The 57,671-nt window shown below is 27.6% G+C and carries 45 protein-coding genes and 2 pseudogenes (1 of these 47 running past the window's edge); 11 read left to right on the top strand and 36 right to left on the bottom strand.

Features of this window, described 5'->3' with window-relative positions; all coding sequences use genetic code 11:
* Positions 1–3,442 carry the 5' portion of a discoidin domain-containing protein gene (locus tag ACQRD5_RS04450; protein ID WP_427746529.1) on the bottom strand. It extends 650 nt beyond the left edge of the window, so only the first 3,442 of its 4,092 coding nucleotides appear in the window; the start codon lies at positions 3,440–3,442; the stop codon falls past the left edge of the window.
* A gap of 384 nt (positions 3,443–3,826) precedes the next feature.
* On the opposite strand from ACQRD5_RS04450, the gene ACQRD5_RS04445 reads away from it, so the two are divergent.
* Positions 3,827–4,531, top strand: a complete 705-nt coding sequence (locus ACQRD5_RS04445) for an IS1096 element passenger TnpR family protein (RefSeq protein ID WP_291627598.1) — start codon at positions 3,827–3,829, stop codon at positions 4,529–4,531.
* 63 nt (positions 4,532–4,594) lie between these two features.
* Here ACQRD5_RS04445 and ACQRD5_RS04440 read toward each other — a convergent pair whose 3' ends face one another.
* Together ACQRD5_RS04440 and ACQRD5_RS04435 are read right to left on the bottom strand one after the other, a co-directional pair.
* A complete protein-coding gene (locus tag ACQRD5_RS04440) occupies positions 4,595–5,248 on the bottom strand; it encodes a vWA domain-containing protein (RefSeq protein ID WP_291627596.1) in 654 nt (217 codons plus the stop codon).
* Positions 5,249–5,524: 276 nt separating this feature from the next.
* Complete coding sequence (locus tag ACQRD5_RS04435; RefSeq protein WP_291627595.1) at positions 5,525–5,929, bottom strand: GNAT family N-acetyltransferase; 405 nt, start codon at positions 5,927–5,929, stop codon at positions 5,525–5,527.
* 274 nt (positions 5,930–6,203) lie between these two features.
* Here ACQRD5_RS04435 and ACQRD5_RS04430 point away from each other — a divergent pair, with 274 nt between their 5' ends.
* A complete protein-coding gene (locus ACQRD5_RS04430) occupies positions 6,204–6,701 on the top strand; it encodes a hypothetical protein (RefSeq protein WP_291627593.1) in 498 nt (165 codons plus the stop codon).
* 119 nt (positions 6,702–6,820) lie between these two features.
* Complete coding sequence (locus ACQRD5_RS04425) at positions 6,821–7,000, top strand: hypothetical protein (RefSeq protein ID WP_291627591.1); 180 nt, start codon at positions 6,821–6,823, stop codon at positions 6,998–7,000.
* A gap of 88 nt (positions 7,001–7,088) precedes the next feature.
* Here the strand turns inward: ACQRD5_RS04425 and ACQRD5_RS04420 are convergent, their stop codons facing one another.
* Positions 7,089–8,078, bottom strand: a complete 990-nt coding sequence (locus ACQRD5_RS04420; RefSeq protein WP_291627589.1) for an O-acetyl-ADP-ribose deacetylase — start codon at positions 8,076–8,078, stop codon at positions 7,089–7,091.
* Positions 8,079–8,944: 866 nt separating this feature from the next.
* Here ACQRD5_RS04420 and ACQRD5_RS04415 point away from each other — a divergent pair.
* Complete coding sequence (locus ACQRD5_RS04415; protein ID WP_427746528.1) at positions 8,945–12,568, top strand: NPCBM/NEW2 domain-containing protein; 3,624 nt, start codon at positions 8,945–8,947, stop codon at positions 12,566–12,568.
* Between the two features lie 121 nt (positions 12,569–12,689).
* Here ACQRD5_RS04415 and ACQRD5_RS04410 read toward each other — a convergent pair whose 3' ends face one another.
* The 3 genes from ACQRD5_RS04410 to ACQRD5_RS04400 form a co-directional block, all read right to left on the bottom strand.
* Complete coding sequence (locus ACQRD5_RS04410) at positions 12,690–13,364, bottom strand: CPBP family intramembrane glutamic endopeptidase (protein ID WP_427746527.1); 675 nt, start codon at positions 13,362–13,364, stop codon at positions 12,690–12,692.
* A 172-nt stretch (positions 13,365–13,536) separates the two neighbouring features.
* Complete coding sequence (locus tag ACQRD5_RS04405; RefSeq protein WP_308780118.1) at positions 13,537–13,959, bottom strand: MarR family winged helix-turn-helix transcriptional regulator; 423 nt, start codon at positions 13,957–13,959, stop codon at positions 13,537–13,539.
* Positions 13,960–14,232: 273 nt separating this feature from the next.
* Entirely contained in the window at positions 14,233–15,027 is a 795-nt protein-coding gene (locus ACQRD5_RS04400) for a MerR family transcriptional regulator (RefSeq protein ID WP_427746526.1), read from the bottom strand.
* A 205-nt stretch (positions 15,028–15,232) separates the two neighbouring features.
* Here ACQRD5_RS04400 and ACQRD5_RS04395 point away from each other — a divergent pair, with 205 nt between their 5' ends.
* Positions 15,233–16,135, top strand: a complete 903-nt coding sequence (locus tag ACQRD5_RS04395) for an ADP-ribosylglycohydrolase family protein (RefSeq protein WP_427746525.1) — start codon at positions 15,233–15,235, stop codon at positions 16,133–16,135.
* Between the two features lie 140 nt (positions 16,136–16,275).
* On the opposite strand, the gene mcrC is transcribed toward ACQRD5_RS04395, so the two are convergent.
* The 10 genes from mcrC to ACQRD5_RS04345 all read right to left on the bottom strand — a co-directional run bounded on the left by mcrC (position 16,276) and on the right by ACQRD5_RS04345 (position 32,451).
* Entirely contained in the window at positions 16,276–17,343 is a 1,068-nt protein-coding gene (gene mcrC / locus ACQRD5_RS04390; RefSeq protein ID WP_316344036.1) for a 5-methylcytosine-specific restriction endonuclease system specificity protein McrC, read from the bottom strand.
* A complete protein-coding gene (locus ACQRD5_RS04385; protein ID WP_316344025.1) occupies positions 17,336–19,729 on the bottom strand; it encodes an AAA family ATPase in 2,394 nt (797 codons plus the stop codon). Before ACQRD5_RS04385 ends, mcrC begins: the two co-directional genes overlap by 8 nt.
* A 140-nt stretch (positions 19,730–19,869) precedes the next feature.
* Entirely contained in the window at positions 19,870–22,923 is a 3,054-nt protein-coding gene (locus tag ACQRD5_RS04380; protein WP_427746524.1) for a type I restriction endonuclease subunit R, read from the bottom strand.
* Positions 22,924–24,168, bottom strand: coding sequence for a restriction endonuclease subunit S (locus ACQRD5_RS04375; protein ID WP_427746523.1), 1,245 nt, complete (start codon positions 24,166–24,168; stop codon positions 22,924–22,926).
* Positions 24,161–25,966 carry a type I restriction-modification system subunit M gene (locus tag ACQRD5_RS04370; protein ID WP_427746522.1) on the bottom strand — a complete coding sequence of 602 codons (1,806 nt, stop codon included), beginning with the start codon at positions 25,964–25,966 and terminating at the stop codon, positions 24,161–24,163. Before ACQRD5_RS04370 ends, ACQRD5_RS04375 begins: the two co-directional genes overlap by 8 nt.
* Positions 25,967–26,100: 134 nt before the next feature.
* Positions 26,101–26,322, bottom strand: coding sequence for a YdbC family protein (locus ACQRD5_RS04365; RefSeq protein ID WP_427746521.1), 222 nt, complete (start codon positions 26,320–26,322; stop codon positions 26,101–26,103).
* A gap of 155 nt (positions 26,323–26,477) precedes the next feature.
* The gene (locus ACQRD5_RS04360) at positions 26,478–26,615 is read right to left on the bottom strand and encodes a hypothetical protein (protein ID WP_427746520.1); all 138 of its coding nucleotides are present in this window, start codon (positions 26,613–26,615) and stop codon (positions 26,478–26,480) included.
* 58 nt (positions 26,616–26,673) lie between these two features.
* The gene (locus ACQRD5_RS04355) at positions 26,674–27,000 is read right to left on the bottom strand and encodes a hypothetical protein (protein ID WP_427746519.1); all 327 of its coding nucleotides are present in this window, start codon (positions 26,998–27,000) and stop codon (positions 26,674–26,676) included.
* Between the two features lie 309 nt (positions 27,001–27,309).
* Positions 27,310–27,747, bottom strand: a complete 438-nt coding sequence (locus ACQRD5_RS04350) for an HI0074 family nucleotidyltransferase substrate-binding subunit (RefSeq protein ID WP_320900253.1) — start codon at positions 27,745–27,747, stop codon at positions 27,310–27,312.
* Between the two features lie 321 nt (positions 27,748–28,068).
* Positions 28,069–32,451 carry an NPCBM/NEW2 domain-containing protein gene (locus tag ACQRD5_RS04345; protein WP_427746518.1) on the bottom strand — a complete coding sequence of 1,461 codons (4,383 nt, stop codon included), beginning with the start codon at positions 32,449–32,451 and terminating at the stop codon, positions 28,069–28,071.
* A 495-nt stretch (positions 32,452–32,946) separates the two neighbouring features.
* Here ACQRD5_RS04345 and ACQRD5_RS04340 point away from each other — a divergent pair, with 495 nt between their 5' ends.
* The 4 genes from ACQRD5_RS04340 to ACQRD5_RS04325 all read left to right on the top strand — a co-directional run bounded on the left by ACQRD5_RS04340 (position 32,947) and on the right by ACQRD5_RS04325 (position 35,199).
* Positions 32,947–33,981: a conserved phage C-terminal domain-containing protein gene (locus ACQRD5_RS04340; protein ID WP_294170456.1), complete on the top strand. Its 1,035-nt coding sequence runs from the start codon at positions 32,947–32,949 to the stop codon at positions 33,979–33,981.
* On the top strand, positions 33,968–34,636 hold the full coding sequence (locus tag ACQRD5_RS04335) for a DUF4405 domain-containing protein (RefSeq protein ID WP_427746517.1): 669 nt from the start codon (positions 33,968–33,970) through the stop codon (positions 34,634–34,636). Before ACQRD5_RS04340 ends, ACQRD5_RS04335 begins: the two co-directional genes overlap by 14 nt.
* Positions 34,637–34,708: 72 nt before the next feature.
* Positions 34,709–34,933, top strand: a complete 225-nt coding sequence (locus ACQRD5_RS04330) for a DUF1659 domain-containing protein (protein ID WP_294170460.1) — start codon at positions 34,709–34,711, stop codon at positions 34,931–34,933.
* Positions 34,934–34,980: 47 nt separating this feature from the next.
* A complete protein-coding gene (locus ACQRD5_RS04325) occupies positions 34,981–35,199 on the top strand; it encodes a DUF2922 domain-containing protein (RefSeq protein ID WP_294170462.1) in 219 nt (72 codons plus the stop codon).
* A gap of 54 nt (positions 35,200–35,253) precedes the next feature.
* Here the strand turns inward: ACQRD5_RS04325 and ACQRD5_RS04320 are convergent, their stop codons facing one another.
* From ACQRD5_RS04320 to ACQRD5_RS04295, 6 genes are all read right to left on the bottom strand, one after another.
* On the bottom strand, positions 35,254–37,590 hold the full coding sequence (locus tag ACQRD5_RS04320) for a family 16 glycosylhydrolase (RefSeq protein WP_427746516.1): 2,337 nt from the start codon (positions 37,588–37,590) through the stop codon (positions 35,254–35,256).
* 530 nt (positions 37,591–38,120) lie between these two features.
* Entirely contained in the window at positions 38,121–38,381 is a 261-nt protein-coding gene (locus ACQRD5_RS04315) for a hypothetical protein (RefSeq protein WP_320628051.1), read from the bottom strand.
* 668 nt (positions 38,382–39,049) lie between these two features.
* Positions 39,050–39,277, bottom strand: coding sequence for a hypothetical protein (locus ACQRD5_RS04310; RefSeq protein WP_427746515.1), 228 nt, complete (start codon positions 39,275–39,277; stop codon positions 39,050–39,052).
* A 341-nt stretch (positions 39,278–39,618) separates the two neighbouring features.
* Entirely contained in the window at positions 39,619–39,759 is a 141-nt protein-coding gene (locus tag ACQRD5_RS04305; RefSeq protein WP_291630366.1) for a hypothetical protein, read from the bottom strand.
* Positions 39,760–40,177: 418 nt separating this feature from the next.
* On the bottom strand, positions 40,178–40,657 hold the full coding sequence (locus tag ACQRD5_RS04300) for an ATP-binding cassette domain-containing protein (RefSeq protein WP_320900435.1): 480 nt from the start codon (positions 40,655–40,657) through the stop codon (positions 40,178–40,180).
* 96 nt (positions 40,658–40,753) lie between these two features.
* Complete coding sequence (locus ACQRD5_RS04295; RefSeq protein WP_427746514.1) at positions 40,754–43,654, bottom strand: NPCBM/NEW2 domain-containing protein; 2,901 nt, start codon at positions 43,652–43,654, stop codon at positions 40,754–40,756.
* Positions 43,655–43,958: 304 nt separating this feature from the next.
* Between ACQRD5_RS04295 and ACQRD5_RS04290 the strand changes: the two genes are divergently transcribed.
* On the top strand, positions 43,959–44,195 hold the full coding sequence (locus ACQRD5_RS04290; protein WP_291630363.1) for a hypothetical protein: 237 nt from the start codon (positions 43,959–43,961) through the stop codon (positions 44,193–44,195).
* A 170-nt stretch (positions 44,196–44,365) separates the two neighbouring features.
* On the opposite strand, the gene ACQRD5_RS04285 is transcribed toward ACQRD5_RS04290, so the two are convergent.
* The 13 genes and pseudogenes from ACQRD5_RS04285 to ACQRD5_RS04225 form a co-directional block, all read right to left on the bottom strand.
* Positions 44,366–44,524 carry a hypothetical protein gene (locus ACQRD5_RS04285; RefSeq protein WP_291630361.1) on the bottom strand — a complete coding sequence of 53 codons (159 nt, stop codon included), beginning with the start codon at positions 44,522–44,524 and terminating at the stop codon, positions 44,366–44,368.
* Positions 44,491–44,775 (bottom strand): ATP-binding cassette domain-containing protein, encoded by a 285-nt coding sequence (locus ACQRD5_RS04280; RefSeq protein ID WP_291630360.1) that lies wholly within the window; start codon positions 44,773–44,775, stop codon positions 44,491–44,493. The genes ACQRD5_RS04285 and ACQRD5_RS04280 overlap by 34 nt, the downstream gene beginning before the upstream one ends.
* Before the next feature lie 19 nt (positions 44,776–44,794).
* Positions 44,795–45,514 carry a hypothetical protein gene (locus ACQRD5_RS04275; RefSeq protein WP_291630359.1) on the bottom strand — a complete coding sequence of 240 codons (720 nt, stop codon included), beginning with the start codon at positions 45,512–45,514 and terminating at the stop codon, positions 44,795–44,797.
* Between the two features lie 12 nt (positions 45,515–45,526).
* Positions 45,527–46,357 (bottom strand): hypothetical protein, encoded by an 831-nt coding sequence (locus tag ACQRD5_RS04270; RefSeq protein WP_291630358.1) that lies wholly within the window; start codon positions 46,355–46,357, stop codon positions 45,527–45,529.
* Positions 46,358–46,359: 2 nt separating this feature from the next.
* Positions 46,360–47,160 carry a hypothetical protein gene (locus ACQRD5_RS04265; RefSeq protein ID WP_320900429.1) on the bottom strand — a complete coding sequence of 267 codons (801 nt, stop codon included), beginning with the start codon at positions 47,158–47,160 and terminating at the stop codon, positions 46,360–46,362.
* 360 nt (positions 47,161–47,520) lie between these two features.
* Entirely contained in the window at positions 47,521–47,724 is a 204-nt protein-coding gene (locus ACQRD5_RS04260) for an RHS repeat-associated core domain-containing protein (protein ID WP_414437477.1), read from the bottom strand.
* A 951-nt stretch (positions 47,725–48,675) separates the two neighbouring features.
* Positions 48,676–49,023, bottom strand: coding sequence for a hypothetical protein (locus ACQRD5_RS04255; protein ID WP_294167065.1), 348 nt, complete (start codon positions 49,021–49,023; stop codon positions 48,676–48,678).
* 7 nt (positions 49,024–49,030) lie between these two features.
* Entirely contained in the window at positions 49,031–49,798 is a 768-nt protein-coding gene (locus ACQRD5_RS04250) for an RHS repeat-associated core domain-containing protein (RefSeq protein ID WP_321129021.1), read from the bottom strand.
* Positions 49,799–49,998: 200 nt separating this feature from the next.
* Positions 49,999–50,340, bottom strand: coding sequence for a hypothetical protein (locus ACQRD5_RS04245; protein WP_320900427.1), 342 nt, complete (start codon positions 50,338–50,340; stop codon positions 49,999–50,001).
* Between the two features lie 9 nt (positions 50,341–50,349).
* Positions 50,350–51,108 (bottom strand): annotated as a pseudogene (locus ACQRD5_RS04240) (RHS repeat-associated core domain-containing protein); the annotation flags it as partial.
* Positions 51,109–51,225: 117 nt separating this feature from the next.
* Entirely contained in the window at positions 51,226–55,032 is a 3,807-nt protein-coding gene (locus tag ACQRD5_RS04235; RefSeq protein ID WP_320901048.1) for an InlB B-repeat-containing protein, read from the bottom strand.
* Positions 55,033–55,064: 32 nt separating this feature from the next.
* Positions 55,065–55,967, bottom strand: coding sequence for a hypothetical protein (locus tag ACQRD5_RS04230; RefSeq protein WP_320901046.1), 903 nt, complete (start codon positions 55,965–55,967; stop codon positions 55,065–55,067).
* A gap of 205 nt (positions 55,968–56,172) precedes the next feature.
* Positions 56,173–56,844, bottom strand: coding sequence for a hypothetical protein (locus ACQRD5_RS04225; protein WP_321129014.1), 672 nt, complete (start codon positions 56,842–56,844; stop codon positions 56,173–56,175).
* Between the two features lie 327 nt (positions 56,845–57,171).
* Here ACQRD5_RS04225 and ACQRD5_RS04220 point away from each other — a divergent pair.
* Positions 57,172–57,306, top strand: a pseudogene (locus ACQRD5_RS04220) (IS30 family transposase); the annotation flags it as partial.
* Between the last annotated feature and the right edge of the window lie 365 nt (positions 57,307–57,671).

Here is a 57,671-nt window from a genome sequence, read left to right as displayed (position 1 = left end):
TATTCTTAGATATAACTGGATTTGCTTTTGTTTTATCATATTTTGAAGCAACAAGTTTTCCATCAATATAAAGCTTAAGCATTCCATTAACTTCTTTTACTGCTGCAAATTGATGTTCCTTATTATCTGCAATTAATCCCTTTACACTTTCATTTACTTCACCATTAACAATTGTTTTCTCAGTATATTTAGAATTTACAGTTACTCCATTTAATGAGAAGTTTAAGTAACCTTCATTATCTATAGATACTACATAACTTCCTTCTTGACGTACTATTTGTGCATTTTTAGAATCTGTCTTAATTATTCCTGCAATAGAGAATCCTTCTTTTCCATCAATAGAATAATTTCTTCCCTTATTAATAGCAGTACCATCTAGATTCTTATTAACAATGCTTGTAACAAAACCATTTTTATAATAATCATCTATAGCTTCTGTATTTGTTACATTACCAGCAATATCTTTTATTCCATTTACTATAACTTTAAAGTTACTTGTATCTGGAATTTCATTTGCTAATGTAACCTTAACTGTTCTTAAATCTTCTTTAAGAAGCATACTTTCAACTGAATTACCTTCTACAGAAATAGTATTGTTTTCAGGAGTACGAATTGTTTCATTAAATTCAACTTCTAATACTTTCCCAGTTGCATGTACTGAATCTATAGTAGCACTTTGTGTATCTTTTGCTCCATATTGCATAATTAATGTTTCTTTTGGTTGTAATGTGTAAGTAACTTGTTTTCCATATTTCATAATATCATTATTTTGATATTTGTTTATATCTCCAATAACTACTTTCCCATATAAGTTATCTGTTCCTTCATTAACACCAATTAACCTATCATAAGTTATAGTAATTGTTTTTTCTACATCTGATGGATTTCTTAAAGAAACAATACCTTCATTATTATTCCAGCATGAATATCCATAAATATATCCATTGTTTGGCTTTCCACCAATCATTTTTGATTTTTGTAATATATCAAAATTATCTTCAATCCAATTTGCAGCTTCTGCATTAATATCCCATTTATTATCATTAAACATATTATAACTATAGTAATATTCCCAGAATGCTGTTCCTCTAGTTCCTAACATATACAGATATTCTCTTAATTCACTATCTGTAAAGCTAATTGCACTTCTATTTTTTCCTTCATGTGTTCTATTTCCATAAACAGGATCATGATTATAGAAATATTTAAATGGTAATTGCCATTGACGTTCTTTTACAAATTCATAATAAGAATTATCTCTGTAAGTAAGCATTTGTTGCTCATCCGTAGAATTATATTTCTTTGTAAAATCTACGTCAGCTGTATTTTGCATCCAAACACTATTTACCCATTGTAGATACCATGGACTAGGATTTACATAAGAAGTCATGTTAATCCATAAGTCTTTTCCGCCTCTTTGCTGACGCATTTTTTCATACATATCTGTCCAACGTTCATAAGTTTCTGTAATTGTATATTCTGGCTTTCCTGTTACATAGTACTCGGATGCTTGTGTGGATGGATTTAATAACATTCCATCAAGCTTCCAATAGTTAATATTAAATTTATCTTGATAATTTAAAAATACATCATTTAATAATTTATTTACATATCTGGCATCTGAAATATTAATATCATTTCCTGATTGAGCATTTACAGAACCTAAATTATTATTAGCTATCCAATTGGCAATAGTTGTTTGAGTTCCATATCCTCCACGAGGTCCAAGCCATAAACCAAAATTAGAGCCTAATTGTTCTACTTGTAAACTAGAATCATATAATTGATTTGGGAATTTATTGTTAAAACCCCAGAAAGAGCTATAATTTACCCATCCATCATCTACTACATAAGAATCTAAAGGATTAACTCCATGTTGAGTAAAACCTTTTTCTACTTCATAGAAGCTTTGCTTAATATTTTGTGCTGAAATATCCTTCATATGATCAAACCATGAATTATATTGTTGACGGAACTTTGTTTCTACTGCAATAGTTTCAATGTATTCGTAAAAATCACTTTGTACAACATTATACTCTTTACTTCTTGCAGCTCCTAGGATTGCTGGCCAAGTTGTCATTTTTCCTGCTACATTGTTATCATTATATTCAAATTTTGTATCTTTTTCTAAAGACTTACCATAATGATAACGAATAAATCCATTGTTGTTTCTAATTTTATTTTCAGTTTGTGGAAATTCACATCCAAAATACATAGCACTTAAATAAAAAGGTTGTCCAAGCTCAAGGTAATCTCCCTTCATGCCTGCCATCCATGCATTATTGCTTTGCTCTGGAATTGTCCAATATTCATTAGCTTTTAAATCTGTACTATTTATATTCATATTTTCTAAATCAATATAATCAATTTTAGCTTTATCTGCCTTTCCTTCTGGCACAGAAATCTCTAAATGCTTACGCATAAAAGATTCTCCATGATACATTGTAATAACTTCGTTAATTGTATATTCTACTCCACGAACAGTTACTGGCTTAAATTGAAAAGTTAGAGTTTTTCCGTTTTCTATATCTTTTTCTATAGGTTCTCCCTTTAGATATAAAGCATTACTAGTTATTTTAGTGAATGTTGTTCCTAAATTAACAGTTTTATCTTCATAGAAGTCAAACTCAGAACAACATGCTACATTTTTATTTACATTAATATCACTAGGATCATATCCTTCAGTAAATTCTATTCTTATAAATTGTGTTGTAACTCCGTCTCCATCTAGGTTTATATAGTTTTCTTTAATATCTTGAAATGTTCCAGTGTAAGCAGGTGTGGTAGCCCTTCTTAAGTTTTCCATAGTATCAGCTGCATATATTTTGAAAGATTTAACATGTCCACTTACAGTAGGATTACCATTAGCATCTACTCTTTGTTGATATCTTATAGACTTAATATTTTTTACTTCTTTTAAATCAACATAAATATTATGTGGATATTTAAGTTCATTTTCCGAAGCATTAACATATTTTGAGTGATAGTATGTATTATTATTACCATCAAACATTTTAGCAGCACTTCCATTAGTACCTTCATTTGTTGCAACACTATCAGATTCAATAGCCCATCCATTATTAACTAATTTTTGTGTTGGTCGAATATAACTTTCTCCTGTATTTCCATTGTCTAAAGTATTAATAACAAATTCTTCACTACCTGTATTAGGTGTAAATACAGTATCACTTCCATTTGTACGATAGTTTGTAATATTTTCAGTTTTTAATTTACCGTCTGCAACACTAAATGACCTTTTAATTAAATCATTACCAAAAGTATATATGTTTCCATTCCTTGATAATGAAACTGCATTTGATGGCTGTACTACTAAATTTTCAGCAGCTTGTACCTTAGTGGCATTTAAAGGAAAACCTACAGTTAACCCAATGCAAATAGATAGCAGTGTAGCTAAACCTTTATAAATCCCCTTTTTTTTCATATTATCTCATCCCCTTTATTATATTTAAATTAATAAGCAATTAACTTATATAATTTATTTTTTAATATTTAAATATGCGTTATTTGATAATAAAAGCCCTATTGAATTTTGCACCTAATTATTAATATTAGAAATTTAGTAAACAATTACATTTTTTTTAATGATTATATAGCATATAAAATATTTTGTATTTGTATAAATTAGTATGTATTTTACACTTTTTTTTATTAACTTTAATATAAACTTTATAATAACTATATTTATGATTAAAAAATGATTTATTATTTACCAAACTATTTTCTACTCTTTAGTAAATGATTATAATAAAAATATAAGATATTATCTTATGATATATAAACTATATACAGAAAGTGAGGTAAATTTATGGTATCTTCAAAAAATAAAGGAAAATGCTATTTATGTAGAAAAGAGTTTACTAAATCAGGCATGGTTAAGCATTTATTAAGCTGTAATAATCTTGGTAATGGAAAAACAAAATACTTTTTACTTAGAGTAGAAGATATTTATGATAAAAATTATTGGCTTTATTTGCAAGTAAAAGCTACCACAACTTTAGATGCATTAGATGATTTTTTAAGAAATATTTGGCTTGAATGTTGTGGCCACCTAAGTTCTTTTAAAATTGATAATACTATTTACGATAAAGTTCTTAGTGATGAGGATATATACCTTTTTGATGATTTTGATGTTAATGAAGAAATGAGTAGTTTTAAACTTATTGATGTTATAGAAAAAGGCTCCACTTTTACTCATGAATATGATTTTGGAAGTACTACTACATTAAAAATCAAAGTTGTAGACAAATATACTGGAATTAATTCATTGGAAGATATCTCTTTACTAGCTAGAAATAATAAAAAAGAATTTATTTGTGAAAAATGTGAAAAAGATGCTACATATTTTCTAACTGACTACGAATATTCAGATTATCAACTATTATGCGATGATTGTATAAAAAATTTATCTGATGATGAAGTTGAAGAAACTTTATTTATAAAAATAACTAATTCTCCACGTATGGGTATCTGTGGTTATACAGGAGAAAATGATGTTTACGAGTTAGAATAATATTTTACTTGATAAAATTAATGTCTATTTCATTAATTTTATCAAGTACTTTAGCCTTAAGTTTTACCTTTTTGCACCACGTTTTTTATAATCTTTATCTATTTTATCTTTCCAATTTTTATTTATAGCCTTATTAGCTCTTATAGAACTTACAGTTTCACTTATTACTTCATAATTAAGCTTAGTTCCTTCACTATCACAGTTGTAATTAGTTGCTCTATCCTCTGATATTCCTATGCTTTCTGCTGCTTTTACAGCATCAATATTTGCTCCTAGAAAAATAAACTCCCATCCAAATTCTTTTTTCTTATCTTCTATCATCCTCTTTATTTTTTCATAATTATATCTTGTACTTGAATTTTCCATACCATCTGTAGTTATTACAAATAAAACTTTACTTGGTCTTTCAGCTTCTAAAGTATGTTTATGAGCATTTTCTATCTTTTCTATAGTTCTTCCTACAGCATCTAATAATGCAGTTGTACCTCTAACATAATACTCTTTTTCTGTTATAGGAGATATTCCTTTAATATTAATTCTATCATGCAATAACTCATACTTATTATCAAATAATACAGTTGTTATAATAGCTTGTCCCTCTTCTTTCTTTTGTTTTTCAAGCATTGAATTAAAGCCACCTATAGTGTCCTTTTCAAGTCCACACATTGATCCACTTCTGTCTAAAATAAATACTAATTCTGTTAAATTATTTTTCATACCCTTTTCCTCCAATCACCTTTTATGATTTAAGGATAGCATGTTCTAAAAGAACTTTGGTCGCCCCAAAAGCGACACTTTTAAAATGATATAAATATTGTATTCCTTGTTCCGTAGCAAGCTCCAAGTCACCGTCATACAATATTTATATCCTTTTATATTTATGGAAAGCATAAAAGTTGATAAAATTAATTTATCAACTTTTAATTCGCAGTAGTTTAAGATTGTTAATATAAATCTAATCATTAAATTAAAATCTATCTAAGAATTTTTAGTTTATCTAATATAGCCTATAATATTCTTATCTTCTAATTTTTTTAGATTAAATGCTTTATAAAATTTATTATCTACTACATCGTCAATATCAGTTAAAACCAAAAACATTCTCACCTTAGAATATTTTTGTAATATAGATTTAAAAAGATATGTTCCTATACCTCGTTTCTGATACTCAGGGTCAATAAGCAAATCTTGAACCATTAATACATGTTCTCCATCACCAACACATCTAATTATTCCTATTAATTTATTTTCATCAAATACACCTTCAGTGTATAGTGAATTATTAAAAGCCCTTATTAACTTCTCGTCATTTTTTAAATATGCATTCCAAGAATTTTTTCTATATAATTCTTTTACTTCTTCAATGATTGACGAATCAATCTCCTTATAGTTAATCATTCTTCCACCTCAATATTCATATTTCTAACCCACAATTTAATACAATTGCTAATTAATGTATATTTTTATTATATATTTATTTGAGATATAATTCCACAAAATAGAAGTAATATAACTTTTTAAAAAAAATTAGTGTTTTTCAAAACTCAAATAAAACATAGCCTCACATTAAAATACATATAAATGTAATTGGTAAATAGTGTTATAATAATATTAAAAGATATTTAGTAATAGTAATAAAATATATAGTATGTATTTTGTTAGGAGATGTAAAATGAATAAAAAGTTATTTTTGAAATTAGGAGTATTGTTATTATCTCTATTATTTGTTTCATGTGGAAATGATAGTAATTCAGCAGGGGAAGATAATTCTTCTAAAACAAGTACAAGTCAAGCTGTTATCAGCACTGAAAGTTCTCAAGAAGAAAGTATCAAAACCACATCTCCCTCTGTTGAAACTACAGTAGAAAGCAAACTAGAAGATGAGGATGTAAAATCAGATACACAAGATACACCTGAAGAAAATACACAACAAAATGCTAATGAAGAGGTAAAACAAGGCTTAACTGAAGAAGAATACTATATAATAATTAAAGAAGCTAAAAAGCGTCAACAGGATTATATTGATTCTATTGATGATCCTAAAGTTAAACAATCAGTGCAAACCTCATATGCTGCTGCTGTTGCAGAATCATCATTCTTATATATAAAATATCCAGAAGATACTGATACTATAGATGCAGCTCTAAAGAGAGTTCTTAATGGTGAATAATCTCAATATAGCAAAAATTAAAGGCGAGTCTACTTCCACTTGCTCCGTTTCTAGGTTCAAAAATGACTAAAAAAGTTAAAAGCTAAGGTGAATTAAATTTAATTTTGGAGGGATATATTATGAAACAGTACGAATACAAAGTAGAAAAAATCCAAATTGAACTAAAGAGCATATTAAAATCAGATAAGGCCCCATATAACAAGGAGATCGCTGAAAAATTAAATATACTTGGTAAAGAAGGTTGGGAATTAGCAGGTGTAGATGGAACATGGTTTTATTTTAAAAGAGAAGTAGTATAATTTGTAATTTTAATCTATTGGAAATTAAATAAAAGTGGAGGTAAGATTACTCTTATATCCACTTTTTTATTTTTATAATTATTTAGTATTATGAGCCTAAGATACTTTGGTTAAAGTCAAATAGGGCTTCGTTTATTTCAAATATATCGTAGTTTTTATTTTCGATGAAGTATTCTATAATAATATCGAATTTACTGCTATGGGATAGGGCAAATCCTGCTTTTAAAAGTAAGTCTTTTGTTTCATCTAAATTTAGCTTTAAGGCTATAGAAAATGCAATTGCAGTTGACTTACTAGGCTTATAGTTTTTATCATTTTTAATTTTAGAAAAAAGTCTTCTATCGATATTAGCTCTTTTATAAACTTCTACATCATTCATATTCTTTTCATTTATTAAACGTAATAACATCTCTGAAAAAGTCTCATCTATATTATTCATCAAATCTTCAAGGCTTCTATTACTTATAGATTGTATTTCCTCATATTGTACTTCACATTTACTTTCGCATATATAATTTTCACTATATCTTCTTCTTGAATCAGGATGTTCTTCTATATACTTATCATCTATGTACTGCTTTATTGATGAAATTAACTTACTAGATATTAATAATGTATCTTTATCATAAATAACTAAATAAATATTTAAATCATTTTTTAATAAAAATTCACTAAAAACTGAAATAGCAATCTTTATAGCTTTATCCTTTGGATATCCATATGCCCCTGCTGATATTAAGGGAAATGCTACGCTTTCTAATTTATAGTCTTTAGCTAATTGAAGTGAATTTTTATAACAATTTCTTAGTAATTCTTCCTCATTATTATTTCCACCTCTCCATATTGGACCTACAGTATGAATTATATATTTAGCTGGTAAGTTATATCCCTTAGTTATCTTTGCTTCTCCAACCTTACATCCCCCTAGAGTAATACATTCCTTAAGAAGCTCTGAACCTGCTGCTGCATGAATTGCTCCATCTACTCCTCCCCCTCCAAGCAATGAAGTATTGGCTGCATTTACAATTGCATCAACTTTAACCTTTGTTATATCATTACGAATTATTTCAAATGGCATATAAATCTCTCCCCTATATATTTTTCACTCTTTTTATTGTAAAAAGCACCACATAATTTTCCATGTTAACATAATTTTATCATAAAATATTGATTGTTTATTAACATTTTGTTAATATAAATAAGATATGTATATTATATAAATAGTATATGTATTGTGTATAAATTAATAAAAACTACTTTAGATTTCTTTATAGAAAGGAGGATATATAACCCAATAAACCAAGCAAGAAAACTTATTCAAAGTATGTTAACTTATTATGTAATTAAAATTTATATTAGCTAATATATTAAAGAATATCAAAGATTCTTTAAGCTAATATAAAACAATGACTTAATAAATTTTAGAAATTTTCATTCTTTAATAATTATGTAAGTTTATATATATTTGACTATAGTAAGTAACCATAATAAAATATTTTTTCATGCAGTTAATTAAGATATTTAAATATATTATATATCTTTAAGCCATGAATTCTTAATTATATCATCTCTAGTAAATCTTGCTACTTCTTTAGGTATAAACCTCTTTAAGAAACCATGACATATAATCAAATTATTATAAAATAAAAAATACTATTCCTAGCTTTTTCAAAGAAATTAAACTCATTTTTATACTTATACCAAAGTTTAAATGTTTATTAGTCAGTAGCAAATATACATTGATTTTTTTATAAATCTACATATCTAAATAAAACTTACATAACTTAATTTAATACCATTGAGAACATCTAATATTTGTTTCGTTCCTTGTTCTTCTCTATTTTCTGTAATCATTTATAAAAAAATTGTTATGTTTCTTTAAATTGAGAAGATTAATATTCCTATAAGTTAACAAAATTTAAGATTTATACAAGGAGGAATATTATGAAAAATAAAACCATATCATTTTTACTTGCTAGTATTACTGCAGTTTCTATGATTTTAAACCCTTATGCAAGTAATAGTAAAAAAGTATTGGCTGATGAGCTAAATAACGCTTATTCAACTACTTCAGTAGAAAAAAATAAAGATTATTTATATTTATCTGAATTAGAATATGATACTTCTAAGTCAAATACAGCTTACAAATCAATAACTAAAGATACAAACACTAATGGTAGTAAAATTAAATTAGTTGTAGATGGAGAAATAGTACAATTTGAAAAAGGTATGGGAGCTCATGCAACATCAACTCTAATTTATGATTTATCTAATTATTCTAGTGAATATACTAGATTCGTATCTTATTTAGGATTAGATAATTCTATGAAAGGTGGTGGAAATGGCGCTAAATTTACTATTTCAACTTCTACTGATGGAGTAACTTGGACAGAAGTTCACGTTACAGATGTTTTAACTGCTGATAAAGAAGCTGCTTATGTAAATATTGATATATCAAATGCTAGATATCTAAAATTATATGCTCATGATAATGGAAATAATGCTAGAGATCATGCAGTTTATGGTGATGCAAGAATCGTAAAAAAAGATTATGATATATCTTCAGAACAATTAAAAAGTATATTAAAGGTTTCTGAATACGATAATATTTTAAAACAAAAAAGTGTTGAGGAAAATCTAACTCAAAATGAAGACTTAATATTAAAAAGAGCATTTGTAAGTAGAATAGGATATCAAACATTACAATCATTCTATAAATTATCAGAAGATAATAAAGAAGCCTTAAATTGGTTCCTTAATGATAAAGAGGCTTTAAAATTATATATTACAGGTGGTAAAGTAGAAGGTTCATACTTACAATCAATTAATGTTTTATCAAAATTATATAAAGCTTATAAAGAAGACTTAAAGGATTTTACTAATGGAAGCTTATATAAGAAAATGATAATATCTTTAGCAATAAGTCACTCTCAAAACATTAAATTATGGACTGGAGGAGGTCCTACATCTGATGCAGTAACTCGTTATAAAATATATAAGGATTTATATCTAAATAACAAATTACATAATAATGAAATGTTTAAAAACCTACCTGTTGAATTAATGAGATGGGTAATGGACGCTCAAATAGATGATGAAGAAATAGTATGGTTAAATAATCATGCAAGAAAATATCCAAAAGGAAATAGTGCTTATAATTTAGACCCATATCAATATATTAGATATACTTTTGGTTATAATTACAATAAGTCTATTTATTATTCAGAAGAAAATAAAGCCAAATGGAATGATAAATATAATTTAGAAAACATAACTTATGGTGCTACTGGTCACTCAAAATTATGGATGGTATTCGAAGAAGGTGCTGTTTGTGGAGGTATCTCAAAGACTGGTACTAATTTAAATGAAGTATTTGGAATTCCAGCAGCTGTTATAGGTCAACCAGGCCATGCAGCATATCTTGTTTATTCTCAAGATAATCAAGGTAGAGGATATTGGAATATATATAATGATGTTTCAGGTTATACACAATCTGAAAAAGGTGAACGTCTTCCTTTAGGATGGGGATCTACTAATTGGGATTCTTACTATCAAGTAAGTTATATTTTATTATCTCAAGCTGCACTTAATGATTATGATAACTATGTTAAAGCTTTAGAATTAAACTTATTAGCTGATAGTTATGATAACTTAGAAAAGAAAGAAGAAATATATAATAAAGCTTTAGAAATACAAAACTTTAATATGGATTCTATGGTTGGCTTAATAAACACTTATAAAACACAAGATAATAAGACAAGCAGTGATTACTTACAACTTGCTAAGAAAATTACTGATGCATATACATATTATCCATTACCTTTAGTAGACATTTTAAATCTTATTAAAAATAATATAACAGAGCCATCACATATTGTACAATTTGATTTATTAAAGACTAATGCTTTAAATAAAGCTGCTAAGGCTACTTCAGCAGAAAGTATTCAAAGTAATCACTGCAGAACAATGGCAAATAGCTTATTAGGTAAAAACTCAGTTCCATTAGCAAGCTTCTCATTTGATGGTGAAAATGCTAAAAAAATTGTTATAAACTCTAAATATGATGACTCTGAAATAAGAGTTAGATATAGTTTAGATGGTAAAAATAGCTGGAAAGAAACTAATGATCATATTATCAACCTAAGTGAAGAAGAAATAGCTAGCATAAATGAAAACAATGATATTGTGGTTGGCTTAGTAGGTACTGAAGATACTTATACTATAGATATCAAGAAACAAGCAAGTACTAATAATAACTCCTTATATAAGAACGATTTAGAAAATCGTTTAATTGGTAAAACTAATAACTTAGAAATTAGTTTAGATGGCGGTGAAACTTGGCAAGATTATACAAGTGAAATGAGAATTGAAGGTTATAAAGTAACTAAAGTAAGATATAAAGCAAATGGCACATACCTTCAAAGTGATATTGGACAATATACCTTTAATGAAGATACAGATACCGATACAAGAAAATATGTTTCTATAGATAACCTTACTTTAGCAGGATATTCCTCTCAACAATCTACTTCAACTAGTCATGCAGCAAAAAATAGTATTGATGGAACTGCAAATACATCTTGGCATACTTTATTTAATGCAACCAATGATAAAAAGTTTATTACAGTTAAGTTAAATGACATAAAATATATTACATCAGTTGAATATGTACCAGCTGGTGTTAATGGTAGATTAAAGAATGCAGAAATATATACAAGTTTTGATGGAGAAACTTGGGTAAAATCAGGAAGTGCTAGTAATTTAGCTAATAATGGAGATACAAAAACTATAAACTTAGACAAGCCTACAGCAACTAAATATATTAAGGTTGTTGCAACTGGTACTTATGGTAATTATTCAGAAGAAACAAATAAATACTTTAGTGGTAAGATGCTTAACTTCTTTGAAGATAGCACTAAGAAATATTCACCAGAGCCTGTTATTACTTACTCTAATACAGAAGCTACAAACCAAAATGTTACAGCAACTATTGAAGTAGCAGATGGTTGTGAAATAATTGGTGAAAATACACATACCTTTACTGAAAATAAAACACATACATTTAAATATAAAGGTATAGATGGATCTGAAAAGACTGCTGAAGCTACAGTAACTTGGATTGATAAGACTGCACCTGTTGCTACAGTTGAATATGATGTTTCAGAAGATAACACATCTGTAGTTGCTAGATTAGTAAGTACAGATAAAGAGCTTATAAATATTAATACTGAAAATGGTGTTAAAGAATTTAATAGCGATACTGATTTTGCATTTGAATATAGAGATAAGGTTGGAAATATTGGTAGAACTCCTGTATCTATACAATGGATAAGCCAAAGAACTCAATCAAATACAGTATCTGTATTATTCAATAGCACAAATGCTAGTAAAATAAGTAATCCAGTAACAGTATTTCTTGCACTTAATGACAATTTAGAAGTTGTTAATAATAATGGAAATAAAAACTATACATTTACTAAGAATGGAACTTTTGTATTTAAAATAAGAAATAAAACAACAAATGAAACAAGTCTAATACCAGTAAAAGTAGATTGGATTTTAGAATAAGGATATAATTCTTAATCTTTATTTCTAAAAATAATTATATTAAATTTAAACTCCAAGTAGAAACTAGGTATTCTCTACTTGGAGTTTATTATTACTTTAAATTATTATTGTACACAATCCTTTAAATAATATTAAACAGCATAAAACCAATATAATTAATAGCAAAGTTTGCAAACATATGTATTAACCAACTAACATAAATATTTTTATATTTTTCATTAAAGTAATTAAATATTAATCCTCCAATAAATAATCCACCTATAGTTAGGATAAATAAGCTTATATCAAACCAGCCTATCATCATAGCAACATGATACAAAGCAAAGGCTAAAGCACTAAAAATATATGCAAATTTCCTAGTTGATACTTCCTTTAACTTTAAAAATGCAAAGCCTCTAAAAAAGAACTCCTCTAATAAAGAGTTAACAAAGGAAATATATATTGCAACTAAAATAAAGTTCTCTTTATCCACACCTATATTTTCTGATAAAGATGAGGTAACATTTGAGAAATCAAAGAATCTTCCAATAATTAAGTAAGCACCTAAAATAAATAAAAAAACTGCTAGTCCTGCTAAAAGTGCAATAATAATTTCTCTCTTACTTTTTACCTTAAATAAAGAAGATAAATTTAATTCCTTATCATATCTTGAATATATAATTGGCATTATAGAAAAAAGTATAATTTTTATAAAGGACTTTACAAGATAATCTGGCCTAATAACTGCATCTATAAATCCCATGATTAAACAACCTATTAAAACAATTAAGATAATAGTTTTTTTGTTCTTTACCATAATCCCACCTCTCTCCCCTTATTATACTATATTATATAATTATATATAAATCTGTTGTCTATTACTATATAAATAAAAAATCTAGAGCCAATAACACTCTAGACCTCGTATTGTTTTCTTTTAATGACTTTTATAATGCATAAAAGTCATTAAAGGAAAATATATAATTTATTTAATTCTTTACTAAGTAACGGCTATCCCAATCTAAACTTAATTTTTCAAGAATAGAAAGAAATTGCTCTTTTTCAGTAATATCCAAACAAGAAAACATCTCACTATGTAAACTTGCCATTTGAGCACCTGCTAATACTGCTTCCTTTTTACCTTCTTTTGTTAACTTAATATCCATGCTTCTTTTATCTTTTTTACTATCAGTACGTTTAATTAAACCACTATCCTCCATCTTACTAAGGTTTTCATCAATATTTGATTTTTCATAGTCTTTTAATTTATAAATATGTTTAGATTTTTTATCTTTATCATTAGACTTAATTGGTAATTCTATTGTCTCTGCATATTTTTTACCACGTCCACATTTTGGTTTAGTTAAACTACAATGATTTTTACAAATAGGACATAACTTTTCATCCTGCATTAATATTTCCTCCTAAGTCATTTACTACTATGTATTATATCATAATTGTAAGACGACTTATAGTATAATTAATAATGAAAATCAATATTTTTATATAAATTAATTCTAATATCTAAAATATTTGTTATATATAGTTTAACATTTATACCTTTTTACAAAGTCCTAAGCATATAATAAATCATCAACAATTATAAATTCTTTAGCCTTAGTATTTTCATTATAAAAAGGAGCTATAGTAGCAGCTCCTTTATTAAAAATATATATTTTTTAGATTTATTTTTTCCTAACTGGAACTTGTATTTCTGTAAGCCATTCATCTACATTTTCTTTATTCCAAATACCATCAATATATCTTTCCCTTGAACTTTCTGCTATTTCATAGCCATTTTCTTCAATATATTTCATTATAAAACTATAAGCATCAGGTAATAAATCATAGGAACCCTTATGATATATACAAACAGCTTCAACTTTATTTAATTTCATAAACTTAATTGTTTCATTAGGTATACCTTCTTTTTCTACAGCTTGTGCATATCTTATTTTAATGTCTTTTTCTTTATATTCTCCATCAAGATAATTAACATAGCAATAATCTGGTTTAATGCACTTAATATCTGGATTAGTTTTTAAACATTCATTCCCACTACTTAAAATAAACTCTGTTAATTTACTGTAGTCTTCTATTATCCCTTCCTTATAATACACTGTGTAGTCTGGTAATTCCTTTAAAATAGCCTCGTAACTCATGTCTCTTCCCTCCAATAAATAATTAATTTTGGATAATTGATATTTGCAATTTGTTAGTTCCTCTTCCACTTTTTCTTTTCTAGACATTAAAATATCTTCTAGTAATTTTCCCTCTAATACTTCCTTAATTTCATGAATTGATAAGCCAATTTGTCTTAAGGAAATAATCTTAGCCAGATCCTTAAGTTGAATTGTTTCATAATATCTATAACCGTTATCATCAACAAAGGCTGGAATTAGAAGCTTTTCTTTTTCATAATATCTTAATGTTTTTATTGTTGTTTTAGCTAAAGTAGAAAATTCTCCAATCCTATACATAATATCATCTCCTTAAATTAACAATACTCCCTCCTCTAAGGGAAGAGTCAATAGATTTTTCTTATTAAAAATAATATCTTTACTTCTAATTATAATGTAAAATTATAACTTTTTAATAATATTTTCTCTTTATTTTGACTTAGGAAAATTAATAAACTATCATTAAATTATAATTAATTTATATAATATTTGGGGTGAATTTATTATGAATAGAATTATGAATAGCATTAAAATGGGAGCTCTTTGTGATGCCTTAGGTGAGCCCCTGGAATTTAAAACTAAGGACTTTGATAATGTAATATATGATAATTATGAAATTACAGATGATACACAAATGACACTATTTGTAATGGAAGGTTTAACTCAAGGAAATGTTAAAAAAGCACTTATAGAATGGTATTGTACACAGTCATATGGAAATGATATAAAGAACCCAATGTGTTGGTTTTATAAAGATACAAGAATGCATAAACAAATGGCTCCTGGATGTACATGCATATCATCCTTAGAAGAACTTTATTATAACAATGAAAGAGAAAAAAATGACTCTAAAGGAAATGGAGCATTAATTAGAAGTGCTCCCTATGGAATGTTAAATTGTGATTCTGTAGAAGCTTATGAAAAAGCCTATAAAGATTCATTAATAACTCATGATCATTACTATTCTGCAGTTAGCTCTGGTATTTTTGCCTATATGATTAATATTATTCTAAAGGAAAATTTATCAATTCAAGAAGCTACAAAAAGAGCAATTGAATATCTTAAAGAAATTGAAAATACTGAAGAAATAATAGATTTACTAGATTCTGCCTTGTATTTATCTAATAATCCTGATAAAAATCCATATGATTCTCTAGGAGAAGGATGGGTTGCAGAAGAGTGTTTAGCAATTGCAGTTTATTCAGCTTTATTTTATGAAAAAACAAAGGATTTAAATAAAGCCATAAAATTAGCAATACATCATAAAGGTGATAGCGATTCTACTGGAGCTGTTTTTGGAAACTTAGTAGGATTATTTGTTAATGATGTTAATGAAAAAACTAATTGTGATGATATTGTAGTCAGGGTTGTTAATGACTTTTGTAAAAAATTTAAAATAAATGGATAATCATTTAAGTGCATCAAAAATATTATATCTAATATTTTTGATGCACTTCCTAATTTTTAAAATTATTAATCTACTTATTTAATATCTTCTTAGTAATCTTTAATATCTTATATAATTTATATATCTAAAACTAATCACTTTTATTTATTAGTAACTCCAAAATGTATCTCTACAAACTTATCAAGTTGTTTTGCCAGTAAATTAAAGTTCACATTTAGGTCTAAAGTCTTTACACTAATCTTATTACCACCCATAGGATATTCAGCATCTGGTGTAACTGCCTCATTTGTCTTAGCATATAGTAGCATTCCTGATACATTCCCACTATTTTCAACGTCATAGTTTTTTACATAGGTAAAAATTTGATACATATTATTAGAATGATATGTGTACTTATCGTATTGCTTCTGCATTGTCTTTCCATAATATTTTGCATCAATAATCAAAATCTTTTCTTCAAATCTTAAAAATATATCTGTTTGCATAACAGGTAAAAACTTTATAACAGCTTTATCTGCATCTTCCCCTAGATTCCATTTAACTTGAGCTGCTTTTACTTCACTTAAATATTTATGGTTTTGTTTATAATATTCCAATATAAATCTCTCATATAACTTTGCCATATGTTCATCAGAAAAAGTTTCCATCTTATAAACTCCTTTTTGTGAAGTTTGAAGCATTCCATCTATAACAAAATAACAGATATTTATTAACATTTCGTAATTCTTATTATTTCTTTGAAATCTAAGCCTGTCCCAACGGATTGTAGTAGGCTCAATTATGTCAACATTATCAAAAAACATCATAACTTTTTTCAGTTCACCACGCCTAGATACTGCAACAGAATCATCCTTAAGTAATATACTTACTGTGGTCTTTAATATTTGATTAAATATATTATTTTCTGAAAGCTCATCAAACTCACAGGAAAGAAGAAGTTTATTCTGGATTCTGTTATTAATAGTTCCGTAAATATCTAATTTCCCTCTCATTACTGATAGGTGTTGACTCTTTGTAATATACTCTCTATGCAAACCTTGCTTTAATTGTTGTGAAATTCCCTTTGCTAATATTGCTGCAAATAAGTCAGATATTTTTTCAAATTCTTCTGATGCAATCTCATCATAATTTGTTTGCTTAAGAACCTGAAAGGCATATGTTAGCATATAGTAAATATTCTTAATGAAGATCCCTTTATCCTTAGTCATTGAATACACCACTTAGGATATTCTCCCAACTTTGAACTTTATTTTTATCATCAAACCAGTATTCCTTAAGCATTGGAATAATATCATAATATACAACTTCCTTCATCCATTCCTCTGTACAAATTTCTTGTCCACAGAAATAGCTATGTCCTATACAGAAACCTTCTCCTAGAGAATCATCATTTCTTATTGATTTGTTCAAGTCAATTATTTTATCAATTAGTTCATCAAAGGTATCATTATTTAATTTAGCTTGATATTTTTTAAAGCCCTCTGAATCAAAGGCTGGTTCCATTTCAAAGAAACTAAATCTACGACGTAAAGCATAATCAATCATAGCTAAGCTACGATCTGCAGTATTCATCATTCCTATAATATACAGGTTCTTTGGTACGCTAAATGTTGTACCACTATAGGCAAGAGTTGCTTTTGTTCCACGATAATCTTTTTCTATAAGCATTAAAAGCTCACCAAAGATTTTACTCATATTTCCACGATTAATTTCATCAATAATAAAGAAGTAATCTTTTTCTTGGTGGTTAGCAGCATTCATACAAAACTTATAGAAAACGCCATTTTTTAATTCAAAACCATCATCCTTTGGCTTATATCCCATAATAAAATCTTCATAAGAATAATTCTGATGAAACTGTATAAATTCAATACGGCTATCATCCTCTACTCCCATCATTGAGTATGCTAGTCTTTTTGCAGCAAAGGTTTTACCTACACCTGGAGCACCTTGTAAAACTAAATTTTTCTTATTTTTCAATAGTGATACTAAGGTATCATATTTCTGCTCATCCATATAAACTTCTTCTAAGAAATTCTTTTTATTATATGCTTTTAATTTTTCTTTTTTATTTTCAATAGGGTTAGCTTCTCTAATAATATCCATAATAAAGTCATATTCTCCCTTGGTTAGCTTAAAAAGACTTCCCTGTGGTGATATAAAGTACTCCATATTTTCTAATTCAGGACAGTTCTTTAAAGTACTAAAATCAATTGGTACAGAAAGGCCTTCTATTTTTTCAAAATAAATTTTTTCTCCATCTTGCTCTGAAGTAATTTTACCTATGGCTACAATTTGCTTTACTGGATTAGACTCATAACCTATAACCATATCTCCTGCCTTAGCATCTAGGAAATTCTGAAATATTCTTCTCTTATTTCCATTATCATTATATAGTGTATATGATTGGACTTCCCCAACTGCTTTATCAGAAAAACTCCATATTTTAGGATTTGCATTTAGCCACCAATATCCCTGTGTAGCTAGTTCTTTCTTTTCTTCAAAAAGTTGTACACCTTCTAAATTAATCTCATCAAGTGCTTCACTTAGTTCATCTCTTAATTTCCAAATATAACTTCCATCTGTATTTTTATCTGCTTTTTTCCCAATATATAAAATAGGCCACCACTTAGAGTTATCATTATCCTCTTTCATTACAGGACATCCTGTTTTTTCTGCAACTCGTTTAGCAAGAGAGGATGAACCTGAATTATAAAAATTCTTAGTTTCTCCATATTTAATTGAAAGCTGAGTACAAGTTGCCATGCCACCATAGTCCTTTATTCTTTTCACTATTTCAAGGCTACTATCTGTAAACACATCTCTATCTTTAAGTAATTCTAACCATTTATCTTTAGTAAGATTAGGTGAATAGTTTACTGGAAACCACTCTTCAGAATCAATTGGCTTTTTACCTGAGTAAGTTCTACTAATATAAAAACCAACATCAATAGTTAAGGTTTTAAGTAATGGATCCTTATAACACTTATCTGTAAGTTGAGATTTTAATAAATTAATTAGTTCATTATCCTTCTGTAGCTCATCACAAATCTCATTATAAAAATTAATACTATTACGAATATTATCTGCATAGGCTCCCTTTTTAAATGTATAATCACTTTGAAGTTCATTTGAAACAGTTTTTACTTCACCGAATTTATAAATATAATATTTATCTGGGTAACGAAGCCATAAATATATACTTATTGCATTTTCAAACTGATAATGCTGCTTGGCTCCATTGCCATACTTCTCAAGCAAAATTTCTGATTGCATTTTAAAACTCTCAATACGTTCTACAACATCAATATCCTCATTATATAGATTAATATACATAGCTCTAACCTCTTCTGGTGCCATTTTAGCAAAGGACTCAATCATTGCACGTGGAAAGTTATTCATTGAAGAAAGTAAATTATATGTTTTCGATAATGCCTTCTCAAGCATCACTGGAAAATCTTTAGAATTTATATCCCAATTATCCTGAAAGCATTTTACTGCTTCCCATTTATATTTCTCATTCTGCCACTGGATGCTAACAAAATCTTTTTTGTATTTTTCTAAAACATCCTTCATTCGAAATTTATCAAACATAATATCCTCCTTTGATATTAAGTATTTAATAAAATGGACACATTCTATCTTAACTAAATATTATGTTTACTTAGTTTACCTTAATGTGTCCATTACTTTATATCTATCTCTTGCTAGAGATACTTATTATTTTACTAATCTTAAACTGAACTATTTCTTAATTCCTTATAAATATCTCTTCTTATTTGTACCATAACTTGATTGTAAAAATCTTTATTTTCAAATAGCTTAGAGAACGCTCCCATACTCTCCATATAGCAGGCTTGAGCTATTTTCTTAAATTCTTCTGGGAATATACTTTGTTCAAATACTTCTGAATCATTATTTTCAGCATATTTTTTTAGTGCTTTATTTCCCTTTACACACTTCTTATAAATGGTTTCTACTATTACCCTATCTCCTTCAGTGAATATTCCTTGATACTTTTCATTAATTCTAGAAATAATTTCTTCTAGTGTAGCTTCTTCATCATTTGCCTTCATACCTGTATCAATTGACTTTGGATTAACTAAAACTGATTCTACATTTTGTGGATTTAATGAAATATCTCCTTTAAAGCTTTCTTCTAGTTTATAAAATTCTAATTTTAACTTTCCTTCTAAGTCTATATCTTTACCTTTTACTTTAGGTAATAATTTTTCTAAGTATGCAGTAAAGCTATATTCCTTATGAAGTTCTTTATCAAACATTCTTGTTATTTGAATGATATAGGAATACCATTTATTAAAGTTTCTTATAGATTTTTTAAACTCATATCTCTTCTCTACATTAAGATCATTATATCTTTCTATAACTGGCTTAAATAAACTAGTCATTTTTCCTAAATCAGTAGAATTTTGTTTTCCTTTTTTATAATTTATCTTTATAAATTTTTCTACATCCTCGTCATTATATAGCTTAAAACCTCTTATTACTGTTCTAGTATCATAAATTAAGTTAACATTAATTTCTTCATCTAGCTTTGTTGCTTCATAATAAGGTCTAAAGGCTTCTTGTATTTCTTCTGCTGTATTTACAAAATCTAATACAAAGGTATCATTTTTACCTGGCATAGTTCTGTTAAGTCTTGATAAAGTTTGTACTGCTTTAACTCCACTTAATTTCTTATCTACAAACATACTATGGAGTAATGGTTCATCAAAGCCTGTTTGATACTTTTCAGCAACTATTAGCATATTAAAATCATCACTATGAAACTCTGACTTTAATTGCTTTTCTGAAATTTTTCTTCCATCTTTAGTGGTATTCATTCCTGCTTCTGTATATTCAAGTTCATTACCTAAGACATCTCTATCTTTAACTACACCTGAAAAAGCTATTAAAACATCAAGATTTTTATATCCTTTTCTTTCTATATATCTCTTAAATTCATGATAATATCTTACAGCATGAAGTCTTGATGCAGTTACTATCATTGCCTTACCTCTTCCACCAATTTTCTTTGATGTTATCTCTCTAAAATGCTCTATAATAATAGCTGTTTTTTGAGATAAATTATGTGGATGTAAAGATTCATATCGTCTTACTGCTTTTACTGCTGCTGAAGTTGGTACTTCTGGATTATCTGGTGTATTACTTGCTATCTTATAACAATTTTTATATGTCATATAATTTTGAAGAACATCTAATATAAAACCTTCTTCAATAGCTTGTCTCATAGAATAAATATGAAATGGATAATAGCTACCATCTGCTTTCTTATCTCCAAACATCTCTAAAGTTTTTTGCTTTGGAGTTGCTGTAAAGGCGAAAAAGCTTAAGTTTTTATGTCTACCATGACTTAATAGTTCATTAACTAGCTTATCTTCGTCATCTATAATTTCTTCTTCTGCTTTTCCTTCTATTTCTGCATATTCCTTTAAAGCCTCTTCAGTATCTGCTAGAGCTACCTTTAATTTTCTTGCAGAATTACCTGTTTGTGATGAATGGGCTTCATCTACTATAATTGCAAATCTTCTTCCCTTATTATCATCTATTTCTTCATAAATAATAGGGAACTTTTGAAGAGTAGTTATTATTATTTTCTTTCCATCATTAATAGCATCTCTTAAATCCTTTGAAGTTTTACCTTCTCCAATAGAAGCAATAATTCCATCTTTATGATCAAAGCTAGAAATTGTATCTTGAAGCTGTCTATCCAAAACAGTTCTATCTACAACAACAATAATTGATGTAAATATATTTTCATTATTATTATCATGAATACTTGAAAGTCTATAAGCAAGCCAGGCAATACTATTACTTTTTCCTGAACCCGCACTATGTTGTATAAGATAATTTTTGCCACTTCCATTTATTTTAACATCATCAACAATTTTACTAACAACATCTAATTGATGATATCTTGGAAATATAATTCTTTTTGATGTTTCTTTTTTCTCTTTACCATTTTTAACAACTGTATTAGTTTTTACTTCTAAGTGTATATATCTCTGAATGATATCCATTAACTTATCTTTAATTAATACATTTTCCCAAAGATATGAAGTTGCATATCCCTCTTCATTTTCAGGATTTCCAGCTCCCCCTACATTACCAGCACCATTGCTTCCTTGATTAAATGGTAAGAAGTAAGTTTTTTTACCATCAAGCTTTGTTGTCATCCATACTTCATAAAGATCTACTGCAAAGTACACAAGTATTCTCTTATTAAATTGAAATATCAGCTCTTTAGGATTTCTATCATACATATACTGTGTTTTAGCATTTTCAACAGATTGTCCTGTAATTTGATTTTTAAGCTCTAAAGCTACTATAGGCATACCGTTAAGAGATAAAACCATATCAACTGTATTATGATTTTCTGTTGAATAAGCAAATTGTCTAGTACAAGTTAAGATGTTATCATTATATAGTTTTACAGTATCAGGATTTAAAGAAGTTTCTGGTCTAAAATAAGCAATATTAAGCTTAACACCTCTATCATTAATACCATTTCTTAAAACATGAATTAATCCATGACTTTCAACCTCTTCATTAAACCTCTTATAAAGTTTATTTTCTGCATCATCACCATAATTTCTAATATATCTTTCCCATTGCTTAGGTTGAGATTCTTTAATAAACTGAATTAAAGTATTTATATCAATAGCCTTTTCAGCATTAAACCCTTCCATACTTCCTTTAATATAACCACCCTTAGTTAAAAGAAAGCTTTCAATATCCTCTTCAAACCTTTTCTCCTTGTAATCCATCTAATTCACCTCTCTTTTACCAGTAACACATTCATATATTAATGACTTTTTATAATCTTCAAGCTTTAAAATTAACTTCTCTTTTTCAGTTAGTAAACTATCTATTTTTGAGCATTTTTTATCTAGATATTCAATAATTTCAATTTGTTCATCTTTATTAGGTAAAGTGTACTCAAACTCTTTAAATTTTTCTTGGTATAAATGTAGTATAGTACTATTTCCTGTTTGATTCATTTTGTACCATGTCCAAAATATATTTGATGCTAAAATATAATACAAAAATTTATTTATATATAAGTCACTTATATTCCTAATTAATAAAACACCACTATTTAATGAAGTTTTATATGGCATATTTTTAACTATTGCTAATTTACCTATTGTTCCATCCTTAGTTATTAGTAAGTCTCCTTCTCTTATTTGAATTTGAACAGCTTCATTATATCTTTCTTCGGTTATATGAAAACATGTATTCCAGTCTATTGCTCCAGCTTTAAAATTTATTCCTGTTATTAAATATGGTCCATATTCAATGAACTCATCTGATTTTAACCCTTGCCAACCAATTCTTCCTTTCAAATCACATGTATGTTTTACTTTTATACTATTCCAATTACTTGGTATTTCTCCAATCCACTCTATTCCACTATCCTTCATAGGAACATTTTTATTTAATCCTTTTATTACAGTTTCAGTAATAAGACTTTGCTTATAAGCTTTATATTTTTCAATAAGGCTTTTTTGCTTTGAAATAATATCATCAATTTGAGATACTTTTTTATCAAGATAATTAGCTATTTTTATTTGAGTATATTTTTGAGGAATAGGTAATCTAACTTCTTTAATTTTGCTAGCTGTTATTAGCGGTTGAGCAGTACCAGTTTGTATATTATTATAATCAATATTCTTTAATGCATAACTTAAGTATTTTTGATTAATGTATCTCTCATTATTTTTAATAATAAGTACATTATCCGTAATCCAACTCTTTCCTACTATTTGCACATTACCTATTGTACCTACTCGTCCTGTAACTATAACATTATCTATATTATTAAATTTATTATACTTTCCAATTTCACCATTTGATCCAATTATTGAATAGGATCCAGTTTCTTGATACATTTCTTTTGAAACATAATCTCCACTTTTTATTTCAGAAAAACTTTTTAATTTTCCAACATTCCATTCTTTAGGTACACTACCAATCCACTCAACTTCACTATCTTTCATTTCCCTACTCATTAACTTCTACCTCTTTGTACTTATCTTTAAATTCTTCTTCAAAATCATCTTTAAATAAATCATTTAAAGCTCCATTTAATTCTTTCTCTATTTCTAAAATTTCATTCTTAATTTCATCAGCTTTTTGTGGAGCTACATATTTATAGAAGTAACGAGTAAAAGGTATTTCATAGCCTACTTTTGTTTTCTTTTTATCTATCCACGCATTAGAATTATAAGGTAATACTTCTCTTTTAAAGTAAGTATCTATATCTTCATCTAGTGGTACATTTTCACTATCTCTTTTAGATGGATCTGCAACAGGCTTTTTATTTTTATATACTATATTTCCATCTTCATCTAAAGTAGGACTTTCTATAACTATTTTGTTATAACCAAAATCTATATTTTCAAAAATCTTAGATTCAACTGTCTTTTCACCTAAGGTGTACTCTTTATTTTGAAAATCTCCATAGGCTTGTATAATTATATCTCTACATTCTTCAGTAATTTCATTTCTCTTACTACCTATAGACTTTCTTCTCTTTTCATACATTTTAGAAGCATCAATAAGTTGAACCTTTCCTTCTCTATGTAAAGGCTTATCCTTAGATATTATCCAAATATAAGTTGAAATCCCTGTATTGTAAAATAAGTCTGTTGGAAGTTGTACAATTGCTTCTAACCAATCATTTTCAATAATATATCTTCTTATTTCACTAGGTCCTGATCCAGCATCTCCACTAAATAAAGGTGAGCCATTATGAATAATTGCCATTCTTCCAGTATCCTTTAGCTTTTTAATGCCATTAAGAGTAAATAGCATTTGTCCATCACTAATCTTAGGTAATCCAACACCAAATCTTCCTGCTTCTCCAAGAGCATTTTCTTTTTCTACAGCAGCTTTTTCTTTCTTCCAATCTATTCCAAATGGTGGGTTTGAAATAATATAATCAAAGGTATAATCTTTAAATTTATCATCACTTAAGGTATTTCCAAGCTTCATATCATCAGCTTTTCCACCTTTAATAATCATATCTGACTTAGCTATAGCATAAGTTTCAGGATTTATTTCTTGTCCAAAAGTTTTTATACTAGCTTCTGAATCTAATTGAAGTAATCTTTCTTCCATACAAGCTAACATTTGAGAAGTTCCCATTGTCATATCATATATTGTCTTTACAACACCTTCTTCGATAAGCGTGTCCTTTTCTTCGCATATTAATAAATCTGTCATAAGATAAATAATATCTCTTGCAGTAAAGTGAGCTCCTGCTTGCTCATTATAACTTTCTGAAAAACGTCTTACTAATTCTTCAAATATATATCCCATATCTGTGCTAGTAATTACATCAGGTCCCATATATGCTTTTTGAGTATTAAACTCTTGAATAACTGCGAATAAAGCATTGTTATTAGCAAGCTTAGTAATTTCTTTATCAAATTCAAAGTTTTCTAAAACATCTTGTACATTTTCAGAAAATCCAGCAAGAAAGCTTCTAAAGTTTGCTTCAATATTTTCTGAATCAGCTAAAAGATTTTCAAAAGTAAAAGGACTAATATTGTAGAAGCTATATCCTGATGCAGTTTCTAAAAATACATCCTTTACTTCAAATTGTTTAACCTTTTCATATTCTTGTAAAACTTTTTCCTTTGTTGGAAGAAGTGTATCATTAAATCTCTTTATTACTGTCATTGGCAGTATTACTTTTCCATATTCGTGAGGCTTATATAAGTCTCTAATTATATCAGCTGTAGCCCAAATTAAGCTTGCTTTTTCATTTACATTAATAGTTGTTTGTTTTGTAATATTAACCATTTAACTCCCTACCATTTCTTTTATTATTAATCTCTCTATTCCCTTATCTTCTGTATATATAATTTATATTGTTATTTATGTTTTTACATACAATAAAGCTCCAATAAGAATTACATTGAAGCTTTCTATGTTATTTATAAATCTATTTGATTTAATATATCTTTTAAAGCTTTAAGTTCATCCTTTGTAAATGTAACACCTTTTCCCATATTTTCACGCTCTGGAGCCCATTCTCTTATATCATATTTTGCTTCTCTACCATTCCAACTAATTAAATTCAATTCTTTTTTCCAACCTTTATTTGACTGCGATAAAACTCCTAAAGTTTCTTTAATTTCAAATTTAATATCTGCCATAGATATCCCCCCCTTCTTATGCTTCCTAATATGTTAACAGATTTCATATATTATCTTTATAAATATTTTAACACCTTTTTATAATTTTCTGTATATTTTGTTATTTTTTTATTTATTTTTGTAATTTTATATTAAGTGATTGGCTACCTTAAAATTTATTTAAAATCAAAAAACTCTTCTCTATCTTTTCTAAACAACATTTTTATAAAAAAATATGTTGCTAAATTCTTTTTATAAAGCTTAGCTAAATTAACAATTATTTTTAAAAGATGTTTTTGATCTAACTGTGCCATATATCCCTATATAATAAAAAATGGAGCATCTGTAACAAGTACATATACTCCAAATAAACTAATTTTTCTTTTCATCTATATTGATATCTTTTTCATCATTAGATACTTCTTCTTTAGTAGTCTCTTGCTTGTTATCTTCTTCTTTGATATCTTCAACTGCTTCTTCCTTATCAGGCTCTAATTCCTCAACTATTATTACTTCATTTTCAGAAAAATACTTAGCAAGTTTTTGTACACCAATAGTTACAACTACCCCTCCAACAAATGCTCCAGCAATCCAAGGAAGCATTTTTAATTTGCCAGAGTCAATAAGACTTTTCTCCAATTTTTTTGATCCATAATTTTTCTTTAATATTTTTGATAATTCTGCACAATCCCAAGTCATTGTCATTTCCTCCCTTTTCATTCCATTTATTTATAAATATATGCCCCTACAAAAGATGCTACTATAAATATAACCTCTTTAATTTTATTAAATAATCTTAAATAAAATGCTATTTTAAATATAGATTATTACATTTATTTGTATGATAATTATACTTTTTCTGTATAATTATTATAACATATTTTTTGTAATTTTCTGAATATATTGTATTTTTTATAAGTTTATATTAAATCCTTGTGTAATTTGAAAGTCATATAAAATTTAATTGTAAACAAAAAAGAGATATAAAAATATCCCTTTTAACTGTTATTATAATTTCTCCACTAATATTTTATTTAAAAGTTCTTCTATAGCATCTATATATCTTTCAATTATATTATTTTTTATTTCTTCATAATCATCTTCATTATATATATGAGATTTTGAATTTCTTGCAAGTAATATATCATTCCAAACAATAATGTCTTCTATTAATCCCTCTTTAAATGCATGTTTATAACATCCTCTAGGGTTATTTATATCTACTCCATCAGCTTTAAATATTTTAGATAATAACTTCCATGTTAAATCTTCTAATGTTTCATACTTTTTTATTATGGAATCTCTATATACTTCTAAAGTTATCTCATCTGCATTTTCTAATCTTCTATAGTTTTCTCTTATATTTTTTAAATGAACAAGCATTCTGTATGTGTAATTATAAGTGAGTTTAATGGATTCATCATATTTATCTAATATACCACTCATTTAATCACTCCTATTTCAATTTGTATTTTTTTGAATTTTGTTATGTTCAAGCTTTATTTTTATATCACTTTATATTAAATATTATATAATCTATTTACAAAAATAAATATTCATATAAATATAAGTTCTTCACTTCAACTAAGTGCTATTTAATCTATCAATTATTATTTTCTCATTATAAACTTTTCCTTATTAGCTATATTATTCCCAAATGTTTCACAAAATAATTATTATTTATATTCAATACTACTCTCAATAAAAATTGTAGTGTATAAAAATAGAGCAAGAAGTATTAAACTTCTAGCTCTATTTTTATAGCTGCTATTTTTTATTTCTTTTTTTAATTAATCCTAGTACTCCTAATAATGAAGTAGCTCCTAATAATAGATATCCTCCCATTGTTGAAACATCTCCAGTGCTTATATTGTTAGTGGATGAATTTATTTCATCTTCTACTGTTGAAGTGTCTCCATCACTTATATTATTAATGGATGAATTTATTTCACCTTCTACTGTTTCATTGTTATTAGGTTTTGATTCTGTATTAGTGCCTGGTACTTGTGGGTTTTCAGTTTCAGGTACTACAACAGAGGAATCTGCTTCTTTTACAAAGTCATTTAAAGCACTTACTAATTCAGTTCTTGAATTTTCAATCTTTATTATTGCATATACCCTATCATCTATATTTCTTGTCCTAAATATTTTATCTAATAACTCTGAGTTTCTATCTAACTTTAATTCATAAACTGTATAGTCTCCTTCTATTGATTTAGAAATTAATATTGGATTTAATTTTTTTAAATCTGTTAAGAAACTATTTAATTCATTTACCATTACTGATTTTTTTATTATCATTAGTAATGGACTATCTTTTTGCCCATTACCTGATACTAATTCAACTACATTATGATTAAATTCAGGTTTTTCTTCTTCAGGAGTATCTGGATTTACTTCCTCATCATCAGGATTCTCCACATCTGGTTGACTAGGTTCTTCTATCTCTGGTTCATCAGTAGGTGGAACTTCAGTATCTGGAGTATCAGGCATTTCCTCCTCTTCTACTGGTGGTTGTTCAGGAGTAACATTCATATCTGAATCAAAATCTCCATCTGGTATTACTGGATCTGGTTTTACATTCATATCTGAATCAAAATCTTCATCTGGTACTACTGGATCTGGTTTTACATTCATATCTGAATCTAAATCTCCATCTGGTATTACTGGATCTGGTTTTACATTCATATCTGAATCTAAATCTCCATCCGGTATTACTGGATCTGGTTTTACATTCATATCTGAATCTAAATCTTCATCTGGTATTACTGGATCTGGTTTTACATTCATATCTGAATCAAAGTCTTCATCTGGTATTACTGGATCTGGTTTTACATTCATATCTGAATCAAAATCTCCATCCGGTATTACTGGATCTGGTTTTACATTCATATCTGAATCAAAATCTTCATCTGGTACTACTGGCTCTGGTTTTACATTCATATCTGAATCAAAATCTCCATCCGGTATTACTGGATCTGGTTTTACATTCATATCTAAATCTAAGTCCTCGTCATCTGGCAATACATCTTGTACTGGAACATCATCTGGAAGTATAGTCGGCTCATCTTCTACTATTGTAGTATCTTCATAGAAGTTTAACATGTTACCAGCAAGATACATGTTTTTCTCAGCCTCGCTATTTCCATGTGTATTAGTAGCTACTATTTTTATAAATTTAGTAGCAGTTGGACTGTCTAAGTCTAATGTTTTTAAAGTATGGTTTCTTTCTAAATTAGTGAAAGTACCTGATAATGTCCAATTTTGACCATCTAAGCTTGTGTATATTTCACCATCTTTTAATTTACCATTAAAACCATTAGATTGATATTCTATAGAGTTTATATATCTTACCTTATCAAATTCAACAATATAGAATTTATCGTTTGTTGTTTGTCTAAAAGGAGTATGATATCCAGTATTAACTGTACCATCTATAAGATGTTCTCCTTTGTGATTATTGCTATTAGCATTACTACAGCTAACTAGATTTACATACTTTAATGGTATATACTTTCTCTCTTCTGTATCTGTATTTTCTGTGAATGTATATTCAACTTCTGCACTTGGAAGATATAATCCATGAGCTTTATATCTAACTTTTACATTTTGATTTCCTTCAATTCTAATAGCATCCATTCCGTTAGGATTAATGCTATCACCTTCTACTCCAGTGACATAATCACACCATGTAGTGCCACCATCTAAACTAAATTCAAGGTTTTCTACATTACCTAAAAGTAAGTTTTCATTATCATTTGCATATATAGTAGACTGTGTGATTGTATTACCATTTAATATGTCAATAGTATATACATCATCTACGCCCACTAATCCAACTTTTATATCATTCTCTGCTGTTATAGAAGCTAATTCTTGCTCTGTTAATTCTATTATATGATCATTCGTTTGTTTCCAGTTAGTTCCACCGTCTAAACTGTATCTAACTCTTATACTTGAACCATTGTACTTTTCATTTATAACTATTTGTCCAGCATTGTCTCCATCAAATGAAAATGATGCTAATTCCATTGATTCATTTCCAAGATATTTAGCTGATAAATGTTTATTCATTTCTACATTACTACATACATCTGGTGTAGCATTAGATGATTTAATTAAAGCTTCATATTTTAACATATCTATTTGAGCAACATAATTAGGATCAGTTATATTATTTTCTATTAATGCTAAAACATCCATCATAGTTTGAGGATAATAAGTGTAGGTTTTTATAACTTTCTTAGCTAATTCAAAGTAATCATTACTTGTCATGTTTGTATCTGCTTTGTAACAATTAATTAAGCCTTCCATAGCATCTAAATTTATTGCTTGATGTTCTAAAGCCTTTTCATAACATTCTCTTTTAGTTTCATTATCATCAGCATAGCTGTTTGCTAAGAAATTAAGCAATGTAGCTTTAACATAATTATCATAATCATCAACAACAGCATCAGTTGCTAAAACTGTATAGCTTGCAGAATGATGATGTATCCAACTTTGATTTCCCCATCCTAACATTCTCTCATTATATTGATTATTAGTTTGTGTCCAACCAGATACATTATTTTGGATTATCCATTCATATCTTTGATTGTTAGAATTCCATGCATAAGTTAAACTAGCTGCATGACCTGGTTGTCCACAAGGACTAGATGGTCTACCAAAAGTATCTGCTAAGTTAGAATATGTTTGAGCAAGTCCTCCACAAACAGCTCCTTCCTCAAATACCATCCATAGTCGGTTCATATTTGTATTTCCATAATCATCATAGTAATCATCAAAACCGTATTTATCATTATACTTTTCAAAATTAGCTGGATCATAAAGTATGCTATTATTATAATTGTATCCAGAAGTATATTTTATATAATTATAAGCATCAAAGTAATTTGCGCCTTCTGCTTTTTGTTTAAGAGCAAAATCTGCCAGCCATAAAATTTCATCATTGTTCATTCTGTTGTCAACAGCCCATCTCATCATTGCAACAGGCAATGCTTTAAATTTTTCAGCGCTCCACTTACCATTAGTGTTAGTATCTCCACCTTCATCCATTCTTCCTGAGCTTATTAATTCTTGATATACTTCATATCTTCCTACTGCATCAGCACTACTTTTTTTGTCAAGCCAAGATGTCGGCAACGCTATATATCCATGTGATAAAGATATACTTATTGCTAATCTTAAATTAAAGTTGTCATCTGCGCTGTCCTTTAATTCACTTTCATATATGTCATATATATCACTAAAGCATTTAAAACTTTGTAGATAACTTCCATGTATACTCACTGGGCCACCAGTCATAAAGTATTTTAAAGCAGTATTGTCATTAATTAAATAATTTATAGCATTAGCGTATTTTTGATCTTGAGCTGCCATTCTTTTAAGAGTTCCATGTCCAATTTTTTGAACAAGGGCTCTTCTTAATATAGTCATTTCATTATGCTCTATATTATAATCAATATCATGAGCCCTAAGAGTAGCATCATAAGATGCTAAACTTTCTAACCCTTCTATGTTAGTAGATGGTGGAACATAGTCTTCTTTTACTAATTTTAAGTCTCCATAAACAGAATGATCTGCTGACATATTTCCATTATTATTGGCTACTAGTCTTACATAATTAGCTCCATTTAATGGTATATCAATATACTCAGACTCCATATCTCCTTTTAAGACTTGAGTTCTTTTAACTTCATTCCAAGTTACACCGTCGTCAGAGGTTGATATTATGAATATTACTCCATTACCATTACTGCCTCTGCTAGCATCTACGCCAACATAAGATGTAAGTCTACTGTAAGTATCTTTATACGCTTCAACATTGAATATTAATGTTGAATTCGCATGAGCAGCCATACCTTTGTTAAACTCAACAACTTCACCTTCAACTATTAATTTTATTAGGCTATTGCCTTCCACATTAGTATCTTTTCTTATTTGACCATAGCCAGCACTGGACCCACTTTCGTAGTCTATATCCGATAAATATAAGTAACCTTTTTCAGCTCTTATAACTGAATTAACTCTAGTTTCTACTCCTACTTTTGTATTTTCTTCTACTTGTACTAAAGTATCTGCAAGTGGAGCTAATGTATTTGTAGATATTAACCCTGCTACTATGAATGCTTGTATTTTCTTTTTGTTCATTTCATCCTCCTTGTTTATTGAACAATAAATAACAATAGAGGAATATTAATCCCTCTTATTTTTTACATGTATTATATTTATTACTCTCTCTTCTTATGTTAGCAAATATCACACCTGCTACTATAAGTGTTTCTATTTTCTTATTAATCTTTAGTTTTCCTCTTTCTTAAATTTTAGAGTAAAACGTTTATTTTCTGTAATCATTTAATACCATTATTGTTATAATATAGTATAAATTTAAAATCGTCAAGCCTAAAAACTTATTTTAATTACTTAATACCAATCATAAAATATATCTTTTATATTGCAATAATCCATCCACATATTTCTTTATTTTTTATTAATATACTTTCTATTTGCTTATAGTTTAAATATTTATATTTTTTTCTATTATATATATAAAATTTTTTAAAATTATTTTTCTCAATTTTACTTATAACTGGGTACTTATTTTATGACAGGGTAATTAAGAAATAATTTTAGGAGGTAATGAATATGAAGTACTCATTTTTAGGGTATAGTGTGAAAAAAATTATGGAGTTAAATTTAGATGTGAAGGATTTAGCTATCCTTAGGTATTTTGATGATTTTATGGAAAGCGGAAAGATGAATTATGAAATTATAGAAGGAGTTAAATATTATTGGATAAGCTATAAAAATATTGAAGATGAACTTCCTTTCTTGGGGTTAGGTAAAAGATCCATTATGATGAGGATGCTTAAGCTAAGAGATTTAGGTATTTTATCTCATTATACAAAAAAAGAAGGTGGTACCTTTTCTTACTATTCCTTAGGAGAAAAATACAAGGAGCTATTATATATTAATGACAATAATGATAAATATACTCATACAAACAGCAATAGAAATAAAGAAAATAATATTGATATAGTTAAAGATACTAGTGCTACTAATGACTCTATTATTAATAATACATTTAATAAGTGTATTCCTACTAATGAAGATACTATTCAAAATAATGAAGAAGAATATGATAATTTTAGTTATTTAGAACATATAGAACATAAAAATGAAGAGCCTGTGTATGTAAATATGAATAGAGGTTATGCAGAGAAATGTTCAACAAATAACCATATATTAAATAATTCATCTACTAAATTAAACAATCTATATAATAATATAAAAGAAAAAGTAACTAGTATTATAAATTATTTAAATTTGCAGGTTGGAGTTATGTACAAGGTTAACAATAACAAAACAATTAATTTAGTTAAAGCCAGACTAAAAGAAGGCTTTACTGTTGATGACTTTAAAACTGTTATAGATAAAAAAGTTAAGGCTTGGAAAGGAACTGCTTTTGAACAATACTTAACTCCTTTTACTCTCTTTGGAGAAAAATTTGAAATTTACTTAAACCAAAACATTTCCAATGCTACCTCTACAAATAGTGATAAATACTACAAAAATAGCTCTTATAAAAATAATAATACTAAAAATCTAAGATTCCACAATTTCAAGGGTAGAGATTATGATTATGATGTCCTAGAAAAGAAACTCCTTGGTTGGGAGTAATATAAAAGCCTATATTATTTTAAATCTTCTACTATTTTTCTGTATTTCTTTAATAATACTAGCTGGTGTATTTATATCAAAAACTATTTTCACAAATATCCATAGTGAAAATCAAATATGGAAAATTGTTCATATAGGAGTATCAAATTTAACTTTAGCTCTTATAGGTATTCATATAGGCCTTCATTGGACTTGGGTTATTAATATGAGTAAAAAGGTATTTAAATTTAACATAAAAGAAAAAACCAGTAAAGTCATTTCAATATTTCTAGTAATAGCTATACTAATATTGGGTTCTTATAACATCTACTCAAAAGGATTTATCCAAAAATCATTTATGCTATTTACAGTATCCCAAAATTCTAATTATGGTAATGGCAATAAAATCACTAAACCAGAAGGATCACCTAATTCTAATAAAAATGATATAACTAAAGAAGAATTAAGTGAAGGTAAAGGAAAAAAAGATAAAGTATCTGATAAAAATTCAGAAAACTCCGAAAATAATAATGCAAAATTGCAAAAAGGTAAATCAATGAAAAAAACATCTGTATTTGCACTAATAATAAATTATGCCTCCATCTGTGGTGTCTTCACTATAATAACCTACTATATAGATAAACTTCTAAAAAAGAAAAAATTAGCTGCTAAATAACTTAAAAATATTTTTATAAATTTTTTAAAATAGTTTTTACCTTCGTATATAAGATATGAGGAGGTGATAATTATGGCAGCAAGTTCAGTATTAGTTGGAAATGCTTTAGGATTAAGCTATCAAGTTGGAGTTGATTCTAAAGGAAATGATGTTTTTAAGGGCCAAAGCTTTAAGAACATTTCAGCTACTGCAACTGATGAAGATTTAGTTGTATTATCTGATGCTATAGGAGGAATATTAGAACATAATATTACTACTATAAAAAAGCAACAAACTTATATAGTAACTAGAGGTTAATTTCTATAAGTTATTAACTATTACCTATAAAGAAGGGAGGATGTCCAATGATTGCAAGAACTGCAAGTATGAGTTTTAAAGATATATCTGGTAAAAAGATTACATTATCTGTTAAGGATATTAAAGAAAATGTAGATAATTCTGCTGTAGTAGCCCTTATGGATACTATTATAAATAAAAAGCTTATTAAAACTGAAGCTGGAGACTTAGTTGAAAAACAAGCTGCTCAAATAGTTGTTAAGAATACAACTGAAGTTGAGTTTTAATATATAAAAATCTAAGGGGCTGCCAAGGTAGCTCCTTAGATTTTTTAATATATGTTATTTTTTATTTCTTTTTTTACCTAATCCTAGTGTTCCTAATAATGAAGTAGCTCCTAATAATAGATATCCTCCTATTGTTGAAGCATCTCCTGTTTTTGTAAGTTCTTTTGATAACATAGCTCCTTTTCCATCTGTTTTATCATTTACCTTTGTTTCAACTTTTTGCTGATTATTATCTTCAGCTTTTAATGGTACAATTACTGATTCTTTTTCATTATTTATCACAGAAGAACCATCTGAAGGAGTATCTGTCTTTGCCTCTGTTTGTGTTCCATTTGATTCCACAACTTCAATAGGAATATTAACTGTGACACTACGAGCTGCTTTTGTTTCGTTTCCTGTACTAAAGATAACTGGATATAATTCTTTACTACCTATAACCATTTCAGGGCTTTCCCATTTCCATCCAGATGGCAGTGAAATAGTAGATAGGTTTTCACCTTCTGTTCCTTTAATTCCTGATTCAGGTAATACTACTAAAGTCACAGTTTTCAATAGTGTCTTATATACATCTCCCTTTGCTAATGCATCTCCATTTAATGCAATGCCAGTTGGAACAACAGAATAATGGATATTATATACTCCTGGTTTTAAAGTAGAAATATCATTTTTATCTATTGTATTTACAAGTTTCATTTCTCCAGTATTTTCATACATATATTCATCATCCAAGCTAGCATTGATAGAGTAATTATCTTTGTTTACAGAAACACCTGATAAAACGTCGTAAGCAGTTCCTTCTTTAATAACAATATCTTTTACTCCTGTTAGCTTTGGTGCATCTGCATACCAAGCTTCAGCAGCAGCTTTTTGTTCATCATTCTGAGACCAACGTACCCAATCTACTTGCATAGTAGTTCCATCTTCTGCAAGATGATTTCCTGCATCTCCTGCCCAGTCACCACCAGTTGCAAGATTTAATTTCAACATCTGAGGACGATTTATACTTACAGCAGCAGCTTGTAATCTAGCATCACCAACTAGATTCATTGAATTATAAATTACTCCATCTAAATACCAATCTATATGATCAGGATACCAATCTATACCAAAAACATGATATTCATCATAAAAATCTTCTGATATTTTTACATTTCCACCTAATTCATATGGATCATAGCTACCATCCTTATCAACATCACCATCTACATAATAGAAATGTGGCGTTCCATAAATTATCTTATTACTTTGTCTTCCATTATCTGTAGGATCAACATCACCAGCCGCTAGACGTTCTTTTGTTGGGGAGCCAATCAATTCCATAATGTCAATTTCTCCTCCACCTGGCCATCCATAAGATGTTCCCATTAACCAAAATGCTGGGAATGCTCCTTGTCCTTTTGGCAATTTAGCTTTCATTTCAATACGGCCATATAAGAAATCCTTCTTACCAGAAGTATTGATAAATCCTGAATCATATTTTATTGAACGTCCCTTAGGTTTTCTAGGATTTACTTCCTCTTTTTCACGAGCAGTTACTTTAAAGTTAAGTAATCCATTTTCTATGTATACATTATCTTTACTAGTTGTATAGTTTTGTTGCTCACTTCTTCCAACTGTTCCTGGCATATAAGACCAAGTATCTTTATCAAGATCAGTGCTATTGAACTCATCTTCCCAAATCATTTTATATGAATTTTGTTTCTTCTCTACCACCTTTAGATTATCAATACTAATTTCTGTTTTTTCTGTATCTATTGTTGTATCTTCTGGATTATACTTCACAATACCTATCAATGTTTCTGAACCTTGTGCCACAAATTCAAATGTCTGACTTGTCCAATTTTTCATAACATCTTTCAATTCTATTTGATTCAAAACAGTACCATAGGCATTATTTTCAAATGTTCTTGCAGTGAAATATCCACCACTTGGAGTTGCACTTCTTGTAACAACCTTAATATCTGCTGTTACAGTATATGTTCTACCTGGAGTAGTAGGAACTTTTGATAAAATATATTCATCTTTTGTTTCTCCTGCAATTTTCCCATAGGTATTACCATCATCTGTAACAATGCTAGATACACCAAATGGTTTCAGATTCCATTTAGTCTTGTTAGAAATCTGACTTCCTTCAAAATCCCCATTACTTACACGATTCAATTCTGTTTGAACTTCTCCCTTAATTTCAGCTTCTGATTGTGCTTCCTCAACAACAACTTTATTTGTAATCGTTTCCTCAGCATGTACTTCTGTTGTCTGGATACCAAAGCAAATAATTGTTCCAACCATTACGGATACAACCCCAATGGAAAGCTTTTTCAGCTTATATTTAGGAACCTCTTTTTCCACAAATAGTTTTCCTGAAACTAATCTAATTTTTTTATTTTTCATTAATTCTCCCCCTATTCCTAATAAAAAAATGATTATTTTAAGTACATAAAATATTATAATAAAAAATTTGTAATTTTTCCATATAGTTACTTAAAAATTCATTTTAAAATCACCTTTTTATTGTAAATTGAAAAAGTAATTCATAAATATACTTACATTATTATAATATTTGTATTTTATTTAAATTTTTTACAAATCAAGAAAATATATTATATAATATAGTATATATAATTTTATTAAGGAGAGATTCCTATTATTTTACCTGTATTAAAACTTATAGGAATTATTTTGTTCCCTTTTTTCATTTATTTTTCTCTAAAGAGATTAAGAGAAATTAGAGATTTGTTAAGTGAAATACTTGATAAATTAAATACCATTGATAAAGATAAAAACAACTAAATAAAGAATATTTTAAAAACAATTAAATTTTAATATATATTTCATATAACAATTTTTTTAAGCACAAAAGATAAAGTAATAATTAATGACTCATTTTTTTAGTGGGCAGTGTTTTTGTTATAAAGCTCTTATTAAGTATACTTATTTATTAATGCTAGAATAAATAAAATCAAAGTAACTATTAATAATACTATTCTAGATACAAGTAATAACCTTTTTTCAGATTTATTATCCATTGATATAATTCTTTCAATTTGAACATATATAAAACCTATTAATATAATAAATATTCCAATACTATATTCAATACTTGAATTATATAAAACTATTGAAATAATACCTATTACAGCAAATAAAAAGTTTATAAATATGCTAATACTATTATTTTTCATAATAAAAATCCTTCTTTCTAATACTATTTACTGGTATATAACCAATCGCCATCTCCATAATTTTAAGTTTCATATTCTCCATTATTTACTCTCATAGTTAAGATTCAAAAACAATATTTTTGTTCCACTAAATTAAATTACTTCAAGTATAGCTGACATAAATAACTAATTATTCTTAGTTTTTTATAAAAGCTCCTCCAAGTAAATTTAGAGCAAATCTTGAATTTTAAAGAATAAATTTAAATTTATTTCTCAGCTTTAATTAACTCTATTTTTTCATACGAAACTATATACTATCAATAATATTATATAATATATTTAATATTACTTTTGAAATATATTTTATTAAGTAAGTTCTTATCTTAAAGCTAGTTTTATATACTTACTTGGAATATTATCAAACAACTATACTTTATAATTACCAAAATAAAAATTAACGCCTTCATTCCATGCTTTTTAAATGCATAGGATGCTTCTCTACTTACTATTCTGCTACTTTAAATAGTAGAGAAAGTGGCAGAGTTACTAATTATTTTACATATAAAGGATTTTTTGTTGAATACTACACTTTGGTAAGCTAATAAACCAAGGTAATTATGAAGTAGGTAGCTCTATAGAAATAAACTTTATTGTTTATAGATAATAAATAAAAGAGAACTAAGTTCAAATTATTTCTCTATTTTTTTTATTCCTAATATTGATAAAAGTATTCCAATAATTATATATTTAATAATTGACATATTCAATAATATATCTAAGTAGTTTTGACTTTCTAAGTTATTTCTGACAATATAATTCATAAAATAAGAACGCCCTAAAGGAACACTATTGTATATAAGAGCTATTCCTATAAAAAAAATTACTAAATATATAATATTTTTTTTAAAAAATTCCATAACATTCTCCTAACACTTATAAATTATATTTATATATATATTATAATAAACTCTTAATAAAAAAATATATATAATCTGATTTTATTTGGATAATTTTTCTTTCGTAAAACTTTCATACCAGAACTACCATACCAATAATCACCACTATATACCATCATGAAATTCCTGAATCACCCCACTATATGCTACTCTTAATACTTGATAAACAAAATTCATAGAATAATTTCCTTCATTATAATAAAAAATTGGATTTGGAGATGCTCCATAGGTTAATGCATAATTAACTCCATTTTATTTATTATATGAATAACTATCAAATCTAAAAGCTCTCATATTAGTATTTAATTATTTTCACTATTATCTGCATCTTTATCTCCAGATAAGTATTTAATTGTATCTTTAGCTTCATTAATAAGTTCATCTTTAACATTTTGATATGAAAGATTCGATAATTTATTTTGTTCAACTTGTAACTCATTCATAGCTGAATATAATCTAGTATTATTATTTTCAACTATTATATTATCATAATTAGGAGCCTCTAATATTTGTAAAGAATTAAAATATGAATTAAAATATGAGCTTATTATATTTTTAATATTATCACTATTCGAGCTTATATTGGTTGTAGCATAAGAATGACTATGTTTATTAAAAATAAAAAAATAGGCTTTCTGCTTATAAAATAAAACCTCCCGAAAAATTATCACTCTAATTTTATAAAGGAGGTTATTCACTAACTAGATATCAAATTTTGACGCTTACATAAATTCTTATGGCTAACAAAAAAACAAATAAAAATAACTCAATAATAAATATCGAAATTAAAACAAATAAATATTTTAATTTTATTGTCTACTATAAAGGAACTTTTAATACTTAGTTTTATAAAATTTGTAGTTATTTAACTAAACTTATCTTTCCATTATCCATACTATAAACAGTATCACATAGTAATTCAATATCATCTTTATTATGACTAGTTAAAATTAAGGATACTCCTTTTTCTTTTTGTTTTAATATGTATTTTCGTACATCTTCTACTCCACTTTCATCTAGACTATTCATTGGTTCATCTAATATAATAAGCTTTGGATCTTCCATAATTGCTTGTGCAATTCCTAAACGCTGTTTCATTCCTAATGAATACTTTTTAACAGTTTTTTTATCATTGGGATCTAATCCAACAAAACTAATTGCTTCCTTGATTTTGTTTTTATCTATGTTTCCACTTAACCCAGCTAATATTTCCAAATTTTTCATTCCAGTTAAGTTTGGTAAAAATCCAGGTGTTTCAATTATTAATCCTGTACCCTCAGGAAAATCAATATCTTTCCCTATTGTTTTACCAAAAACCTCTACTGTACCTCCTTTGTCAATATTTTTTCTAAACTTCTACTAAACTTTTTCATTTTATGTAACTTTTAGTTTATAAATATATAAAAGAGGACTCCTAGAAGTCCTCTAATCAATATACTAATTTAACCCATCAACAACTCCATTTTTAAGAATAAATGTAGGAGTTTTATCGTTTAGTTTATATGTTATTATTAAATTCCTATCACGTAAATCATCTATATTTTTTGCTGATTTATCAAAGTTGTTTATATAAATTGAATAATCTCCAATTAATCCTTGAGTATATTCTTTAATTGTAGACACTATAGATTTTTCAACATCATTTCCTACAAATCCTTTTATATCTTTGTTAGTTACTAATATTTCTTCAATTTTAGTAATATCTACATTTTTTAATGCTTCTAACACAACAGCATCTAAGAATCCAGTAGCACCAATAATAGAAATCCTTTCATTATCAGGCATAAATGTATAGCCTAAATCATCACTATAAAGATGTACGCCTGTAGATTTATACCTAACTTGTACTATTTGATATTCTTCAAATACTGTTTGCTCCGTATAATCTTTCCAAGTAGTTCCATCATCTAAACTGTATTCTAAGTTGGCAACTTTACCTTCTAAGCGTTTATTTGCATTGTTTCTGTATAAATTACTTGTATCAGGAGAAGCTCCTTTCTTTATATCTATAGTAAATGTAAAAACAGAACCTACTAATCTTACTTTTATATCATTCTTATCATTTATAGTCTTAACTTGCTGTTCGGTTAATTGAATAACAGATGTACCTGCTTCTTCCATAACCCAAGTTTTTCCACCATCTAAACTATATTCGACTGGAACTGTAAATGAACCATAGTTGTTATTTATAATAATCTTGTTTGCATTTTCACCACTAAATGAGAATGATGCTAAGTCTACTTTACCAATACCCATAATTGACTTTGCAATATCTCTACACTCATTAAATTGAACTACATCATTTTTAGTTGCAGTAGTTGCCTTGTTAAGTGCTATGTTTCGAGCCATATCTATCTCTGCTCTATCTTCACTTGCTAAATATGGTCTAATAGTTTTTATTAAATCAACTAAAGCATATGGATAGTAAGTATATTTATCTATAACTTTGTTAGCTAATGCTCTCCATTCATCAGGTGAAACGTTAGCTTTCTTATATTCATTTATTAAACCTTCATAACTATCTAAGTTAATATCTAATACATCTAAAGCCATCTTATAAATTCTTATCTTATCTTGAGAATCGGTATATGAATTTGCTTGTAGATTATAATAATATGATTTTTCAAAGTTAGGATTTTCTAAAGCTGATTGTCCTAATAACATATAAGCACCATTAAAAGCATTATCAGAAGCCTTATCCGAGAAGTATTTATTACCCCAATCCAATAATGTTCTATATGGTTTGTTTGCTCCCCATACTGTACGAGCCTTTTGCCAACCACCTATGTTGTTATTGATGGACCATACTCCATGTCCATCACCATTTATTTTGTATTCAAGAACAGCTTCATGCCAAGGTTGATATACTCCGATTGAAGGTAATCCAAAAGCCTTGTTTAAGTTTTGTCCAAATCTTGAAGAGTTCCAACAAACTCCACCTACTTCAAATAGCATCCAAAGGTTATGTTTACCTTTTTCCCCATACGATATATTGTTCTCTGTTAAACTATATTTTTCATCAAATCTTTCTTTATTATCCACATTATATATGAAGTCTTGGTTGAGATTTATTGTTTTATATGCGATACCATAATTCCAAAAATTTAATCTTTTGCCTAAGTCATTAGGATATTTCTTAGTAGCATAATTATTTAACCACAATAAATCCTCATTAGCCATTTGATTATTCATAATCATTCTCATTAATTCCATATTGTAAGTCTTGAATTCTTCTTTACGAGCCAATTTATTATTATCATAGAAATCCTTCATTATTTTAAATCTACCAACTACATCAAAAGTAGGGAGGTCCATATTAAATACTAAAGATGATGTACCTGAATCACTACTCCAACCAGTAGCTAAAGCTATTAGCATTTTCTTGTATATCAAGCCATCGCCACTATCACCTAAACAATCCTTATAATTTGTATATAGTTTAGTTAATGCTGTTATAAACCTTCCACCTTCTGTAACATTACCTGAGTCTATAGCTAAACCTAAAGCGACTTCATCGTTAAATAACCAGTCGAATGTTTCTTCGGCTTCTTTATTGCCAGTTATATTATTTTGCATTGTATTAAAGCCTAACCTTCTTACTATTTCTCTTTGTTGAAGTAGCTTTTTATTATTTGTATAGTTATCTTCTACACTATGTTTTCTTATTTCTTCATCATATTCAGCTAATCTTTTAATAGTTTGATAATTTTCACTATTTAAGTCATAATTAGTTTTAACTATTCTAGCATTAGCATAAACCGAATGGTCATTACCATCTGCACCATTATCATTGGCTATTAACCTTAAATATTTAGCACCCTTAATATCTAAATCTACAAATATAGAACTATTATTAGGTCCTACTACCTGTGTTTCTTTTATATCTACCCAGTTTTTACCATTATCAGAAATGGAAATCTTAAACTTTACTCCATTTCCTCTATCTTTTTGAGAATAGTCTACTCCTAAGTGTGCTACAAATCTAGTATATGTATCTGAATAATCAGCTATGTTGTAAATTAGAGTTGAATTTGCATGAGCACCCATACCTTTATTAAAGTGAACTAACTCACCTTCAACTAATAATCTAATTTGCCCTCCACCTATGTTGGTATTCCTTTTTATTTCTCCATGAGATACTCGTGAACTAGACTCATAATTTAAATCCGATAGGTAGATATAATCAGTATCTGTTTCTTCATTAGTACTTACTAAACTCTCCACTCTTGTAGTATTAAGTTCATCAGCTAAAACCCTGTTTTTATTTACAAAAGGATTTAAAATAGTAGTAGCAGTAATGGTGACTGCAACTAAAAATGATAAATGTTTTTTCTTCATAAAACTCCCCCTTATTTAATTTATTATTAAAATATAACTATAATAGTTACAATTAAAAATTATCATATTTTTAGCTAATAATCAATATTTTATTAGGAAATTAATTTGTTTTTAAATTCTATTTTATTTCATTTATTATTTCGCATATAATATTCAAATAATCAAATCAATATACCCTAGTATTTTCAATGTATAACACCATATTAGTTCGTAAAAATCGGCTATATAAGAAACGTAAATTTAGCGAAATTATTGACATAATTTATGTTATGATAATATAATTTAATAGGGATGGTGATAAATATTGAATGATTCTTATGAAATAAACGGATTTAAAGTTAAAAAAAGTAATTTTTATTTAAATAAAGGTGATAGACAAGTTATACATACAAGTATGAGAAGAGACTTGTATAAAAAACTAAGCAAAATAGCCAAGAAACATAAAATGCCAATAAGTAAATGTCTTGATGTTATAATGCTTACTTTTGAAAATCACCCTGATATAATGAAAGAATTTAATGCTAATGTTAAAAGATACTAACATTAACACACAGTTTTGATAACTATATCAAATAGTAATTTAAATATATAATTTTTAAAATTTCAACGTAAATTCAATAAAGTAATTATTAATATTATATAGCGTTGAAATTTTAAATTTTACATAAATTAATATTTATATAGTGTTGAAAATTTCTCCCTTTTCTTATTTTACTTATATTTCATATAAATGTTTTTTCTTTTAATATAAGCTACACCTATGCAAATAGCATCTGCTATATCAGAATTTATCTCTATGCCATATTTGTTTAATATGTATTCTTGTGCTTTCTTTTTTAAAACATCTCTACCTTTTCCTTTAATTCCCAATATACTTCTCCAACTAACACATGGTAATACTTCATAGGGTATGGACAATCTATAAAGTTCTTGACGAATACACCTTCAGTAGAATTTATTAACCCACATATTGCTTTAAGTAATAGAGTTTTTCCAGAACCATTTCTACCAATAATGCCACATGCTACACCTTCTTTTAGAGTAAAATTTATATTATTTAATACGATATTTCCACCATATTTTTTAGTATATGAATTAAACTTAACTACATAGTTCTCCATTAGATTTCCTCCCTAATATCTAAAATTCAGTTTTTTTAAATAAGTAACACCCAATAATTAATAATATGATTATTAAAATAAAAATGTAGAAATAAGAGTTAGAAAGATATTCATGTCTTAATATCATTGCATGATTTGAGGGTAAAATCTTGAAAATCATTTTATCTGGATTATTTGTAAATATTGGTGAAACATATAATATTAATGCTAATACAATACCTAAATTAACTTTTTTCTTCACAATTCCTAATAAATAAACTAAATTAAAAATAAAATAAGTAAAAGTTATATCTAGTACTAACATATTAATATTTTGTGAAAACCCATCATATATTGCCCCTAACTTAATACATATAACTAAATTCAAAGTTATATATCCTATTACATACCATGCAATTATTACTATTAATCCAATAAAATTATAAAGAATATACCATTTTATTTTTGACTTTATCCTTATAATTGAAAAAAATAAATTAATATTTAATAGATTTCCTATATAAATAAACAATAAATAAGATATCATGAGTTTAGGAATCATCCAAACCAGTGTATAAATTGAAAATGGAAATTGATTTAATTGAAATCCACCTAATATTCTAGTTGGGCTTTCTATAAGAAAATTATTATCTATGCTTGAAAGTGATATTGCTAAATATGTTATTATTGAAATTATAATATATAGGTTTAATCTAATATTTTTAATAGTATTTTTTATAATTGTAATATATCCATTCATATTATCCCTCATTTAGAAGTCTTTTTTCTTAATTATAATAGTGCCAATTAAAAATAAAGCTATACTTAATATAATAAGTCCAAAAAAAGATTCTTTCACAGTAAATAATTTAATATCCATACCGTTAAAGTTATGGTTACTAAATAAAATATAACTATCAATAGTAAAATATTTAATAAAGCTATATTTAACTTCGATAAAATCAAGATATTTTATACTAAAAATATAATATATAAACCCTATAGATGCTCCAATAATAGGCTTATTAGTTATTAATGAAATTAAACTTACAATTAATCCTAATAATGATAATCCTAATATAAGAAATATAATTGTTAACATTATAACTTTTAAAGGATGGTAATAAGGTTGAAAAGGGAAAATAGTTATATCAAATTGGTACAGATGTTCTTGAGAAACTCCTGGAAATGAATAATGACTCCATCCAAAATCTAAATTTAATATTAGTAAATTTACACACACTGAAATAATTGTTAATGTAATTACTATAATAGATATATACACTATGAGAGCCAGTAGCTTTTGCATAAACCAACTAACTCTATTTTTAGATTTAACCTTTACTTGGTAGTTAAATTCATCATCAAAAAATATTTTAGACATTATATACAAAGAAATAGGAATTAATACCCAAGTTATTATATTTTTATTATTTAAAGTATAAATTACTCCTTCTAAAGCATTAAAAGCACGCTGATGGTGTGTTGTTTGCAGATTAATAGTAGATTTCCATGTAACAAAAAGATAGATTAATATAAAAAACTTAAAAATATTACTAGACTTTATTCTTTGAAATTCATATTTTAATATATTAAAATTCATATTTATGCATCTCCGTTTTTATATAAAATTATCAAAATAGATATAGTCATAATAGCAACAGATTGTCCTAGTATCATATAAATATTTGAAAATCCTCTAACCATAAAAGCATTAAATGATGCAGGAGAAATGGCAAAAAATTTCAATCTCTCAAATATAAAAGTACCAACATACCAATAAATAAAAGGAGTAAGCAATATAAAAACCTTATTAACATTAAATTTTGATATTGCAAGAGCGAAGGTTGAATATGTAAATCCAAATAAAAATTCTATTAAAATAGTAAAAAGTATATATAAGTTAGGATTACTCATAAACAATTCACTTAAAAACCCTATTGGATGTACTCTAAAATATATGATAGGACCTGGAACTATAAAAGTAAGAAGTAGATAAAATAAAAGTGTAGGTAATGCTAGTATTACCCCTCCAATTAATCCATTTATAAATATTTTTGAAATAAAATAGTCTTTTTTCTTCGTTCTGGTAACAATATAAGTATAAAAATTACTTTCTTTATCCCCACATAATGATGCACTATATGGTATACATGCTAGTAATGGCATAATAATTATATATATATCCATTCCATGATACCAAAAAGTATATCGATTAATAGATTTAGTTATTCCTTCAATTGCAGCATCGAGAACAATGTCTTCTGCAGAATAATCAAAAAAAATCACTCCATGCTCCCATACAAAAAGGCTATATATATGTATTAATAAGCCTAAAATAACTAATAAAATAAATTTCTTATTTAAAAATGCTCTCTTGAATTCTTCCTTTAATACATATTTCAATATACTCTCTCCTATCTAGTAAAAGTAAATTTTATACATAATAAAAATGCTATTATGGTAATATAAGTATGTAAATTTGTCTCAACTACTGTATTATGTATTATAGATCTGGTGCCCAGTCTCCTATTGCAACAACATTTTCAGAAACACTTGAATAATTCATACCAGTCATATAATAATAGCAGCAGTACATAAAAATAATCCTACTCTTTTAACATTTTTATTTTTTAATAATATCATATTATAATCCATCTAATTACATTTATACAAATATCACCATAATGTTCTATATTTTATCATAGCTATATATTTTTTTCAAATTATATACATATTATATCTCCTGCATTTTTATCTTATTGATTATTTCTCTTTTTTTAATAACTCAGATAAATTAACAGGGTTATTTTTGCAATAAGCAAACATATTCGCAGATAAAAGCTCCCCTTGAGTTCCAACAATTCCATCGGCATTAATGAATCTTCCCCACTCTGGATTATAATATCTAGCATTTAAATAATATAGTCCTGTTTCAGTATCGTATCTATATCCTCTATAACTGAGAATATAAATCTTTGATTTAGCTCTTCGAAGTTACTCCTATGAATGAACATGAATAGGAGCTTCCCCTATATGGGTTCTTTATTCCTACAATATCTTTTAATGATCCTTCTATAGATATAAGTTTTCACCAGGTATCATAAGTATAGCTTACTATTTCTGTTACATCTTTATCCGATGGCCATCATCTGTAACACTCTAATTAAAATTAGAGTTAACAGCTACTACGTCCCTGGATAAGTTCTTCTAATAAACCTATTATATCACCTTGAACATTTGTATTCTCCATTTATACTAGGATCACTACTACTTATTATATTCATACTTATTAAGTTATTTGATGAATCATAAGTATAGTGTATTTTTTCATCCCTTGTTGTCTCTAATAAAACTGTACTACCATCTAAAATATATTTAGTTATTACTCCATTTACTGTTTTCTCTGTTCTTATTCCACTATCATTATACTTATAAGAAATCTTTTTCTTATTTTCTGTTATTCCTTTAAAACTTCTTCCACCTTCCTAAGTATAGATATATCCCCCGTGATATAAATGATGTTATTTCAAAATATTGTGCTCTATAATCTTTTCTGTTCGCCTTGAAATTTCACTCCCATTTTTTGCGAAGATACACTACAAAGCAAGCAATGTCGCCAACGTTACTTTAATTACAATTGAATCTCAAATTATATATTGATTCCTAATAAGATTATTCATTTAGTTTATTCAATAGTGCTAATTCCTTAATCTTATTAATAAAAGAGCTAACGTTTTTACGTTAGCCCTTAATATTACTATAATTATTATATATATATTGATTTTTTCTTTATTTCTGTTGGTAATATGATATTCTCACTACAGAATTTATATTATAGTATTAAGTATCTATATTCCTCTTAACATTTGAAATTTAATATATACATAATAAAATAATAATTTTTCACTCTCCTAACTACTAATTATCAATTAGTTTGCCAGTTAGTTCTATTCTAAAACTTGGCTTAAAATGAACTATTGCATTTGGACAGTCACTTTCATTTGTATATATATTCAACTTATTAGAATTAGTAGCTATTCTTTTCACATTATCTATATTTAAATCAATAATAGGGCTGCTAAAATCTTTGTAGGTTAATGTAAGAATAATATTCATATCATAAATTGATATGTATAACTCAAATTTAAAGCCGTAATTATTTATCGAGCTATATACATATATTTCAGAATCCCTATCAATCACTCTAGGTTCGCATTCAAATAATTCTAGCAATTCATATTCATCAAACATTGTGTGCACCAACATTCCTCCTTTACTTTGGAATAACAGACATTACATCACCAAATAAATTTACTACCACCCTGACATCTTCTCCAACAGCAATCCATGTTCCTGGTCTATTGCCAGCCATACGACCACCGTAGTTTATGGTGTGCTCTACAACCATTGGCGGTATCCCTCTTGGGTCAACATATTTTTTGAATTGCTCTGTTCCAAATTTTATCCCTTTATCAAGTGCTCTCTTACTCAATTCCGCTCTTACTTGTGGTATATCAGGAGCCATACGTTCCAAAGCATGTTCTGTATATTTACGTCCACCTATTCTAGCTCCTCCCTTTACCATATCCCAACCTTTCTTTATTTTGTTAGTTTGTTCTGTTGCACTTTGAGCAGTAGCTGCCCCTGTTGTGGCAGCTGCTCCAACTATAGCTGTATATGCTCCTTGTGCTAAATATCCTAATCCAGCACCTACTAATCCTCCTGCTACTGCACCTCCTGCCACATATCTCCAGTCTACTGAACCAGTTTTTTTGTAAGAGTAAACAGCTCCTGCTATCCCTCCTACAACTGCTCCTGCTATTCCTCCTATAATCCACCAAGCTATATTTCCTGTTGGGTCTTCCATATTAACAGGATTATTCATACAATAAGCAAATCCATTGTGAGATAACAATGTTCCAATTTCTCCACCTAAGGAATCAGCATTAATGAATCTTCCCCATTCTGGATTATAATATCTAGCATTTAAATAATATAGTCCTGTTTCATTATCATACCTGTAGCCTCTATAACTGAGAATCTAAATCTTTGATTTAGCTCTTCGAAGTTACTCCTATGAATGAACATGAATAGGAGTTTCCCCTATATGGATTCTTTTCTCCTACAGTATCCCTTAAACTTCTTTCTATAGATACAAGTTTTCCCTATGTGCCATGTTAACTATATTCTAATATCCTCATTCTTTATGCAGTTAATTTCTAAATTAAAATGTATCTACTATTAATTTAGCATAGTTAATAACTCTCTACTCTTCGCTCTACACATCATCCACTTGGGAGAATCTTTTAACTGTTCATCTGTCCATAACTCTTTCTCTTTGCTCATATCATCTAAATAGCTATTTATCTCCATTATCTTTTTATAAATTTCTCCATCTATCTTACCACTACTTAATAAAGTATCTGACATTAACACAACATCATTATAAAATGATAATGCTAATTCATCTTCTATATCCCAACCAGCTAATTCTTCAATTTGCTTATTAGCATCTGCACTTAGTATCTTTACACTTTCAAGCATTCGTTCATATATCCATTCTATATTTTCTTCATTATTCATATGTTCCTCCTACTCTAAATAAAATCTATTAGTCCCTCTTAGTGGTGATGATACCTTAAAATATGGTATATTCCCATGATGAGAACTTCCTGGATGAAATTGAATGTATTCAGGCATCATATTTCCATTAACCATTCTATTCATTGAAATTCCACCACCATTTTCAAATAGTATTCCAGAATTTCTGCCATTCTTAAGTGGCCCAACATTCCATCCTGATTTTTGAGCAAGTTCTGCCATTTGTCCTGGTTGCATTCTAGTTACTAAGCTTGGAGTATCAATAATTTCATCTATAGAATTAACAGCATTTTCCCATATTACATTCTGTGAACCATAAGTTTCTTTGAAGTAACTATTCCACTCTCCGCCTGTAATTAATTTCTTTTGAGGATTACTTACAGCATTTGAAGGTGCTGCTGGAATCATAGACGCTACTGCAGCTATTCCCATACCTAAAGTCATAGCTGTTACTCCCCAACCTGCTCCATAGGATATTGCATAAATCCAATCAACTTTTCCTGTGGCTTTCTTTTGCTGAGCAGCACTGTGTGCTGTTCCTAATCCCCAAGCTACTAATCCACCTATCATTATTAATGTTGAAATAGCTATATTACCACTTGGGTCCTGTAGATTTACTGGATCATTCATACAATAGGCAAATACATTATGTGATAACAATCCACTATCTCCAAGATATGAATCAGCATTAATGAATCTTCCCCACTCAGGATTATAATATCTAGCATTTAAGTAATATAAGCCTGTTTCAGTATCGTATCTACTAAAACATTTTTCTTTTGTAAAAACCTAATAATATAAAAGGCTATACCAAAGCTTAACATAAATGTTTAACTTAAATATAGCCAATTCTCCTATTTTATACTATTAGTTTATCTTTCTTCTTGCTGTAAGTTTAATTCCTGTAGCCACAATTAGCAATCCAACTAATGGTACAGCTCCAAATCCATTTCCAGTTTTAGGTAACTCCTTCAATCTAGATATCTTAGATTGGTCACCACCATTATTAGTATCTATATTACTATTGCTGTTATAGTTAAGCTTTTCTTCTTTTTTTGTATTATCTCCAGCAGTATCCATCGGTTCATCTTCTTGGAATTCTATCGGTTCATCTTCTTGGGATTCTATCGGTTCATCTACTTGGAATTCCATGGCCCCAATATCTGGTTTAGAACCTTTACTAGATAAGCTATTTCCAAAGAAGTCTTTATCATATTCCACTCCTTGTATACTAGGGAAATGACTTCCTACCGCAAAATCAATACTTTCTCCCTGCTTAGCTAATTCATGTAAATCATATGGAGATAATGTTCTATAATCTGTCTCTGTTCCACCGAACTTTGCAATGACCTCTTGAACAGTCACACCTTTATCAATTAATGGCGAATTATTTGTTAATTTATATCCATCCAATTCACCTTTTAATAATGCACCAACAATTGGTTTATCACTTGTATTGTAAGAAGGACCACTTCCTATATTTTGTAACATCGGATCTTGAGTAATTGCATTTTCTTCTTCTAACGGAATATCTATTCCTCCAAAGTAAGCATTATTATATAAATTTATTTTACTCTTCATATTATCCACTTCACCACAATAGAATTTTTGTCCTTCTGGATAATGGAATATATTATTAAATACATAAATTTCTCTATTTCCTGTACCAGCAGTAGTATTTGTAAGATCAAATACACCACCACGCCCTGTTAAAATATTTTCAGAATATATTGTATTATTATAAATCATTGTTCCACTTGGTGTTCCTCTAGAGAACTCAAAAGTTTTATCTAAATCATTTTGGCTTATATTGTAACGAATTGTAGGACCAGTATGAGGGAATCCATTCATAATAAGCATAAATCCACCAAAATTATCGTGACTATAATTATATTGCATCACACTATATGAAGAAAGGTGATCCGTGTCAAATCCTTGTCCATCTTGTGTGCCATGAGTTCTGGATACTTCATTATATTGTATAACTGTATTTGAAGCTTGGAATGGCCATATTCCAGCATTATAACCTGTATCTTGGTAACGACAATCTCTTGCTAAATTGTATTCAATTAGTGCACCATCTGTATCACGAACAGTAATACCATCCCCACCAATCATATCCATAGTATTACCACGTACAACAACATTTGTAGATGGATACCAATGAATTGGAACACCTGGTTTATTTATCAAAGATTGATTCGCCCAATCTGAGTCTATTAATTTAATTGCGGAACGATCTACACGTTCTATGGTACATCCTTCAATTAAAATATCATCATATTTTGTAGGGATACCTTCTAATTTTCCACCTTCTACTGTTGCTTTGATATCAAAGAAAATACCACCATTCCATTTTGAAGAAAGGTTTCCATTAACATCGTGGATATATAAGTCTTTTATATGAATGCTATTAACTATACCAAAGTCTTTTGCAGATACATTTACTCCACGTAAATTTACTTGACGATTATTATTTGTATTTAAACCAAATTCACCATTATACTCTGGATGAAGATTTGTAATTTCCAATCCTTCTATAGTAATATATTCTTGATTATATAACGATACTACGTTGGTTAATTTTCCTTCTCCATTTAATCTAGGACGTGCCCCTTCTCCATAAGTACTAACTGTAATATTTTTACCTTTTGATCCTGAACCTTTAAAAGTCAATTCTGCATCTATTCCATTAAAAACACTTCCTGCCTTTATAAGAATTTTATCACCAGGAACAAAATTACTACTTGCTACCTTTTTTAAAGATTTCCATGGTTTATCTACTGAATTACCACTATTATCGTCATTTCCTGATACAGAATCTATATAAAAGTTTCTACCTTCACGTAAATTTACTGGAATAAAATTAGCTTTTACAACAAGTTTATCCGTAGATAGTTCATTTGGCATTATAAATGTATTTCCTGTAATAGTTACCTCATCTGAATAATATCCTTGTAATTCATAACCTGCTTTAGGTGTTGCTGTAATAGTAACAACATCTCCTGCTGCAGCTGAAGTTGGCGAAATAGAAATTGTACCTGATTCATATGTTGTATCTGCTTCACCATTTTTTGTTACTTCTGTAGTAATATAATGTTTTGGAAGAACTTTTTTTACTAATATATTATCAAATTCAACTGGTGAATTTTGAGTCATATTAATAAGTCCTAAGCCATATGAAATATTACTCCATGAAGCTTTGTCTATATTTGAATCTTGATTTTTATAACTTAATAATGGATCTCCATTAGATGTTACAGAAACTGTATCTTTGAATACCGTAATATTTATATGTCTACTTGTATTATCAAAGGTATACAACGTGCTTGCTAATTCAACATTTCCACCTTTAGAATCTAAATGTCTTAACATGGCTTTACTTCCATTTAAAGCTAATACGTAACGATCTCCAAAACTTCCAATACGAAAAGCAATTTGTGCAGTACCTAAATTACTATTTACTTTTTTTATATCAAACCCAATAGAATATCCCTCATATTCTTCATTAATCCCCCAATCTGAACCTGGGTTAATAATATAATTTGGTTCCTCTCCTACTGTAGAGAGTCTTAGTGCTCCATTAGCAACTACTGCATTTTCAACACTTTTAATTATTTGATATTTTCCAGTTTCATTTAATTCGCCTTCGAAATCATCTTCAAAAAGCATGTTTGGATCAATAGGTTTTTTAATAAAATCAGCTACTATAGTTACATTACCTGTTTTTGCATCAAGCTTAAATGAATTTCCATCGATTGTTAATAATCCATCTGTACTATTTCCAGAATCAGTTAAATAAGATTTATATCCATTAAATATGTATCCTCTTTTTGCAGTTGGTGTAAGAGTTACCATCTCCCCTGCATATCCTTGTAATTTATCTGCTGTTAAAGTTCCTCCAGCATCTATTTCTGAAGTATCTATTACTCCATTTGTTGAAGTTTTTAATGTTACATTATAAATATCTCCAACTGGTTTCTCTTTTGTTGTAATTATAACGTTGTCCACACTGTAATTTTGTGCTGGAAATTGACTTGCAAAAAAGAAATATCCACCTGCTTCATTAAGACCTGGATCACTTGCAGTTAACTTTAATTCTTCGTTTACAAAAACCATTACATTTCCTTTATTAACATCAATTTTGAAATGATATGGTGCACCACCTTCATTAAAATCAAGGTCTAATGGAGCCTCAGAACCACATGTTGTAATAGTAGATCCTACTTTTTTCTCTAACCTAATTAAATCATGTACAGTATCATAAGTTACTTGATAGCGATTATTAAAGTTTGAATCTGATTTGAATCCAACTTTAATAGCAGCATTTGTATTTCCTCTATTCAACCATAAATCAAAATCAATTGTAATATTAGCTTCTTGAATTTCAGTTTTGGTTGAAACACGATTTTCTGCACCTCCACCAATTACACTCATCATTCCATTTGTAAAGTTTATTTTTGAAGCTGTATTATATGGAGATGCATTCCATAATGCTCCATCATTAGCTGAGAAATTATCTTGAAAAAGAATACGTGTTACTTCCTCTTGATTAACTTGTGTTTCATCTGAATTCTTTGCATATGCTATCTTATAATTTATAAATGAATTTTGTCCAACAATTAATGTAGATATCAAAACCATTGCTATTTTCTTTTTAAATTTGCTAAACATTATAGAAAAATCCCCTTTCCCTATTAAAAAAGTTAATTTTTATCTAAAATATTAATTTGGTTTAATAAAATATTGTTATATTTTATCTTTAGTTTTGAAGTTCTTTCAATTATCTGTTTTTCGAATAATTCATCCACATACTGAACCTTAACTGCTTGAACTACTTCATCAAATTTCATGTAACCTCCATCTTTACGTAAAGTGCATAACAACTGATATTTTTGTTCTTCGTTGTCTCCCCATATTGCTGTTTCTCCCTCTGAAAGCTCTAGTAGATGATTTGCTAATTCTTCATTAGCTTCAGACATAAGCCTAGTAGTATCATGACTAATTTCTACTTCACTTGATGAAATAGCTCTGCCATCCTCCCAGATTGTCAATATTCCTTTTATAGTATCTGTTTTCTTATAATTATCTAGATTTTCATTGTAATAATCTTGTAGTTTGTCCTCTTCTGTGACCTCCTTTTTCAATATTTCTTTAATCTTCCTTTTCATTTCATCTTGTTTATAGGTATAGTACTCCCATATTGAGTTAGAATTTAGATTACTTTTCTTAGATTCCCATTCCTTATAAAATTTATCATAAGAAATATCCTCAATAATCCCTTCTTCTTGAGCCCATAATTGAATTACTTTTGCTCGGATAGCTAATTCACTAGCACGTTTTATTAATTCTTTTTTTGGTGTAGTTCCTTCAATTTCATAACTCCAAAACTTATTATAATCTAAATTTGATTGGATTTTGGATCTATAAGTTGATTCAATATATGCCTTCTGATTATCAACAAATAATTTAAATTCTTCTTTAGATATTGATTCTTGATTAATATTAATTGGAGAGCCTGAAAAAAATATGATTATACTAACTCCAATACAGCATATTAAAATACAACTTATAATATATGTATATTTTTTTCGGAACTTTTTTTCCATATTAATCCCCTTTCTCTCATATTGCTTATTTTAGTTTAATAATAAAACATCGCTTGGAATTATTTCCAATTAATTATTTTTTATAATTAATCTCTATTTAATTCCTTATTATATCATTATTTCCAGTGTAAAACAATGTCGAAATAAGTACTTTTTTAGGGTTAAATTAGGAAAATGTGAATTCTAAAAGCTCTAATATTAGTATTTAATTATTTTCACTATTATCTGCATCTTTATCTCCAGATAAGTATTTAACTGTATCTTTAGCTTCATTAATAAGTTCATCTTTAACATTTTTAATAATATTACTATCATATGATGTTAATGAAGAACCACTAGTAATGATATTTTTAGATAATTTTTCTTTAAATAAATCAAATATCTCCCAATCACTATCTATATTATTAATTAGCCAGGATGAATTATTATTAATTAATTTAAATCTATATTCAATGCCACCTATTGATGATTTAGCATTGGGAGTTGAAGAATAATTATAATCACAACTTAATAAAACTTTCACTTCAGCATTATCTCCATCAACTTTAATATCAGTAAATTCTAAGTTTATCTTAACATTTTGATATGAAAGATTTACTAATTTATTTTGCTCAACTTGTAACTCATTCATAGCTGAATATAATCTAGTATTATTATTTTCAACTATTAGATTATCATAATTAGGAGCCTCTAATGTTTGTAAAGAATTAAAATATGAATTGAAATATGAGCTTATTGTATTTTTAATATTATCACTATTTGAACTTATATTTGTTGTAGCATAAAAATGACTATGTTTATTAAAAATATAAAAAATGGAAATTAAAAAAAGAGAAAAAAATAAATATATAGTTAATTTTTTTAAGTTATTCTTCATAAAATCACTCCTTGTAAAAATATGATATAATATACTTATTATATATTAAATTGTTATAAATTTCACTTTTAGGAATAAATATGGTTTTTCATTAAAAAATATTTTAATTATATGTAAATTGAAAAAGTAATTTCCGTTTTTTTACTTAAGCAGAAGTTAGTTTTGCAAAGTGACTGATATAATTAATTTGATATTTGTCCTTAGCATATTAGTAGGATTAATTATGTCAAATTATAAATTATGCAAAGGAAAACACCTTAGAATTGAGGATAGTCTTATAATTGAATATTGGTTAGATTAAAATATACATTGAAAGAAATCGCTACAAGAGCTAGTTTAAACGAAAATACACCATTTAAATTAGCCCAAATGTTATTAGATAATTCTCTGCTAGATAAATTATTATTAAAATATATCCCAGCAGATGAAATCCATCTAAAACCTGCACTTTTTAAAAAATAAGATATTAATATCTTTACATTCACACATTTTCTTTAACTTAACTTTTAAATTTTTATCTATTCTAACCATTATAACTTCTTCTTTCAAAATTTTTGTAATCACAAAATCTCATCTCCTTTTTTATTGTTACTACACTCAACATTATCACAATGTATATTAGAAATTTGTCTTTTCTTTGTTCCTACAAAAATAAAAAGGAGCTACTTGCTCCTTAATTCAAAATATTCATATTAGATAAACCATTAAATTCTATTTTATCAAAAAAAACCATAAAATTATAGGCTTTTACTTTAATTGTTTTTTAAGTAAAATTTAACTATATTTATTGTATATATAAAATAATCATTGTAAATTGAAATAGTAAC

The organism is Clostridium sp. SGI.024, from assembly GCF_050315195.1.
Classification (GTDB): domain Bacteria; phylum Bacillota; class Clostridia; order Clostridiales; family Clostridiaceae; genus Clostridium.
The sequence above is the reverse complement of the archived record's forward strand: the minus strand, read 5'-3'. Positions and strand labels throughout refer to the sequence as shown.

Coding starts and splice junctions, on each gene's coding strand:
- ACQRD5_RS04445 (WP_291627598.1), top strand. CDS start 3,827: ATGGTATCTTCAAAAAATAAAGGAAAATGCTATTTATGTAGAAAAGAG.
- ACQRD5_RS04440 (WP_291627596.1), bottom strand. CDS start 5,248: ATGAAAAATAATTTAACAGAATTAGTATTTATTTTAGACAGAAGTGGA.
- ACQRD5_RS04435 (WP_291627595.1), bottom strand. CDS start 5,929: ATGATTAACTATAAGGAGATTGATTCGTCAATCATTGAAGAAGTAAAA.
- ACQRD5_RS04430 (WP_291627593.1), top strand. CDS start 6,204: ATGAATAAAAAGTTATTTTTGAAATTAGGAGTATTGTTATTATCTCTA.
- ACQRD5_RS04425 (WP_291627591.1), top strand. CDS start 6,821: ATGAAACAGTACGAATACAAAGTAGAAAAAATCCAAATTGAACTAAAG.
- ACQRD5_RS04420 (WP_291627589.1), bottom strand. CDS start 8,078: ATGCCATTTGAAATAATTCGTAATGATATAACAAAGGTTAAAGTTGAT.
- ACQRD5_RS04415 (WP_427746528.1), top strand. CDS start 8,945: ATGAAAAATAAAACCATATCATTTTTACTTGCTAGTATTACTGCAGTT.
- ACQRD5_RS04410 (WP_427746527.1), bottom strand. CDS start 13,364: ATGGTAAAGAACAAAAAAACTATTATCTTAATTGTTTTAATAGGTTGT.
- ACQRD5_RS04405 (WP_308780118.1), bottom strand. CDS start 13,959: ATGCAGGATGAAAAGTTATGTCCTATTTGTAAAAATCATTGTAGTTTA.
- ACQRD5_RS04400 (WP_427746526.1), bottom strand. CDS start 15,027: ATGTATAGGATTGGAGAATTTTCTACTTTAGCTAAAACAACAATAAAA.
- ACQRD5_RS04395 (WP_427746525.1), top strand. CDS start 15,233: ATGAATAGAATTATGAATAGCATTAAAATGGGAGCTCTTTGTGATGCC.
- mcrC (WP_316344036.1), bottom strand. CDS start 17,343: ATGACTAAGGATAAAGGGATCTTCATTAAGAATATTTACTATATGCTA.
- ACQRD5_RS04385 (WP_316344025.1), bottom strand. CDS start 19,729: ATGTTTGATAAATTTCGAATGAAGGATGTTTTAGAAAAATACAAAAAA.
- ACQRD5_RS04380 (WP_427746524.1), bottom strand. CDS start 22,923: ATGGATTACAAGGAGAAAAGGTTTGAAGAGGATATTGAAAGCTTTCTT.
- ACQRD5_RS04375 (WP_427746523.1), bottom strand. CDS start 24,168: ATGAGTAGGGAAATGAAAGATAGTGAAGTTGAGTGGATTGGTAGTGTA.
- ACQRD5_RS04370 (WP_427746522.1), bottom strand. CDS start 25,966: ATGGTTAATATTACAAAACAAACAACTATTAATGTAAATGAAAAAGCA.
- ACQRD5_RS04365 (WP_427746521.1), bottom strand. CDS start 26,322: ATGGCAGATATTAAATTTGAAATTAAAGAAACTTTAGGAGTTTTATCG.
- ACQRD5_RS04360 (WP_427746520.1), bottom strand. CDS start 26,615: ATGGCACAGTTAGATCAAAAACATCTTTTAAAAATAATTGTTAATTTA.
- ACQRD5_RS04355 (WP_427746519.1), bottom strand. CDS start 27,000: ATGACTTGGGATTGTGCAGAATTATCAAAAATATTAAAGAAAAATTAT.
- ACQRD5_RS04350 (WP_320900253.1), bottom strand. CDS start 27,747: ATGAGTGGTATATTAGATAAATATGATGAATCCATTAAACTCACTTAT.
- ACQRD5_RS04345 (WP_427746518.1), bottom strand. CDS start 32,451: ATGAACAAAAAGAAAATACAAGCATTCATAGTAGCAGGGTTAATATCT.
- ACQRD5_RS04340 (WP_294170456.1), top strand. CDS start 32,947: ATGAAGTACTCATTTTTAGGGTATAGTGTGAAAAAAATTATGGAGTTA.
- ACQRD5_RS04330 (WP_294170460.1), top strand. CDS start 34,709: ATGGCAGCAAGTTCAGTATTAGTTGGAAATGCTTTAGGATTAAGCTAT.
- ACQRD5_RS04325 (WP_294170462.1), top strand. CDS start 34,981: ATGATTGCAAGAACTGCAAGTATGAGTTTTAAAGATATATCTGGTAAA.
- ACQRD5_RS04320 (WP_427746516.1), bottom strand. CDS start 37,590: ATGAAAAATAAAAAAATTAGATTAGTTTCAGGAAAACTATTTGTGGAA.
- ACQRD5_RS04315 (WP_320628051.1), bottom strand. CDS start 38,381: ATGAAAAATAATAGTATTAGCATATTTATAAACTTTTTATTTGCTGTA.
- ACQRD5_RS04310 (WP_427746515.1), bottom strand. CDS start 39,277: ATGGAATTTTTTAAAAAAAATATTATATATTTAGTAATTTTTTTTATA.
- ACQRD5_RS04305 (WP_291630366.1), bottom strand. CDS start 39,759: ATGAATGAGTTACAAGTTGAACAAAATAAATTATCGAATCTTTCATAT.
- ACQRD5_RS04295 (WP_427746514.1), bottom strand. CDS start 43,654: ATGAAGAAAAAACATTTATCATTTTTAGTTGCAGTCACCATTACTGCT.
- ACQRD5_RS04280 (WP_291630360.1), bottom strand. CDS start 44,775: ATGGAGAACTATGTAGTTAAGTTTAATTCATATACTAAAAAATATGGT.
- ACQRD5_RS04275 (WP_291630359.1), bottom strand. CDS start 45,514: ATGAATGGATATATTACAATTATAAAAAATACTATTAAAAATATTAGA.
- ACQRD5_RS04270 (WP_291630358.1), bottom strand. CDS start 46,357: ATGAATTTTAATATATTAAAATATGAATTTCAAAGAATAAAGTCTAGT.
- ACQRD5_RS04255 (WP_294167065.1), bottom strand. CDS start 49,023: ATGTTGGTGCACACAATGTTTGATGAATATGAATTGCTAGAATTATTT.
- ACQRD5_RS04245 (WP_320900427.1), bottom strand. CDS start 50,340: ATGAATAATGAAGAAAATATAGAATGGATATATGAACGAATGCTTGAA.
- ACQRD5_RS04235 (WP_320901048.1), bottom strand. CDS start 55,032: ATGTTTAGCAAATTTAAAAAGAAAATAGCAATGGTTTTGATATCTACA.
- ACQRD5_RS04230 (WP_320901046.1), bottom strand. CDS start 55,967: ATGGAAAAAAAGTTCCGAAAAAAATATACATATATTATAAGTTGTATT.
- ACQRD5_RS04225 (WP_321129014.1), bottom strand. CDS start 56,844: ATGAAGAATAACTTAAAAAAATTAACTATATATTTATTTTTTTCTCTT.